Here is a 57671-nt window from a genome sequence, read left to right as displayed (position 1 = left end):
AAGATCTCCCTGTTCGCACATCTCAATCAGCTCAGCTGCAGAAGTGAAGGCGTAAGGGACGCTGATTTGCGTGGGAACAAGATCGTCTTCTACCGGCCGCTCCAATTGTCGCTGCGAGGCAATGAATCCGCCGCCGGTCGAAAACCAGGTCTCGTCGAGCAACACGCCGCCCTGTTCATCATGGGCCGTCAGGCGCATCCCGTTCGGATGAAGGGCCGGGATAACGTCATAGGCCATGATGATGTCAGTCGCCGGGTCGAAGCGGATGGGCATGCGCCCTGCCAATTTCAAACTCAGAGTTTCGCCAATGCGGGCAACGGCCAGTTCTGCCTCATCCGGATCGAGTGTTTCCGGTGCGAAGCCTGCCAGTCCAAGCATGACCGCCTTTGGACTCGCATGCCCTTCACCTGTCAGGGCGAGCGATCCCTGTAACTCGACCTGAACACGACCCACGCGGTCAAAGGCACCGGATTGCTCGAGCGCATAAACAAAGCGCGCGGCAATGCGAATTGGCCCAACAGTGTGCGAACTCGAAGGGCCGATCCCCACGCGAAAAAGGTCGAGAACTGAAAGCATGAAATCCCGCTTTGGTTTCAGATGAAATCAATGAGTGCACGTTCCGGCGCCACCGCACAAGCGATGCGCAGTCAGCCAACCGTTACATCATGGCCGTACAGCCAATCGTTTCGCCCGTGAACAAAGGACTCCATCATCCGACCCGCCACCCACATAGGGCCATAGGTCGAGAGCTTGGTCACCGGATTGCTTTTGTGGAACAGTTTGGCATTCGCGCGGGCCCCCGCTTGTACCTTGCTCGTCCTTGGCTTTCGCAAGGTTTCATAGGTCTTGAAGGCGGATGGCAAATCGGCCTGCGAAGTCACACTCCGCGCAAGCACATAGGCGTCCTCGATTGCCATGACGGCCCCTTGCGCAAGGAACGGCAACATCGGATGGCACGCATCCCCCAGCAACACGGCACGCCCGTCCGACCAGCGTTTCAGCTCGTCCCGATCAAACAGAGCCCAGCGGTGAAGCACTGGCGCATTCTGGATAATGTCGTTCACGACAGGGTTCCAACCGCTGAAATCGGCCAGCGCATCTTCCCGACTACCCTCAGTTGTCCAGGATTCGAGATGCTTTGCCTTGCGCTCCACTACGCCGACAAAGTTTGCGAGGCTACCGCCCCTCAGAAGATAGGTCACCGCATGACGTCTGGATCCCGTCCAGACTGCAGCCGTCGGGGGTGGAACATGCGTCAGGTCAGATACCGGCGTTACGGCTCGCCAAGCTGTCATGCCTGTATAGCGTGGCGCATCCGGACCGAGCATCTTTGCCCGGATCGCGGAGTGGATGCCATCTGCCCCAACCAATAAATCTCCCGAAACGCGTTCGCCTGAGTCGAGGACAGCATGAACACCCGCATCATCCTGCTCGTATGAAGTGACTTTCGCGCCCAGTCGCAGCGCATTCGGTTGCCGCGTTGCCAAGGTATCGGAAAGCGCCTGAATCAGGTCGGCGCGGTGAACATGCAGATAGTCCGCGCCCCAGCGATTGATCGCAGCCTTGCGAAGTGGAATGTCGAACAATCGCGTGCCACTGCGCCCCATCCGCATTTCAAGCGCCTTTGGCCTGAACGCATGGCGAGCAATCTGAGCCGAAACGCCGAGCTTGCTCAGCACATGCATGCCATTCGGGCTCAGCTGAATGCCTGCCCCGATTTCACTCAGGACACCTGATTGTTCAATCACACTGCATTCATGACCGAAATGATCGAACGCCAGCGCAGCCGTAAGGCCCCCGATGCCACCGCCCACTATCAGGACGCGCATTCGGACACCTCACTCATCAGTGTGTTGCAATCATTTCGCGCGCGACGGGTCGAGCTTGCCGCCGATCAGGATGAAGCGACGGTCGCAGTATTTGCACTCAACGAAATCCTCGTCACCCATCTCGTACCAGACGCGTGGATGCCCGAGGGCACCTCCACCACCATTGCACGATACGCGGTGGGTGTTCACCATGACGATTTCTGGCGGGTCAAGCACATCGCGGTTCGTGGACATGATCTCTAATTCCATCTGCAATTTCGCTGGCATGGTTGTTACCGAAGCCACATGGTCCTACCTAGATCGCACCGCCAATCGGCGCAAGATCGAATGGACAGAGTGAAAAGGTCCCCTGCATGTCGTCCAGCAAACCTGCCCCAGACTTCGCGATTGAAGTCAAAGACCTCCAGAAAATCTACCGCGCTTCGGGCAAGATGCCCGAAAAGCACGCATTGAAGGGGCTGAACCTGCAAGTACCGCGGGGATCGATCTTCGGTCTGCTGGGTCCGAATGGCGCTGGAAAATCGACCTTTATCAATATTCTGGCCGGACTGGTGAACAAGACATCAGGATCGGCAAGCATCTGGGGCCTCGATATTGATGAGCACCCCCGCCAAAGCCGTGCGGCGATTGGCGTTGTGAATCAGGAAATCGTGGCCGATCCTTTCTTCACGCCCTTGGAAATGCTGGAATTGATGGCCGGGTTTTATGGCGTGCCCAAATCCGAGCGCCGCAGCGAGGAGATTCTTGCCGCTGTCGGACTGGACGACAAGAAAGACGCCTATGTGCGCCAATTGTCCGGCGGCATGAAACGCCGACTGATGGTGGCCAAGGCACTTGTCCACAATCCGCCCGTCCTGATTCTGGATGAACCCACCGCGGGCGTTGATGTTGAGCTACGCCGCTCCCTGTGGACTTATGTGCGCGAGCTTCACGACAACGGCACCACCATCATCCTGACGACGCACTATCTGGAGGAAGCCGAAGAATTGTGTGATTCCATCGCCATCGTGAATCATGGCGAAATCGTCGCCTGCGAGCCGACGCCAACACTATTGTCGCGTCTCGACTACAAGACACTAGTGATCACGCCGAAGGAGCCGCTGACCGCTGTACCAGAAGCATTGGCCGGCATGGACGCCACACTGCGTCCGGATGGTGATTTGGCCATCACGTTCCGCACCAGCGAAACCGGCATTGGCCGCCTGCTGGAAACGGTGCGCGCAAACGGTATTGGCGTAGGCGACCTCGTCACAGAAGCGCCGGATCTGGAAGACGTGTTTATCGCCCTGACATCACAAGCCGCATAAAAAAAACGCCGGCATCGCAGCCGGCGTTTTTTTATTCTTTACCGCAAGAACGCTTTTAGACGCTTTGCTTGATCCAGTCCGTAATGGCCTGCTTGCTCATCGCGCCAAGATGCGTCGCAGCCAGCTTGCCACCCTTGAAGATCATCAGGGTCGGCATGCCGCGCACACCGTACTTCGACGGGGCAATCGGATTCGCGTCGACATCGATCTTCGCAACTTTCACTTCACCGGCCAACTCTTCTGACACGGCATCGATGTGAGGGGCCATCTGCTTACACGGGCCACACCATTCAGCCCAGAAATCCACAACGACTGGCACATCGGAATCTCCGATCAGGCCGTCAAACTCATCATCCGTAACATTTACCGCAGCCATGCCTTGGCTCCTTCATGCTTTTGTTTCCGTTGGATCATACATAGGGACTCTTTCAGCAAGTCAAACCACGCTCTGCGCACCCTTTAGCGCTTCTAACAGCATCTCTTCAGGCAGGAACATCAGGCGCGGACCGTCGGTCCAGCAGAGAGCGGTGCGTATTTGCCGGCCCGGATAGGCCCGGCGCAAAACGGCCCAATAGGCCGCCATCTGAGCCCGATAGGTCTCCGCCACCCCCTCGGGGGACTCCGGAGCGGGCTGATCAGTCTTGAAATCCACAATCAGAACTTCGTCTTGTGTCACGACCAGTCGGTCCACCCGACCATTCACGATCAGACCATCTGGCAATTCTGGAGCAGACCCCACAATCGCCGCCTCCGCCCGGCCGCCTGGCTGAAAGAGCGTCTGCATCTCTGGCGCATCGAGAATACCGAATACAGCCTCGGCCATCTCCTCCCGCTCACCGTCTTCCAGGTCCGGCAAACGGGCAAGATATTTGTCGGCAGAATCAATCCGCGCCTCTTTGGGAAGCGCAGGCAGGTATTCCAGCAAAGCGTGGATGATCCGGCCTCGACGGAGACGTTCCTGCCGGGTCTGGCTGAATGGCGCGAGCACAGGCGTCTTGCGGCCCAGAAGGCTGGACGGCGCTCCGAAACGGCGTGCGCTGCCTGGCTGGTCTGGTGAGGTCGAGACCCAGTTCGGCAGATCGGCCAAAGCATGTCTACCATCCTTGCTTGGCGCAAGCTTGGGCGGCAAGTCGCCAAACCGGTGGACGCCATACTCGTCGGCATCGCCGCCGAGCTTGTTCATCGCAGTTTGGCACAAGGCATACCAGCTTCGGTCATGATAGCCTGGCGGTCGCGCGCCGTGCCAATGCCCGGCGATGATCAATCTGTCTTGTGCCCGCGTTAGGGCTACATAGAGCAATCGACGAAATTCTTCTTCGGCTTTGGCATTGGCGATGGCACGTTCCAGCTCTGCTGCTGGCACGTCGCTATCTTTCCTGGGAGACCAGACTGGCATGCCATCCACGTCGAACATGGTGGAAGAAACGCTCTTTGGGCCAGCTGTCGTATCCGGCATCACAACCACCGGCGCCTGCAAGCCTTTTGCTCCGTGCACCGTCATTACGCGCACCTGCCCCTCCGGCGCAGCAAGGTCTCGTTTGATCTCTACGAGCTTCGCTTCCATTTCAGCGACAAAAGCCTGAAGGGATGAAGGCTCGGATGCATCAAAACCCTGAGCGCGCGAGAGCAATGCCTCAACCGGATCGTGCGCGGGTGTGCCGAGCCGGGCATTGATCTTTTCCCACCCTGTCTTCCCGTCCGCACCCGGCACATCCAGAACTTCAGAGAGAAATTCGTAAGGCGGCTTTCTCTTGTTGGCGATCAGGCCGGAAAGAAACCTGGACGCCTGCTGCACGTCTGGATCGGAACTCGCCTGAACACGCGACCACAATGTCTCCCCTCGCCTGCGCTCCGAAGCGAGCGGATAGAGATATCTATCATCGTCCACGAGGCCAACAAACGGCCCCCTCAGAATTTCGGCGAGCGCCAGGTCCCTTTCGGGTAACAGCGCGAACCTCATGAGGTTCAGGCAGTCCTGCACGGCAATGTGGTCGGTAAGCTTCAGCCTGTCTGCGCCTGCAACAGGTAGTCCGGCAGCCTTCAAGGCAGAAATCATCGCGTCAAACAAGCCGCCTGTCCGACTGCGAACGAGAATCAGAATGTCTTCCGGTCGCATTGCACGCCGTTGCCAACTCCGGTCAGGCAGTTCTTCCCAGACAGTCTCGCCGCGCTTTACCATGGCCTTCAGCTCTTGCGCCAGTCGTGTCGCAAGGCGCGCTTTAGGCGAACTTGACCTCATAGCGTTCACCGGACGGGACCAGGCGTCAGCATCTTCGTCCTCATCCCGCTCATCGACGGACCACAATTCCACGAGCCCCTCTTGACCCGCGCGGCGCGCCGTATGCTTCACGCCCTCGGCGGAGAGCGATGGATGCGTGCCCGCTGCCACATCGATAGGTGGTGCTGAATTCCATACCGCATCCACAAAACTCAGAATTTCCGGCGACGAACGGAACGACATTTCCATCGTCTGCGACTCGGCGGTGGAATCCCGACGCACATAGTCCTGTTCCTGCGCGCGCAGCTTTGCGGGATCGGCGCCCTGAAAGGAGTAAATGGACTGTTTCTCGTCTCCCACGACAAATAGCGTTCGTGGGTCCTGCTGGCGCTCTGCACCCTGCCCCGCGGCGAACTCGTTCGTCAGGGCGTTGATCAATTCCCATTGTTCAGGGCTGGTGTCCTGCGCTTCATCAAGCAGGATGTGACTGATACCGCCATCAAGCTTGTAGAGCACCCAGTCTGACATTCCGGTCCGTGTCAGGAGGTCTCGTGTCTTGCGGATGAGATCATCGAAGTCCAGAGCCCCACGTCGCCGTTTTTCTTCCTGATAAGCGACCAGCGCGTCCAGACCAACCGCCAACAATGCTGATGTACGCTCAACCGTCTCGGCTAGCTTCAGCTTCGCAGCAACTTCATCCACTCGCGCGACCTCTGAGCCCGTTTCGGCTTTCGTTGCAAACAGGGAAACAACATTATCGTCCTTGCCTGCTTCCGCGTTATACAGAGACTTGTACGGATTTCCGGTCGCACCGAAAAAGGCACGCCGGTAGCACTCCCAGCGCCGCACTGGATCTTCTTCACTCAACGCGGCCTCGACAGCATCGGCGGTCCGCGTGTCATCCCGCTTTCCGGAAGCTCGCAAGCTGATCAGCGCTTCTCGCAATGCGTCAATCGGCATTTCCTCACCCATCGCAAGCGACAGGATTTCAGACGGGCTCGCCTCTGGCGCATTCAGTCCGTCAACCAACGCAGCACGCATTCGGTCTTGATCAAAGTCATACTGCTCGGCAAACTCCAGATACATGTTCATCTGGTAGCGCATCGCATCAAGCGCGACGTCTGCGCCATCATGGCCGCCCTCTAATGCGAGCACGTTTAGCGCTTCGGGTGCGACCTCCGCCGCTTTCAGAACAGCGTCTGCACGAACAGTCTGCCAGATGGCTTGCGCCTCTTCTTCCTCAATTTCCGCGAAACCTGGCAACACACCAGCCTCCAGTGGGAAGCGCCGCAGGATACGTGCACAGAAGGCATGAATGGTCTCGATACGTAGACCACCTGGCGTTTCAAGCGCGCGAGCAAACAGAGCCCGCGCCGCCCGCAAATCGTCGGTTTCATATGCGCTGACAGGTCGGCCTTCCAGTCGAGACAACTCTTCGCGCAGCTCTTCGTCGCGCATGATCGACCATTTTCCGAGCGTACGGAACAAGCGAGACAACATCTCGTTGGCCGCCGCCTTTGTGTAGGTGATACACAGGATGGAGTCCGGCTTCGCACCGGGGCGGCCATCTTCGCGCCTGAGCAGAAGACGAGCAACCCGGTCGATCAGCACCTTGGTCTTGCCGCTGCCTGCATTGGCCATCACAAAGACCGGGTGCGAGGGATCTGCGGACGCGAGCTGCGCCTTGTTGGCACGCAAATAGTCTTCGGTGTCTTGCGGTTTGTCCGTCAGCTTCACATCAGACATCACCGGCCTCCCCGTCTTCTGTGTCACCTGCCCATTCGGCGCGACGCGCGAGCAGATTGTAGCCATTGTCGTACTTGACGAACTTGACCCGTGGTGCAGACAGGAATTGTGCAGACGGCTCACGATAGGCCTCAATCAGGCGCAACAATCCCTCTTCTGCGATAACCGCCATCTCCACTGGTTCAGTCGGCAGACTATGCTTCCCGCCGAGGCTAAAGGCATCTGGCTTGGCCTTGAAGGCAACGTAATGAAGTTGATCGACGCGCGCGGCTGGAACGCCCTCATAGCCCCCCTTCTGCGCGATCAGGGCCTGGAGCGGCATTTGCTGGCTAAGGCCCGTCGCGACTTCCTTGTCACGCGGTGGATTGCCAGTCTTGAAGTCCACAATAACGAGGTCCCCAACCGCCGTGCGCTCAATGCGGTCAGCGGTGGCTGAAAGTGTGAAAGCATGCCCGCCAACTTCGTAGTCGATCCGCCCTCTGACTTCCTGCTTCAGTCGCCCACCTGACGTATCGCGCTGACTGCGCCAGACGAGAAACCAATCGACGGTGCGCTGCCAGACGGCCTCTCGGGCGGCCCAAGCATCCGCAGGCTCGCCTACGCGAAGCAATTCCTGCCGGAGCAACGCCATGAGTTGTTCGGATGTTTTGGGTCTCCCGTCTTCCTCGAAAAGTTCGAGAGCGCGGTGAATGGCCGTGCCACGCGGCGCAGGTCCAAGATCATCGTTCAGGGCATCCACGGTCGACAGCCCCAGCACTTGCTCACACCACAATGCATAGGGGTCTCTCTGCAGGAGATCGACGCGCGTCGCCGAAAGACGCTTTGGCCACCCTTCCGGCCGTGCGCTGGGCGTAGGCTCGGCATTGAAATCGGGGAGTGAATCGACACCGTCATTCTTCAGCGCCTCGACAAGGTCGACAGGGTCAAACACCGTTGGCGCCAGATGCGCTGCCGCGTCCTTGCCCAATGCGCCTTCCGCCAGCGTTTTCAGACGCCAGACCCAGCGAGACGCGACCGCTGGAGCATCATTGCGACGCGCCGAATAGACCAGCGTCACGTCTGGAGCACAAGCAAGTTGGGCAAAGTCATGCGCCGCAAGACCCATCCGCTCTTCCGGGTCCCCAAGACCCAATCGCGCCCGAAAATGTCGCGGAAGAAACGCGTCAGCTGCCGGTCGTTTCGGCCAAACGTCTTCATTCAGTCCAGCGAGAATGACGCGGTCTGCTGTCTGCAGGCGCGCCTCCAATGGCCCCCAGATAGACAATTGCGGATGCTCCGCCTCACCGAAGCTGACCGTCATCTGGGCCGCTTGAGCATTTACCAGATCTGCCAGCGCCGATGGCTTCATCGGGCCAAGTGATCCCGATACGTCTCGGACAAATTCCAGCAAGCGACTTGTGGCCGCCCCGTCTTCGCCGGCCCAGGGCATTGGCGTCTCGCTGACCGCTTCCGACAAAGCTGCAATGCGCTCTATCGCTTCAGCCCCAGTGACATCTTGTAACTGGCTCAGATCAGCCCGCGCATGATCGAAATGCGAAATGAGGTTTTGGACCAGATCAATTGCTGCAATCTGGTGATCCGATTTGAACTGAGGATAGGGCTCGATCGTGTCCCGCAAGCGTATACTCTCAACTAACTCGGCGAGGGATCGCCAACGGCGTGGACCACGCAGGAAATACAATTCCAGATCCGCAAGCCCCTCAACGGGCGCCGCGAGTTCGTGCGACAGGACAGACATCATCAGAACCGGATCGCCCGGATCAACCGCCCATTTGGCGCAGAGTCCCACAAAACTGCCCGCTGCAGTGCGCCCCACCGGAATACCGGCAGAAGGCGGTACGTTTATGTTCCACCGCTTCAACAAGGCCGATACCCGCCGGGCAAGGCCAGCGTCCGGGGTGACAAGCGCCGCCGTACGGCCCTCAACTTCAAGAGTTTCCCGCATGATCAGAGAAATGGCGGAGGCTTCGGCAGGTTCATCCGGCGCCTCAATCAGGGACAAGCCATCCAACGCCTGCCTCGCGAAGGTCGCAACATCCGTCTCCGCACTTGCAGCGAGTTGATCAAGCGTGTCACGCCAGTCGGCAGTAGCATCTGCAGGTGCCAGCGCCTCCATGATCATGCGGCGGCGTGCATAGCGGTGAGGGTTCGCCTGGCTTCGTGGCCACTCCGCGACATCGCCGGGATCAAGCTTCAAGTCCTGCAGCGTACTCATCAGAGCATTCTGGGGATGTCCGATCTCGGACAGAATCGCGAGACGCTGCTCTTCGGACACATCCCTATCAAGCCCGGGAAACACGACCAACCCCTTCGGCAGTTGAAGCGCAGCCTTCATCAGCGCACGCCCTGAAGGCGTTGCGCCAGTAGAACCCGCTATGATAACGGGCGCCTGAGGCATAGCGCTCTGCCACGCATTTGCGGTCGCTTCAGCCGCCAGCAGGCGCCGTTCGAGTGGGTCGGCAGCTCCCTGTTCTTTCAGAAACGCTGGCCATGCCGTTGTGATGATTTCAAGGAACTTCGCTGAGTTTTCCCAATGCTGGGCGAGGTCTGCTTCCTTCACCAGATCAGGAAGGCCGCTCCAGTCGGCCTCTGCGCTAAGATGCGCCTGATCCAGCAGACGCGCGAGTTCGTTTGCTGCGGCAAGCGCGGACGAAGGCGGCACGTCCATACCGGAACTATTGCGATAATAGGCTTGCACCAGCGCCGCCAAATTCCCCAATCGCGTGGCAGACGTTACGGCTGGCGGCAGGTCCGTTTCGGATATCTCTGCAACAGGAGGCGCCTCATCGCTTTCAAGATCCCCCATCGCGCGGATATCCGGTGACAGGATCGGCGTTTCATTTGCGGCGAGATACAGCGCCGCCGACAACTCACGTGCGGATCGCCTGTTCGGCACATAGATCGTCGCATCAGCGAGCGCATCTGGATTCCCGGAAAGGTTCACGGCGTGGGCCAGTTCCGTCGCGAGGGCCTTCAGGAAGTTTTCGCCGGGCGGGATGGACCAGGCCTTCGACGCCCCGGCACCGAAAATATTCGGATCACTGACCATGACAGCGCAACCACGTCTCAGCATCCTTCAACGCGTCCGGATCGCCGACATGGAGCCAGAAATCATCCAGCGGCAGACCGTGCAATCGCCCCGCCTCAACCAGTGGCCCCCAGATACGCCAGGCAACTGAAAACCGCTCAACCTCCAGCCCGGCAAATGCCTGAGGCTTCAGAATGCGAACGCCTGCATACGCCCAAGGGGCTGAGGGATTGTCACCACGTCGGGACAGGCTGCCGGTTTCGGACCGAATAAAGTCCCCCGCGCCACCATATCCGAGGCTGCGCTGGGTGTCGGCCAATAGCAGGAGTTCATCCATGCGATCAGGATCAAACACCTCAGCCAGCTGAACAAACGGCGCTGGATCACCGCGCCCCCAGAACGCATCAGTATTGACGACAAAGATAGGATCCTCGCCGAGCAAAGGCGCTGCCTTCGCCAGCGCCCCGCCTGTTTCAAGCACTTCGCCGCGCTCGTCAGATACAATCACGTCTGCACCTTCGATGCCGGAAACATGGTTTTCCACCTGATCGGCCAGCCAATGCACATTAACGACAATCCGCTTCACACCGGCCGCAATCAGCGGCTCGATCATACGGTCCATAAGACGCTTTCCGGACACTTCAATCAGCGGCTTCGGGCACGTATCCGTCAGCGGCCTCATCCGTGTGCCCAACCCGGCGGCGAGCACCATGGCCGTATGCGGAACTTCAATCGGCATCAGGATTCCTCAAATACAAAAGGTGTCGTTTCCCGTACGAAAGCCTCCATGGAAGCCAATGCAGGATGAGACAGGTTGCGCGCGAGTAGTTTCAACTGTCGTGGCTGGAATGTTCCGTAGCGCGGCTTCCCATCGCGGTGTTGAAGCCTTGAAAACACACCTGCAATGCGCAGCGCGTTCAGCGCTCCAATTACAGCGAGCCGTTCGTCGAATGCCTCACGCGCCTTTCCGGTCTGGTCGAGATAATGCCGGATGGCGGCCTCTGATGCCGCTTCGGACACTTCCCTTCGCGCATCCTGTGTCAGCATTGCCATATCCCAGGCGTCCCAGCCTTTCACCGCATCCTGAAAGTCCAGCAATGCAATGCGATCGCCCCCGAGCCACAGCAGGTTCTCAGCATGGTAATCGCGCAGCGTGAACACGCGCGGAAACGACATCGCTTGTTCGATCAACGCATCGCGCTCCTGTTCCCATTTGGCTCGCGCGGTTCCGCTGAGCGCTTTGCCACCAGCTTCCACCGGCAGCCAATCTGCATAGAGATCCGCGTTCGAGGCCAGAGCGAGGCGGTCAAACTCCAGGATCGGCCAATGCTCATTGCCGTCCGAGACGACATCAGGAATTGGATGAGCGTGCAGCCGGGCCAGCATGTCAGCGGCAAGCGTGTAGGCTGGAACCTCAAGCTCCGGCGTGCGCTCCAAATGACGCGCGAGTTCCATCCCGTCTCCGAAATCCTGCAACAGCGCGAGGCCAGCTTGCGTGTCATGGGCCAAGACCTTTGGCGCCTCAAAGCCGAGCGAACGCAGATGATTGGCGATCAGCACAAATGCATCCACGCGCGATGCGGCCAGCCGCGTCTGGGCGTTCCACCCCATCGCAGTGCGCGTCGCGTCGTCGGCATCCGGTGGGCACGGATCCGCCTCAATGCGTGGAGCATCCATGAGCATGGCCGTTGTCCCATCTGGCATCGCCAGCCGAATGTAGCGGCGCGTAGAGGCATCTTGCCCAAGTGGCAGCAACACCGCGTCCCCCCAACCATGCTGGGAGAGGAATGCGGCGATCAGTTTATCACGCATGCTAGAATCGAAACTCATCGCACCGTTTCTGCCAGTCTTCGCCATGCGGTTCCAGCGTAACGCGCCGATGCTCACCCTCGAAGTCAAAGACAATGTCGAGACGCCAGGCTGGCAGCCGCGAACCGGCCTTGTCTGGCCATTCGATCAGCGCCACGCCGTCTTGGGTTTCATCCCAGCCGATTTCGTCCATCTCATCGGGCGACTCAAGGCGATACAGGTCAAAATGCCAGACCGGAAACTCTGGCCCATCATAAGCTTGTACCAGCGTGTAAGTGGGGCTGGGCACGTCCTCAACAACAGGCACCAAAGCGCAGATCAATCCGCGACTGAACGTCGTCTTGCCGGCACCAAGCCCGCCATGCAGGGCAATCACATCCCCCGGCTTCACCAGGCTTGCCAGCTCCGCACCTAATTGAAGTGTACGGGCTTCGTCTTCTAGTTCGTAAGTCTGAGTCATCACATTCTGCATATAAAAGAGAACCAGGAGACACCATCGTTTCCTGTCGAAATTGCGGCAATTGGCGTGGTGACATGCCTTGCGGTAACAGGCAGACTGGCCTAGAAACAGGAAAAATGACGCATGCGTCATGAATTGACGCTACGTAGCCGGGGAACGGGATTTTGGATCTTACGGACGCAAAACGAATTGTGGTGCTTGGCGGTGGTCAGGCCGCAGCACAGGCGATCCAGTCTCTGCGAATGGGTGGCTATGACGGCGAGCTGACACTTGTCGGCGCCGAAGCCGCCCTGCCTTACCAGCGTCCACCCCTGTCAAAAGCCTACATGAAGGGCGAGTTTGCCGAGGAACGCCTCTATTTCAAACCAGCGGCCTGGTACGAAGACAACAATGTGGATCTGGTCCTTTCGACCCGCGCCACCGCGATCAATCGAGCAGACCGGACCGTCGAAATCGAACATGGAGGCAAGCTCGACTATGACGCACTGATCATCGCCACCGGATCGCGCCCGCGGAACCTGCCGATTGAAGGCGCCAATCTCGAACATGTCTACGCGCTGAGGGATTTGGCTGATGTGGAGCGCATCCGCCCGCAAATGGTCGCAGGCCGCTCCATCGTTATCGTTGGCGCTGGCTATATCGGGCTCGAAGCAGCTGCCGTCGCCCAACAAATGGGCCTGAAGGCAACCGTGCTTGAGATGGCACCGCGCGTTCTTGCTCGCGTGACCAGCCCCGTCATGAGTGAGTTCTACGAGAACGAACACCGCCGGCAAGGCGTGGACATCCGAACAGAAACCAGCCTCTCGAAGCTCGAAGGTACGGAAGATGGAGCCGTCTCGAAAGCTGTGTTGAGTGACGGAACAATTTTGGACGCAGATATCGTGCTCGTCGGGATTGGCATTCTGCCCAACGAAGAACTCGCCAAGGACGCGGGGATCAGTTGCAATAATGGCATCCTGGTTGATCGCGACGCACGTACATCTGATCCGAGAGTGTTCGCGGCGGGCGATTGCGCGAGCCGTCCGCTTGTTCACTTCGGACGCTCCGGCCGTCTGGAAAGCGTTCACAATGCGATTGAGCAAGGCAAATTGGCCGCCGCGGCAATTCTCGGCAAGTCACGGCCTGTCGAAGACTGCCCCTGGTTCTGGTCCGACCAATATGACCTGAAACTTCAAATCGCAGGCCTGAGCGAAGGGTATGACCAAATCGTCGTGCGCGGAAATCCGGAAGACCGCAAATTCGCTGCCTTTTACCTGAAAAACGGCACACTCATCGCGGTGGACGCGATCAATAGCCCGCCGGAGTTTCTGGCGTCGAAAAAGCTCATCATGTCAGGTGCAAAAATATCGGCTGACATTCTGGCAGATACATCAATATCAATGAAAGAGATTGCCGCTAAAGCATCGGCAGCTTGAAGGAGAGAAACCGGCCCATGGCGAAAATTACCTATATCGATCACGACGGCACTGAGCGTGTCGTAGAGGCACAGAACGGCGAGACCGTAATGGAAGCCGCGATCAAGAATTCCATCCCCGGCATCGATGCCGATTGCGGCGGCGCCTGCGCCTGCGCCACGTGCCATGTCTATGTGGACGCAGCCTTCATGGATAAGGTTGGCGAACAGGAAGAGATGGAAAAGTCCATGCTGGATTTTGCCGAGAACGTTCAGGAAAACTCCCGCCTGTCCTGTCAGATCACCGTATCGGACGCGCTGGACGGCCTGAAGGTGACCACACCGGAAAGCCAGCACTAGTCTGAACCTTAAAACGCAATCCACAACGCCCCGGTCAAAGCTGGGGCGTTTTTGCATCTGGATGCCCCAGCGTTACCAGTTGGTTCTTTTCCGGAACTGACTAAGTCTGAGCGGCAAGATACGGAGACTTTCAATGGACTTCACATCCCTCATGGAGAGCGGCAAGCAGACCGGAGACCGGTCAATATCGTTTCACATTCCCGAGACCTGGATGCAGGGGCGCACGACCTATGGCGGCCTGACATCCGCGCTCTGCCTGAAGGCCGCGCTGCCAACATCGGGCGGACGACAGATCCGCTCCGCCCAAGTGGCCTTTGTCGGCCCCGTTTCCGGTGACGTCGAATGTACCGCCACACTGCTGCGTGAAGGCAAGAACACCGTGTTCACAAGCGTGCGGATGACCGGCGAGACCGGAGTAGCTGCCGAAGCCATCTTTGCATTCGGCGCACACAGGGAGTCCCGGCTGAACTTTGCTAACCTCCCCGCGCCGGACGTCAGCACCCCGGAAGAAACGATGTCCTTCTTCGGAGATTCAAATCGCCGCCCGGCCTTCACGCGGAACTTCAATATGAGATTGGCCGCAGGTCAGCCGCCCATGTCGGGTGCAGACAAGGCCGACATGTCCCTGTGGATGCGTCACAAGGATGGGGCCGTCGCGCCAAGTGACATTTCTGTTCTGGCGCTGGCGGATGCCCCGCCCCCAGCGTCCATGGCCATGCTGACCGAACCAGCCTTGATCAGTTCCATGACCTGGATGGCAGAGTTCCTGACGGACGATATCCAGACGGATGACGGCTGGTTCCTTGCCCGCCACATCGCGGAAGCGTCAAAGGATGGATACAACAGTCAGGCAATGACACTCTGGAATACGCGCGGTGAGCCAATCATGATCGGCCGACAGACGATCGCGATGTTTGCGTAATCTAGTCTTCGGAGTCTGGCGTTTCGGTGTCATTGATAATCGGGCCAGGCTCCAACACTTTCAGGAGCGAAGCGGGAACCTCTCCAACAGGACAGGCCTGTTGCAGAACATAAGCGTTTCCAACACCTGGCGCACCTGCGTGAACCGGAGCTGCAATCGTCTGCGACCGAAAGATCCAGCTGAGAAAGAACATCGCAAACACAGCAGCACCTACAGCCGCGAGCGTGCCCCACCCCATTCCAAGCGGATCGGATGCCTTGGTCGCATTTGTGGCAACAGGCTTGCGAACGGCGCTCTGGCTCGGGACAGGCTTGACGGAAGCTTTCGCCAGCGCTGCAGCGCTCGCAGTTTCTGCGGCTGGCGCAGGCTTGATGCCCATCGCCTTCTCGCGCTTCTTCTTGTCGTCAATAGCGATTGGATCGTCTGGATGCGCCGCGATCCAATCGGCCCGCGCATCTTCGTCCTTTTTGCCATACCCCATCCATTCGCGCAGATCGGACCGGCCAGCACGCTGCCCGAGCTCTTCGATCATCTTGTAGAAGCCTTCCGGCGTCTTGCGGGAGGTCATGCCTTCAATAGAAAAGCGCTTGTCGCTCTTGAACGGTTCATAGGGAATGGTTTTGTCGAGGCTTGTCTGAACGAGCATGCCAGGACGTGAGTGGCCCACCGAGGCCGCTGCCCGCACCCAATCACTTTTCACCGCATCCTTGGACCACATGACCAGCATGTATTCGGAATTGCCCGCATTGCGCGCATCCTTGGCGTCAAACGTGTTGTCGGTCTGTTTCTGATCAAACCAAACCTTGAACTTCAGGGAGCGTAAACGCCGCGCGACAAGCTTCGCCATGTCGCGATCCTCGATCGCCGAGACCAGAAAAACATCATACGCCATGTGCGCGCCACCTCTTGAAGTAACAGGCCAAGCATACCCATAGACCCTTAACATTCCACCCAATTCCGCTGTGAGGCGATATTTCAGTCTGTTTTTCGGCTGAGAATACCGCTAGTTGCGCGGCGTAACCAATTATTCGGGAGCTCTCTCATGGGTTTCAAATGCGGCATCGTCGGCCTCCCAAATGTGGGTAAGTCCACGCTCTTCAACGCGCTTACGCAAACAGCCGCCGCACAGGCTGCCAATTATCCATTCTGCACCATTGAACCCAACGTCGGTGAAGTGGCCGTTCCGGAGCCCCGCCTTCAGAAGCTGGCCGAAGTGGCAGGGTCGAAGGAAATCATTCCCGCCCGCATGAACTTCGTGGACATTGCCGGCCTGGTTGAAGGAGCTTCCCAGGGAGAAGGACTGGGCAACAAATTCTTGGCCAACATTCGCGAGACGGACGCCGTAATCTACGTCCTGCGCTGCTTCGAGAATGACGACATCACGCATGTCAGCGGCAAGGTCGATCCGATCGCCGACTTCGAAGTCGTTGAAACAGAGCTGATGCTGGCCGATCTCGAAAGCCTCGAAAAGCGCAAGGCCGGCGTCGTGAAGAAAGCGAATTCCGGCGACAAGGAAGCGAAGGCGCAGGTGGCGCTGATCGACCTAGCACTCGCCGAATTGACCGAAGGTCGCCCTGCTCGCCGGGCAGAAGTCGCTAAGGACGACATCAAAGCCTGGAACATGCTGCAATTGCTGACATCGAAGCCAGTGCTTTTCGTCGCGAACGTCGACGAAGAGAGCGCGGCGACCGGGAACGAATATTCCGAACGCGTCGAGGAACGCGCCGAACAAGAGGGCGCCGGGTGCGTCGTGATTTCAGCACAGATCGAAGCGGAGCTTGCGCTGCTGGATGATCCTGACCGCGGCGAATATCTGGAGACACTCGGCCTGGAAGAGCCCGGCCTGACCCGGTTGATCCACGCCGGCTACGACCTGCTGGACTTGCAGACCTACTTCACCGCAGGCCCGAAAGAGTCTCGCGCCTGGACCATTCGCAAAGGGTGGACAGCGCCGAAAGCCGCCGGTGTCATCCATGGCGACTTCGAGAAGGGCTTCATTCGCGCCGAGACGATCGCCTTTGAAGACTATGTCGCGCACAATGGCGAAGCAGGCGCAAAGGAAGCTGGCAAAATGCGCGCCGAAGGCAAGGAATACGTCGTTCAGGATGGCGACGTGATGCTGTTTCGCTTCAACGTCTGATCCCTACGACAATTACTCCGCCGACAGCGAAGCGCGGCCCTTTCCTGAGCGTTTCGCTGTCAGGCTTGCCCATTTCGGCCGAACATACAGAAAGTTCAAAGCCGTGCCTCGGATCAGGGCATGGAACATGAGCGGCAGGCCGACAGCCAGGATAAGCGTCAGCGCACTGGCCAGCCCGATGTCGCCAAACGGCGCCCCGAATTTCGGCAGCACGAAACGCTCCATCAGGACGAGCGGAAATACGTAGGTCAGGTAAATGACGATTGAGTGCTGCCCGCAATAGCGCAGGAAGTCAGCAGCCTTGAACCGCGTCAAAAGAGACGACACCACGCAGACGGCGGTAGCCCCTGCCATACCGAACACGAAACTGGTGATGACCTGCTCGTGCAGGTCCAAGGTAACAGCCCACCAATTTACCACGGCCCAGGCCATTAGTCCGGCAAGCCAAATCAACGGCGCTTTCGCGGCGCGTTCCGCAAACTGGAATATCTGTGGCGCGAACGCGTAGCCGAGAAAGAAATAGACATACCGGTTGCAGAAGCGGTCGATGATGCCCCAGCCTGTGTCGATTATGACGAGCTGATAAAGCGATTGAAGAATGAACGCCCCAGCAAACACAATCCATATCGGTACGTTGCGGAGCAAACGGGTCACAACATAGAAAATCGCCAGCATGTGCACGAACCAAAGCGAGTTGCTCGGTTCTACCAGGCTGAACAACCACATCTTCACAAAATAGCCAGGATGCTCGACCATCCCGTCAAAGTGCAGAACAGGAAACTGCAGCGTCAGCCAGAGCAGGTAGAAATAGACGAAATGTACGATCTTCCGATCGACATAGCCGCTGAGCGGGCCGTGAATACTCCGCCCAAGAAAAAGTCCCGCGACCAGGAAAAAGTCCGGAATTCGGAATGGCCGGGCGAAGTCCACCACAGGATGCATCCACCCCATGCCGTCCAACACTTGCTCAACACCATTCACGGTGTGCATCATCACAACGAGTATGATGCAAATCCCCTTTGCGTAATCGACCCAATCAATCCTTGCAGCAGGTATGGAGGACGCGGCGTATTTCGCGGTGTTGCTCATGCCGAAACAACCTCCTCAAATTCGGCTGTGCCGGTCTGAGGTGTTGCCGCCTGAAGACAGTCAGCCATCCAGTCGAAGGACTTCTGTACACGTTGAACAGCATGTCGCTCTTCAGAGAGCACGCTGGACTCTCCTTCCGGCAGCCAGAAATAAGGGTTCGCTTCCCATATCATGACCTGGCCATCGGGACGAATACTGTAGTCGACCGCTGCGATATCAAGATCGAGGCTCCGGACAGCCTGCACAAGATGGGCACGACCAAGCACTGGGCTGTTGAAGTATTGCTGATCCGCCTCAATCAACTCGTCAAGCAAATGTCGGTGATATCCGAATTTACGCGCTACGGCGCGATTGTGGCTGGATTCTCGGGAGAAAAGTGAATTTGAAAGACCTACGATAGGGCTTTTGGAGAAGAACAGATGGCTGGCCATGACCTGGTCGCCAATCACAAAGGCGCGTGCCTTGTGATGGTACTCGCGGAACAAGTGCGAAAACCCACCCCGTACGTCGCGGTACTCCTGGCGAATGTCATAGAGCCGCAGAACAGCTGATGCAGTGCCGGACGTCAGTGGGCAACGCGCAAGATCTTCCTGATTTCGGACGATAGTCACATCGCGCTGTGCATGTTCGCAATCGCTCCGCACAATGCAGGGCTTCCCCAACTCGAATACTGCGGACCTCAATTGAGAGTCATTCCGCACCAGACGAACTGCAGCGCTCGGCACCTTTTTTTCGCTCCAGATGCGCGCTTGCATCGTCTTGGACGTATTGCAAAGCGCCTCTGGGTGGTTCAGCACTTTCAAACCGAGCGCCTCTGCCTCATCCGCGATAGCTGTGGCCTCTCTATAGCAATCTGGATATTTCTGTTGCAGCGGGTCGCCCAGCCAGAACACAATTGCACGCACGTCCGCCAAACTTGGAACGCCTGCTCCAGTCTCGTGAATTCGAATATCCTGGAGCAAGGAGTGGTTTGTTTGCGCCAAACGCTTCTGGAAAGCCTTTCCTGTCGGAACCTCCCGTCCACGTCCCCTGCCATGAACCACTACCAGTATCTTGCTGTTCTGAGTCGTTTGCATGTGCCGCAATCCCAATATCTGACATCGGCTCTGACGGCCGAGTTCTGTAGCGATATCAACGCAAGGCGCATGCCAAATATTGCTCGTGAACCTTGGGATCCGTTCCGGACAGAGAGTCCAAGAGCACCTATCAGAAATTGTCGGGTCAACACTCCAAAGGTCGAAACCGCCTCAGCACGCAAATTCTGTTGTGCGGTCAGCTGCTTCCACACCGTTAACACGACCGGACGACACCTTCTGTCGCGAAAAAATCCACAGAAGTGTATCGACAAGCTCGAAAACTTTAATGATATATCTTTTGAGGGCTCATGAAGGGAATTTGGCTCAATGGATTTTTTCGTAACACATGAACTCGCCATCCTGAGATGGTTGCACATCGTCGCCATGGTCTACTGGCTGGGTGGTGAATGGGGCGTCTTCCAGACCAGCTACAAGGTGGTGAACACTTCACTGTCGTTCGAAGAACGTGCCCGCCACATGGAAACGGCATACCGGATCGACATCATGGCAAGGACCGGCATTATCTCCTTGCTGCCACTCGGCCTGCACATGGGCTACCTATGGGGTCTTCAGCCTCTCGGCGGCGGATGGCTCGTGGCAATGTGGATCGTCTGGGTGGTCTGGATGGCAATCACGTGGGGCGCCTTTGCCAATCGTGGCAGCAAGCTCGGCCTGTTCCTGTCCAACATTGAAGACTGGACGCGTTACCTGCTGATCCCGACCCTGTTGTTCCTGTCCATCTCCTCGCTTCTCGGCAATGGCCCATTCGAGGCAGGCGACGGCCAGAAATGGTACTCGGCAAAGATGCTGACCTATGGATGCCTGCTGATCCTCGGCGTGATCCTGCGGTTGATCATGCATGAATGGCGCGCATTGTTCCCAATTCTTGAAAAGGGACCGAACGCCGAAGTCGAACGCAAGCTGCAACGGTCCATGTTTATCGGTCGCTGCACGGCCTATACCTACTGGGTTGGCATTCTTGCCACTGCATTCTTCGGCGCAGTGAAGCCTTTCTAGCAATTCTGGAGGGAGCCTCCCCTTGTGGCTCCCTCCGACCCAAAAAGCGATGGCAACATAGAATGTTGCGCGCACGAAACACCTGTACATTTGTCTCTTGGGCCGCATAAGACCCGCTCTTCCAGAGCGTAGCTGAGCGGAACAATTGAAATGCGATCTTCCGAAACAGACCTCCAAACCGGCTCAAGCGCCCTATCGCTGTCCGAGATTCAGTCTGCTATCGACAACAAGACCAAGCCGCTCGGCGCACTGGGAGAGATCGAGACTCTCGCAGCCCAGATCGCGAATATCCAGCAGACCCTCACCCCGCAGGCCGATACGTGTCGCCTGACCATCTTTGCAGCGGATCACGGAATGGCGCTGGCTGGCGTATCGGCGTTTCCCCAAGCGGTGACACGCCAAATGGTGTTCAACTTCCTGACCGAAGGAGCCGCAGCAAATGTGTTTGCCCGCTCGGTTGGCGCGGAAATTCAGGTGGTGGATGCCGGCGTATGTGGGGACCCGATCATTGACGAGCGATTGCTCCAGAAGCGCATCGGGAACGGCACAGCGAACGCCATCGAACGTCCCGCCATGACACCGGACCAGGTTCGCTCGGCGCTCGCATCAGGCTCCGCCCTTGGCCATGATGGCAACGAAGCAGTGGCGTGCTTTGGAGAGATGGGTATCGGCAACACGTCATCGGCCAGCCTTGTGGCTGCGAAGGTTCTGGGTCTCCCGGTCACCGAAATCACCGGTCGCGGGACAGGACTTGATGACGACGGACTTCAGCGCAAATCCGCCCTGCTGGAAATTGCAGCCACCCGGACTGATGCGCAGTTGGACGCCAAGGCAGCGCTCCAGGAATATGGCGGCTTTGAAATCGCGATGATGACGGGCGCCATGCTTGGCGCAGCTGCGGCTGGAAAGATCGTGATCGTCGACGGGTTTATTGCCTCGGCAGCAGCACTGGCAGCTTCCAGAATTGCCCCGGAGAGCCGCGCGAACATGGTGTTCGCCCACCAGTCGGCCGAAGCCGGCCATGCCCGCATTCTGGACGCGTTGGAGGCGAGGCCCCTGCTTCAACTCAATATGCGACTGGGCGAAGGGACTGGCGCGCTGCTCGCCTTCCCGCTCGTGAGAGCCGCCGCAGACATGCTGCGCGACATGGCGAGCTTTGAAAGCGCAGGCGTAAGCGGGCCAGCATGATTGGCGAGTTTGCGAAGTTTGTGCTCGCGGCGCAATTCCTGACGCGCTTGCCGCTTCGCACCGACCGGCTATTCACGCCTGAACGCATGGCCGAGGCGCCTCGCTACTTTGCGCTTGTAGGCCTTCTGATCGGATTGGTGTGCACGGGCATCTACTGGCTTGCCGCGCTTGTCCTGCCACATCTGATGGCAATCCTGATCGCGATGGGCACCAGCCTGCTGTTAACCGGCGCGTTCCATGAGGACGGGCTGGCTGACACGTTCGATGGCATTGGTGGCGGGCTCAACAAGGCACGCGCGCTGGAGATCATGAAAGACAGCCGATTGGGCACCTATGGCGCCACAGCCTTGTTCATGGCCTTGGCGCTGAAGGCGGGCGCATTGTTTGCCCTGCCGCCTGTCTGGGTTTGCACAGCGCTTCCTTTGGCGCATTGCCTGTCGCGGGGCTCTGCCGTGCTGGTGATTGCGACAAGCCGCTATGTCCGGGACGAAGGCACCGGAAAGCCCGTGGCCAAAGGGATTTCAGCTGTCACGCTTGTGGTCACCTGTCTCACCCTGTCGGGGGCTGTCGCCATATGTCTCCTGGTGTTGCCATTTGTCGCCGTCGTGTCGTCCTTTGTCGCCATGTGTCTGATGCATGTCGCCATGCGCGCCTTCTTTGAGCCAAAGCTCGGAGGCTATACCGGCGACACGCTAGGCGCGGTCCAACAAGCGAGCGAGATCGGCATCTATCTGGGACTGCTGGCATGGCTCTGACGCTGCTGCGCCATACGACGCCAGATGTCGCGCCGGGCATCTGCTATGGGCGGACGGACCTGGATGTGGTGGACACATTCGCCGAGGAAGCGGCGCGCGTCGTAGTCTCTCTGCCACGGATCGACCGCATCTTCTCCAGCCCGCTAATGCGCTGTGCCAGCCTGGCAGACTTCGTGGGAGAACAGACAGGTCTTTCCCCCATCCGGGACCACCGATTGATCGAGATGGATTTCGGCCGATGGGAGATGCAGGCCTGGGGCGACCTGCCCCGACACGAGCTTGACGCCTGGGCCAATGACTTGCTTGACGCGCGTCCGCATGGCGGCGAAAGCGTTGCCGAACTCACCGCGCGCACCCGCGCCGCAATTTCAGACCTGAACACACCGGATACTCACACGCTCATCGTGACCCATGCCGGGGTGATCAAGGCGGCTTTCGCCGCACTGGGCGGAGACCATCATTATCGCAGCACAGTGTCCTATGGGGGGCATGTCACGCTGCTGGAGCACAGACCGAGGAGCGCCCCGTCATGACGGACGACACATCCCACACCGAAAAGATGAAGGCGCTTCAGGAAGAACAGCGCAAGAAAACGGACGCGGCATCCGTGCCGGATCGCGGATTGGTGCTGGTCCACACAGGCAATGGCAAGGGGAAGTCCAGCTCCGCCTTCGGCGTGATCGCCCGCGCACTTGGTTGGGGCCAGAAAGTTGGCGTCGTCCAATTTATCAAAGGAAAATGGATCACCGGCGAACGGCAATTTTTCAGCAAGTTCCCAGACCAACTGGACTGGCACACAATGGGCGAAGGCTTCACCTGGGACACGCAGGACAAGGCCCGGGACATTGCCGCCGCGGAGGCCGCCTTTGCACGCGCGAAAGACATGATGGCAAGCGGCAAGTATGATCTGGTCGTGCTCGACGAGATCAACATCGCGATGCGCTATGACTATCTGACGGTTGATGCCGTGCTGGACGGGCTGAAGGCGAGGTCCGGCCAGACAAGCGTGATCCTGACAGGGCGCGACGCCAAGCCGGCGCTTTGCGACTATGCCGACCTCGTCAGCGAAATGGTCGAAATCAAGCACCCCTTCAAAGCGGGCCTGAAGGCCAAGCGCGGCGTCGATTTCTGACCAATTTGCCGCGCATCCTGTCGTGCGTGCAGTATTGACAGCGTGACAGGCTTGCAACAATACGAGCGCCAGATGGTGCTTTCTGCAAGGAAAGCTAAGAGGGAAGCCGATGAGAATTCGGCGCTGTACCCGCAACTGTGAACCGGGAGTTCATGGCCACGAAAGCCACTGGAGCAACAGCTCTGGGAAGGCGGCCAGGAACGCAGATCGGTGAGCCAGGAGACCTGCCATCGCGTCGTTCGTCCGGAGGCCGGGAATAGTTCTCAGCGGGCGGGAAGGCTGCGTGCCTCTCCTTTGTAACGACATCCGAACCTTGGGCCTGGCCGTCCGCACCGATCACAAGGTGAGGCCAGATTGTCGTTATGAACTGCATCCACCATTCGGGCGGCTGGGATGCGAGGAAAACACATGTTTTACAAAACCGCTCTCCTCGGAGCTGTTGCTTTCGGTGCGTCATTATCTGCACTCGCACAGACGGACACCGCAGAAGAAACCAAGCTGGACACCATCACAGTCAACGGCTCGCGCCTTGACCAGACGCTGACGGAAATCGGCTCCAGCGTCTCGCTCATCACGAATGAAGACCTCGACGAGCTGGGCGTTGACTTCGCTCTGGACGCAGTGGCGACCGCACCGGGCGTCACCGTCAATCAGAATGGCGCCTTTGGCGGTAATGCCAGCGTTCGCATTCGCGGCGCTTCCAGTGACCAGACTCTTGTCCTGATTGACGGAGTTCCGGTAAACGACCCGACCGGAACCGGTGGCGGATACAATTTCGCCTATCTCGACACGGACAATATTGAGCGCATCGAAGTGCTGAAAGGCCCGCAATCGACACTATGGGGCAGCGATGCCATCGGCGGCGTGGTATCCATCACCACGAAGCAGCCAAGCGAAGGCCTCACCGGATCCGTATTCGGCGAGTACGGCTCTTTCAATACGCTTCGCGGCGGCGCAGCCATCAGCAATGCCAGTGAAACCGGCGATTTCCGAATCGCGGCCACGGGCCTGACCACGGATGGCATTTCCAAGGCGGATGAGGACAATGGCAACACGGAAGATGACGCCTATGAGTCCCAGACCGTGTCCGCCAAAGGCGGCCTGAACCTGCCAAACAGCGTCCGTCTCGAAACCAGCATCCTATGGAGCGACACAGAGTCCGAGTATGACAGCTATTCCGGCAGTGCGCAGGGCAATGTTGCCGATGGCGACGAAGTCTCGAACTCCGAAACGCTGACGGGATATGTCACCCTGAAAGCTCCCCTGTTTGACGGCTTGCTCGATAATCTCGTGCAGATCGGCTATTCCGACATTGAACGCGAGAATGTCTCAAACGGTGCACAGAGCTACCTGACCGAAGGCGACCGCGTCCTTTACCGGTACCAGGGCACACTGAACATCAATGATGCGAACAAGCTGGCCTTTGGTGCTGAGCGAGAAGAAACATCAGCAAACGATCAGGACTCAGCTATCGACAGCCTGTTCGCACTCTACGAATACAAGCCGGTCGAAACACTGACCCTGACGGGCGGCGTTCGCATCGACGACCATGATGGCTTCGGCTCCGAGACAACAGGACGTGCCGCTGCGGCATGGAACGCCACTGACCAATTGATCGTGCGCGCCAGCTGGGCGCAAGGGTTCAAGGCACCGAGCATTTTCCAGTCGACCTATATCTGCACGTTCTGCGGGCTGACGGCTCCAAACCCGAATCTCAAGCCGGAAACGTCCGAAGCCTTCGACATCGGTGTTGAGTGGCGCTCTGCGGATCAACGCCTGATGCTGGGCGCGACCGTGTTCGACCAGGAAACCGACAATCTCATCGATTTTTCCTTCACGGCTGGCTATGACAACATCGCATTTGTTGAGTCTCAGGGCATCGAACTGGTCGGCGCCTACAGCCTCACGGAATGGCTGAATGTTTCTGCGAACTACACCTATATCGACGCCGAAGACGGTGACGGCAACGAGCTCTCACGACTGCCGGAAAATTCCGCCAATGTGACGCTCTCTCTCGACCCTGAAGGCCCGTTCGCCGGATCCGTGATCGTGCGCCACAATGGCGAGGAAGCCAACACCAACGGCACCGACCTGGACAGCTGGACACGGCTCGACCTGACTGGACGCTACGACATCAATGAAAAGGTCGAGCTTTACGGGCGGATCGAGAACCTCTTTGATGAGGATTATCAGCAAATCCTAGGCTACGGCACGCCGGGAACGTCTGGTTCCCTCGGCATCCGCCTGCGATTCTAGGCACATAATGACGAGACTGATTGCCCCCCTGATCGCCCTGCTCCTGTCCGCATGCGGACAGGGCCTGGCACCGGAGGCAGAGCGGCCCGACCGCCCTGTACGGGTGGTCAGTCTCGATTATTGCGCGGATCAGTACGTCCTGAAACTTCTCGACCGGGAGCACATTCTGGCGCTCTCGCCCGATGCGGCGCGGGAGTTTTCCTATATGCGCGACGCTGCGGAGGGTTTGCCAACCGTCCGCCCCACCGCCGAAGACGTTCTCATCCTGAAGCCAGACCTCGTGGTGCGCACCTATGGAGGTGGGCCGAACGCGTCCGCCTTTTTCCGCAAGGCCGGTGTCCCAGTGGTGGATGTTGGCTGGACGCCTGACATCCCGTCCGTCATGGCGAACACGCAACGCATCGCGGACGAACTCGGCGAAAGCGAACGGGGTGCGGCCGTAAATGCGCAGATGCAACAAAGGCTGGCCGATCTCCGCCAGCGCACGGATGGGCAAGTCGCCCTCTACATGACCCCCGCCGGCGTAACGACGGGTCCGGGGTCGCTGATCCATGAAATGATCGAAGCTGCTGGCCTGACCAACATGCAGACCGAGCCTGGCTGGCGGTCCATTCCGCTGGAACGGCTCGCCTATGAAAAGCCAGATCTTGTCGCGGCCGCATTCTTTGGCTCCAGAACCAATCATCCCGACGCGTGGAGCCCCATGAAACATCCCGTTGCGCGGACACAGCTGACCAAGAGCGAGGTGGTCTCTCTCGAAGGCGCATGGACATCCTGCAGCGGCTGGTTTCTGATGGATGCCGTTGAAGCAATGGCGGAAGGGACAGAGCGATGATGCGTGACTCCCTTCTCATGCCTGCGCTGATCATCGCGAGTGTCATCGCCCTCGTCGCCGCCTGCTTCCTGGGCTCGACAGCGCTCCCGGCAGACCGCCTCCTGTCAGCCCTGTTCGGCGGCGCGAACGCCGGAGACCGGTTGGTCGTGTGGCAGATCCGCCTGCCCCGCGCGATCGCGGCCTATATTGTGGGCGCCGCCCTCGGCATCAGCGGCGCAGCGCTGCAGGGATTGCTAAGAAACCCTCTGGCCGAGCCCGGCGTGCTGGGCGTGTCAGCGTCGGCGTCCCTGATGGCTACGTTCTCGCTCTACTACGGCATCGCGACGATCACGCCCTGGGCCCTGCCAATCGCGGCAATTATTGGTGCACTGACGGCAACTGCGGTGATAACAATTGCGGCCCTGAGAACACAATCAGTGGTGACGCTCATCCTGATTGGAGTCGGCCTGTCCAGCTTTGCAGGAGCAGCGATGAGCTTGTTGATGAACCTGGCGCCGAACCCTTTCTCCCTCTCCGACATGATCAACTGGATGCTTGGCTCAGTCGCCAATCGCAGCTTTGACGAGATCAGGCTGGCTGCGCCGTTCATCCTTGCAGGCGGGCTGATCCTGTTCGCAACGCGGCGGGGCCTGTCCGCTCTGACTTTGGGCGAAGAGGCTGCAAGCGGCATCGGACTTGACCTTCGGCGGCAACGCATCGCGACCGTTGTGGGCGCGGGTCTGGCAACTGGCGGCGCAGTCGCCCTGGCTGGCGCGATCGGATTTGTCGGCATTGTCGCGCCGCACATCATCCGGCCATTCGTGGGACACGATCCGGCGCGCTCATTGATCCCGTCCGCGCTTCTTTCCGGTCTTATCCTTGTCGTTGCAGATATTTTCGTACGCCTGATCCCCACGTCATCGGAGCTTAAGCTCGGCGTCGTCGCCGCCCTGATCGGTGCACCAGCCTTTGTCTGGATCGCGATGCAAAGGCGGGCTGGAAATGACTGAGTTGACCGTAAAGAACGTCTCTGTCCATGCGGATAAGTCCATGCTGGTCGATGATGCGAGCTTTGCTTTGGCACGCGGGGAGTTTGTCGCGCTGCTCGGTCCGAACGGCGCAGGCAAGACCAGTCTCATTCGCGCCGCGATGGGGCTGCAGGATGTCAGCGCGGGACAACGCCTGCTAGGGGGAGCCGATGTAACGACGCTGTCACCAGCAGAACGCGCCCGTCAGATTGCCTACCTGCCCCAGACCCGTCCGCTCGCTTGGCCCAATTCGGTCCGAGACGTCGTGTCTCTCGGGCGGTTCAGTCATGGCGCGCCGCTTGGCCGCCTGAAAGGGCTGGACGCCGAGGCAGTTGACCGCGCGCTTCAGGCCTGCGGGCTCTCAGACCTCGCCACGCGCAAGACAAACACGCTGTCAGGCGGCGAACTGGCGCGCGTACACTGTGCCCGGGCCTTTGCCGCCGAAGCCCCCTTGCTGATCGCGGACGAGCCGATTGCCGCGCTCGACCCACGCCAGCAATTCCGAATTCTCGACCTGATCAAATCCTATGTCGACCACGGCGGCGGCGCGCTTGTCGTACTGCACGATATTCAGCTTGCGGCCCGGTATGCGTCGCGAATGATCTGGATGAAGGATGGCAGGATCGTCGCCGATGGACCACCAGCCGACACACTTACGCCTGATCGGCTCAAGGACATTTATGGCGTCACCGCCCGTATTGAGGGCACCCAGATCTTCATCGAAGGTGCTGTGTGACCGCTCGAGCCTTGATGTTGCAAGGCACCGGCTCTGACGTCGGAAAATCCGTGCTGACGGCTGCGCTTTGCCGTATTGCGCGTCGGCAAGGCTTGAGTGTGGCCCCATTCAAACCGCAGAACATGTCCAATAATGCAGCCGCCTGTCCCGGCGGCGGAGAAATTGGCCGGGCTCAGGCTCTGCAAGCACGTGCCGCGGGGCTGGAACTTCACACGGACATGAACCCTGTCCTGCTGAAGCCCCAGACCGACCGCGCGTCTCAGCTAGTGGTACATGGCAAAGCCCTGCGCGCGATGGAGGCGGCAGATTACATGGCAAGCCGTGATCAATTGATGGGCGCAGTCATGGAGAGCTTTGACCGGCTCGCTGAAAAGCATGATCTGATCATCGTCGAAGGCGCCGGCAGCCCAGCCGAAACCAATCTGCGCGCGCGCGATATTGCCAATATGGGGTTCGCGCGCCGTGCCGGCGTACCGGTCTGCCTGATTGGTGACATTGAAAAAGGCGGGGTCATCGCCAGCCTTGTTGGCACTCGGACAGTAATCGACAGGAAAGACGCGGCCATGATCCGCGCCTTTCTGGTCAACAAATTTCGCGGAGACCCGTCCTTGTTCGAAGATGGGGTCAGGGAGATTGAGCGACGCACGAAATGGCCGAGTCTGGGCGTTATCCCCTGGCTACCGGCTACGGCAAAACTGCCCGCCGAGGATGCTGTGGTGTTGGGCACGCCATCCACCCAATCCGGCAAGACGCTGAAGATTGCTGCCCCCATGTTTTCCCGGATGGCAAACTTCGATGATGCGGACCCGCTAAAGCTTGAGCCCGGCGTGGAGTTTGAATGGACCAGACCCGGACAGCCGATTCCGCGCGACGCCGATGTGGTCATTCTGTTTGGCACCAAATCCACTTTGGGTGAACTCGCCTTCATGCGCGCGCAGGGATGGGATCACGACATCCTGGCCCATGCTCGCGCGGGTGGTCGCGTTCTGGGCATTTGCGGTGGCTACCAGATGCTTGGACAATCCATCACAGACCCTCATGGCGTGGATGGTGAACCCGGCGAAGCGCTGGGGCTCGGCCTGCTGGATGTCGAAACGACAATGACCCGCCACAAGGACGTTCGCCCCGTTTCGAACGCGCAGACCTTTATCGGGTCAACGACATCCGGCTACGTCATTCATGTTGGTCGCACGAATGGCCCCGATACAGACCGTCCCTTTGCAACGCTGGAAGGTGAGAGAGACGGTGCACGCAATGGGAATGGCCGGGTCATGGGCACCTATTTTCACGGCGCTTTCGCAAACAATGAATTCCGGCGGGACTGGCTGGAGCATGTTGGCCACTCCGGACGATCCACGCTCGACTATGACGCGGCCGTTGACGGCGCCCTGGATGATTTGGCTGATGGCGTCGAGGCAAGCGTCGATGTTGAAGCGCTGCTGAATCTCGCCGAGCCAGTCGGCTGGCGCCGGGACAAAACATGATGCTTTACGCGCCACTCCTACTGGGCGCGTGGTTGATCGAAGCGCTGTTCGGCTGGCCCAAGCCATTGTTCAGTATTATCCGGCATCCTGTCGTCTGGTTGGGCTGGATAATTTCTGCGGCGGACAAACAACTAAACCGGCCGCGATGGCCCCACTGGATCAAATATGCATTAGGCGGATTATTCTCGTCACTGCTTATATTAGGCACAGCGGCATTTGCGTGGGCAGTATCGGATACCTTACCCAATACATGGTGGGGATGGCTGGTGGAATGCCTGATCGCCTCCTCACTTGTCGCGTCCCGCAGCCTGCACACGCACGTGGCCGCTGTGGCAATTCCCCTTGCATCCGGAAACATGGAGGCCGCGCGCAAAGCAGTTTCCATGATTGTTGGGCGTGACCCCAAACAGCTCGACGAAGCGGGCATTTCGCGCGCCGCCCTCGAAAGCCTCTCAGAGAACATGTCCGATGGCGTGATCGCACCGGTATTCTGGGGGGTACTGTTTGGATTGCCGGGCATTGCGGCCTACAAGGCTATCAATACACTCGACTCCATGATCGGACATCGCAGCGAACAGCACGAAGCCTTTGGAGGGTTTGCAGCAAGGCTGGACGATATCGCGAATTTGATACCGGCGCGCCTTACCGGATTGTTGATCACGCTGGCCAGCGGACGCCCGTCTTCGGTCGAAGTGATGATACGGGATGCGCGCAAGCATCGCTCGCCAAATGCAGGCTGGCCTGAAGCCGCAATGGCCGGGGCTCTGGATGTGCGCCTGTCGGGGCCGCGGCGTTATCAGGGCCAAACCAGCGACGACGCCTGGCTTAACCCGGGGCAACCTGACCCCACTGCCGAAGATGTGGCGAAGGGGTTGAATATCTATCGCAAGGCGTGTCTGCTTGGCATGGTTTTCGTCGCGCTGATTGCTGGTGTGGAGCTGATCTGATGTCAGATGATCTGTTGCATGGCGGTTCGCTTGACCGAATGCGGGCCGCTTTCCCGGATGCGTCAGAGCCCTGGCTGGACCTGTCCACAGGTATCAATCCCTGGCCCTATCCAGTAGAGCCTGCGAGCGCGGATGCGCTGCATCACCTGCCGACGCGAGAGGCCTATACCCGTTGCCTCGCCGCGATGACGAAAGCGTTGGGTGCACCCGCCGAGTCCATCCGCCTATCGCCGGGCAGCGAGCTACTGATCCGCTTGCTGCCGAAAATCATCTCACCTGAAAAGACCGTCGTGCTGTCTCCCTCCTACGGAGACCATCAGCAGGTCTGGAACGCGTCGTCAACTATTGTAATTGAAAGCGCTGATGCGCTCACTCATGCGGATACGGCAGACGCGATTGTGTTGTGCAACCCGAACAATCCTGACGGGCGCGTATTCTCTCTGGATGAACTCGAAATGGCTCGCGCCAGACTGGCGAGGCGTGGTGGCTGGCTGATTGTCGACGAAGCCTATGCAGATTTGAACCCGGGTTTCAGTCTTGCGCCGTGCGGAGGCGCGCCGGGACTAATTATTCTGCGCTCTTTCGGAAAGTTCTTCGGTCTGGCCGGTGTCCGCCTCGGCGCGGTCATGGCGCCGATGGACATATTAGACGCATTCGATCAGCTACTCGGTGTGTGGCCAGTCTCGGGGAATGCGCTGGAGATTGGTGCCGTTGCGTACTCCGATATGGACTGGCAAGCGGACATGCGCCGGCGTCTGTCAAAGCGGTGCAACAGGCTGGACGAGATACTCAGCGCACACCGATTAGGCCCTGTTCAGGGTACAGACCTCTTTCGATATGTCACCTGCGAGGACGCTCACACACTCTGGCGGGGGCTCGCCCAGCAGGGCATCTATGTCAGGCGTTTTGCGTGGTCGAACAGACATCTGCGCATCGGTCTGCCCGGCTCGGACTCGGATGAAGCCAGACTGAACGCTGCACTCAGCCTTTCAGTTTGAGTGGAAGCCCCGCCGCGACGAACTCGACCTGATCGCAGACTTTGGCGACGCGCTGGTTCAAACGTCCCTGTGCATCCCGGAATTTACGGCCAAGGCTTGTCTCCGGGACAAGCCCGAGACCGATCTCATTTGAGACGAGCGCAATGCTGCAATTTGATTGCGACAGTGCCTCGCACAAGGCGTCTGCTTCAGCTGCAAGATCGCGCTCATGATGGAACAGGTTTGATAACCAGAGCGTCAGGCAATCAATGAGGAGGAATTCATCCGAGCCTTCGTTTGCCTTGATGGAGCTGACGAGGTCCAGCGGCACTTCAAGCGTTCGCCAGCCTTGCCCCCTATCCGCCTGATGGCGTGCGATACGGTCTGCCATCTCCGTGTCCAGAGCCTCTGCCGTCGCGATGAAGACACGCTGCGGAGATGCCGCTTCGGCAAGCGATTGCGCGCGGGAACTCTTGCCGGAACGCGCTCCGCCGAGGATCAAATACTTGGTCATCGAGACCTAATGGCAGGACAGCGCGCAAAGCGCAAAGGCAATCCGGAACACATCAGGCAGGGGTATCGTCATCATCGTCCAGGATGCGGTAGGCCGGGCCTTGCATGTCATCGAACTGGCCGGACCGGATCGACCAGATGAACGCCCCGAGCCCGAGCAGGCCCAGCACGAGGGCAACGGGTATCAGATACACGATGATGGTCATATCGCCCTATTCCCCGATCTGGAGCCGCATGGCGTTCAATGTCACGATAATCGACGATAGCGACATCGCTATGGCGGCCACAAGCGGCGTGACGTTCCCCGTCACCGCGATCGGAACCGCGATGACGTTATAAGCTGCGGCGAGAGCGAAATTCTGGCGCATGATGGCGCGCGTCTTTCTGGCAACTTTGAGAATGAGCGGAATGGCCTGCATGCCGCCACCATAGACCGCGTCGCTGGCAGACTGGCTGATGTCGATCGCCGCGCCGGGCGCGAGCGAGGCATGGGCCAGAGATAACGCACCAGCATCATTCAACCCATCTCCAACCATGAGCACATGCGCATCCTGCGTGCGCAGCGCCTCCAGCCCGGCGACCTTGTCCTTGGGTTTGGCTTCGCCGGTCCAGTCACTGATGCCCAGAGAATTGGCCAGTGCGGATACCGAAGCGTTCTGGTCACCGGACACGATCTCAAGGCTGATGGACTGGTCACGCAACGTATCGAGCGCTTCACGCGCGCCGGGCTGAATGTCGTCTGTGAACTGGAATTTCACTTCTGGCTCATCCCCTCGCGAGAACCAGAGAGACGGTCCAGATGCTTCGCCATCGGCCTCCGCGCCGACCCATGCGGCAGAGCCCAAGCGCCAGATCATTCCGTCGAGTTCAGCTTCAAGACCGTGTCCGGCAATCTCTTTCACGTTTTCGGCTGCTGCCCCGACGCCTGCGGCTGACACCAGTGCGCGGGAGAGCGGATGGTGGCTGGCTCTGGCCAGACGGGCCGCGTCAGAGAGCAGGCGACTGGCCTCTTGTGAACGTGCCTCGAGCTGACGATCGCCGATCAAAATGGAGTTCAGCTTGGGTGTACCCAGAGTGAGCGTTCCCGTCTTGTCGAAAACGATATGATCAATCTCGGCTAGACGCTCAAACGCATCGCCTGAACGCAAATAGACGCCCTTTCGGAACAGGCGGCCCGCAGCAACAACTTGCGCCACCGGCGCAGCCAGTGCGAGCGCGCAGGGGCACGTGATGATCAATGTCGCCGCCGCAATCATTAGTGCGTCCGGCAGTGATGCCCCCAGCAGCAGCCAGCCAACACAGGCCAGCGCAGCCGTCGTGTGAACGAACGGCACATAGATAGAAACCGCACGATCCGCGATGCGGCGATAGGCAGACCGGCGCTGCTCGCCTGCTTCCAGCATTTCTCCAATCTGGGAAAGCAGCGAGTCCTCGACCGCCTTCAGCGCTTCTCCGCGCAGTTGCGCCGAAACATTGATTGCACCTGCGTGCAGCACCATCCCTGGCGAGAATGTGCGGGGAATGGACTCTCCGGTAACCAGGGACTCGTCGACATCACTTGTTCCGGCGAGGATGCGCATATCGACCATCGCGCGCTCACCCGGCGCAAGCAGGATATGGTCACCCGCGGCAACGTCGCTTGCAGCAACGGATACTGCCTCTCCATTATCGGCCACTCGCGTAACTGCGCTGGTCTGCATGGCTGCAAGCGCATTCGCTGCGGCGTGTGCCTGTCGGCGCAGACGCGCATCCAGAAAGCGTCCGATCAGCAAGAAGAAACAGAGCATCACAACGGCGTCGAAATAGGCGTGCTCGCCGCCGCGGAAGGTTTCGAACACGCTGACGCCAAACGCCAGACTAAGCGCGAGAGAAATCGGCACATCCATATTGGCGTGCCCATTGCTGAGCGCGGCCCAGGCAGAGCGGAAGAAATGCCGTCCAGAGAACAGGAGCACCGGCAGGGCGATTGCGCCCGACAGCGCGTGCAAGGTCTGGCGCGTCGCCTCGCCCATTTCTCCGTGCCCAGCCCAGACCGATACCGAGAGCAGCATGATGTTCGCCGCTGCGAAACCGGCAACACCCATTGAGATCAGGAGCGAACGTTCTTCACGGGCCTTGTTGACCGCCCCTTGGTCAGCAGCCTGCGCCGCCACGCCATAACCAAGATCGGCGACTGTCTGCGCAATACGGTCAGCCGCCAGCGAACCTTTCCACCGAACGCGCATCTGGCCATTGGACAAATTCAGGCGAGCTTGCGTGACCCCCGGCAAGGCAGACACGGATTTTTCGATCTTGCTGAGACAGCCACCACATTTCGCTCCGCGCACGACCAGATCGAGCGCATTCTCATCGCCGACATGTCGAACGAACCCCGCATAGCCCGTCTTGGTGGCCTTTTCTGCCGCGGGGGCCATACCGGACGGACAGCCCGGCGCAGTGCTCGTCAATGACGTCATGGTGTGATGACAATCCTCTTGTCGGCGCGAAACAGGATGTCATCCCCGGCGGGATCAATGACCTGAAACTGAACATCCCAGCGCCCTGCTGGCAAGTCGGACAAATTCACCGCATAGCTTCCAGATTGGAGAGGCTCCATCTCCACAATCTGGTCATGTGCCGTGCTCGCCGCCCGGCGCAGCTCGCTCGTCACCTGATACCCTTCCAACGGATTTCCGTCGGCGTCGGTCAGGTCGAACACGAGATCACTGCCCACCATGCCGGCGGCGGCGCTCCATCCGAGTTGATCCTGCGCGGCCTTCGCCTCCAGCGTGTGATTATAATCCAGCCCTTGCAGGTAGGACTTCTTCACATCCTCGCCCGGAAAGCTGGTGATGGCATGATAAAGGAACACGCCGTTCACAGCGAACATCACGCCGAAGAAACCAAGCATGATGAGGAGAACGTGCCATCCCGTCAGCTTTCCCTTTGAGGGCACCTGTTCAGCACTCATGATCTGTCCAGTCATTGTTCAGCTCCTCTGAAAGACGACATATTCACATCAGCCTCACCTGTTTCCGCATCCGTGACGGTGAAGGTAATCTGCGGACGTGGTGCGCCGGCCTCTGCAGCGACAAGAATTCTATAGCGATCAACACCGAAGCCTTCGACGGGGAGTTCGAGCGTTTCGCTGCCCTCATGATCCATGCCGATAACCTTGAAGGAGAGGCCCCCCGGGCCTGCAATGTCCAGCAACATGGTCCGCGGCTCGCTGGCCTTGTTCACGAGCTTTAACGTGTAGCCATTCTGGATGCGCCCGTCGGACAGCATGACATATGGCGGAGAGCGGTCCTTCAGCACATTGGTCTCAAGAGTCGATTTGGTGGCAAGCCCCCAAACCATCAAAACTCCGATCACAGACATGACAACAGCGTATAGCAGAGTGCGCGCGCGAATGATCTTGTGTTTCGGCGGTGTGCAACCCTCGTTCCGCGCCGCGACAGCAATCTGTGTGTCGTAAGCTATCAGACCTTTGGGGCGACCGATCTTCACCATCATCTCGTCGCATGCATCAATGCACAAGGCGCAATGAATGCACTCCAACTGCTCCCCATCGCGAATGTCGATCCCCATCGGGCAAACCTGAACGCATTGATCGCAGTCAATGCAGTCGCCACGCTCATCCCAGCTTTCGGACTTTCGCTTCGGCCCACGCGGTTCCCCTCGGTCGTACCGATAGGTGACATTCAGAGCCTGTTCGTCGGTCAGAGCCCCCTGAATGCGCGGCCAGGGGCACATGTAGGTGCACACCTGCTCGCGCATGGTCCCTGCCAGGAAGTAGGTCGTAAGCGTCAAAATGCCGGCGAACCAATACGCAGTCAGCGGCGCTTCGCCCTTGAACCAGCCTGCTGCAACCGTAGGCGCATCATGCCAGTAGAGAATAAACGCGCCGCCTGTCCAGAACGCTATGATCAGCCAGACTGCATGTTTGCCGAGCTTTCTTGAAAGCTTGTTGACGGACCAGGGCGCCTTGTCCAGACGCATGCGCGCGGCGCGGTCGCCTTCGAATGCGCGCTCGACCCAGATGTAAAGATCCGTCCATACCGTTTGCGGACAAGTGTATCCACACCAGACCCGCCCCAACAAAGACGTGACCAGAAACAAGAGCAGCGCAGCGAGGATGAGCCCGCCGGCCATGAAGTGAATATCCTGCGGCCAGAGCTCAATGAAAAAGAAGTAGAATTTCTCACTGGCGAAATCCGCCAGCACCGCTTGGTCCGGTACACCCTCACCGCGATTCCAGCGAACCCACGGCAATCCATAATAGACCCCCAGAGTGGCCGCCATCACGAGCCATTTGACCATCCTGAACTTGCCATGCGCAAGTTTGGGATAGATCTGCTTGCGCTTGGCATAAAGGTCTTCATGCCGCGGCGGCTCCCCACCCTGCTGGGCGGGGAGCGTGGCCGTTTTATCGATGAGGGTCGAACTGGCCATGTCGGGGTCTATTCGCCTCCGCTGAGCGAGTGAACGTAGACAGCGATCGCCTTGATCGTTGCGTCGTCGAGGCGGTCATCCCAGGCAGGCATGTGAGAATTACGGGCATTGTAAATCGTCGCCCGGATGTTCTCTTCACGACCGCCGTAGAGCCATTCCGCGTCGGTGAGGTTCGGTGCCCCCTGGGCGCGATCACCCGTTCCGTCCACGCCATGACACGTCGCACATTGCTGTTGGAAAATCGGCGCGGCACGGGAGACGGCTTCTGCATCATCGCTCCGGTCTGTCAGGCTGAGCACATATTGCGCGAGATCATCAACTTGAGACCCTGTCAGAAGACCGTCACGACCAAATGCCGGCATCGCAGAGAAGCGTGTTGCGTCATCCGCATCGTGACGGATGCCGTGGCGGATCGTGTACTCAATGCCGTCGAGAGAACCATCCCACAACCAAACATCATCTGCGAGAGCCGGATAGCCAATGGCACCCCGTCCACCCGCACCGTGACATGTGGCGCAGTTGTCTCCGAAGGCACTCTCCCCCATTGCGAGCGCGAATTGCTGCAAGGTACGGTCTGTCTCGATCGTCTCCAGATTGGCATCCAGCAGCACAACCGACTGCGCATCACGAGCCGACTGAAGGTCCGCAACGGCTTTGGCGACTTCCACACGGTCAGAATGACCCCTGACACCTTTCGTATTTGTTCCCATACCTGGCAGAGCCGGAATGGCAGGCATCAGGATCATGTAAACGACGGCCCAGGCAATCGTCATGTACCAGACATACAGCCACCAGCGCGGCAACGGATTGTTCAGTTCCTTGATACCATCCCAGGAATGGCCGGTCGTCTCAACACCTGAGTGTTTATCAATGTCTTTGGTTTCATCAGTCATTTGATGGCCCCTTGTCTTCAAGCGGAGAATTTGCAGCGCGGTCGAAAGTTTCCTGATTGTTGGGCCAAAGCGCGTAGGCCAGAGCCGCCAGGAACATCAGGACGAAATAGACCAGGCCGCCGGTCTGAGCGAAACTTGAAAGTGCTTCATACATTCCGTGATCCTCCTAGCGACGGTTGCTGAGGTCGTTGGCCTCATAGGTTGAGAAGTCGACCAGCGTGCCGGTCATCTGGAGGTAGGCAACGATGGCATCCATCTCGGTGACGCGCGTGCGGTCTCCATCATAATCGCGATACTCAACCGAGCCGTCGCGACCTGCGATGCCGTCATACTCTTCGATCAGGCTGTCGAGATAGTCGTAGCCTTTCTCGTCCGGATCGGCCTGAGCATAGATATGGCCCGCGGCGTTCTCAATCATCTCATCCGTGTAGGGTACGCCAAGCATCCGCTCGGTCCGCAAACGCTCCTCGATCCGATCATAGTTGAGCTTCTTATCGGCCAGGAACGCATAAGGCGGCATGACACTCTCCGGCACCAGAGCGCGCGGATCCTTCAGGTGGTCGACCTGCCATTCAGCAGAATACTTGCCACCCACTCGGGCGAGATCCGGCCCCGTCCGCTTCGATCCCCACTGGAAGGGGTGGTCGTACATGCTTTCCGCGGCGAGAGAGTAGTGCCCGTAGCGCTCAACCTCATCCCGCAGGGGACGGACCATCTGGCTGTGGCAGACATAGCAGCCTTCGCGGATGTAGATGTCCCGGCCCATCAGTTCGAGGGGTGTATAGGGGCGCATCCCGTCAACCTTCTCGATCGTGTTGTCCATATAGGCGAGAGGGGCCATCTGGATCAGGCCGCCGATGGATACGACGACGAGGATGCCGATGGTGAGGAGCAGCGAATGCCGCTCCAGCAATCCATGTTTGTTCATAATGCTCATGGACAAGCTCCTATTCAGCAGGAACCAGCGTCGCGCGCGGCTCGGGGGTTGCGTAAGGGTCAGGCTTGGCATCAATCGGCTCTGCAGCGCCGTGGCCCATTGCGGAGCGCACGAGGTTGTAGGCCATGATCAGGGCACCGCTGAAGTACAGCAGACCACCCAAAGCACGGATCATGTAGCTGATATGCTTTGCCTCGACGGTTTCAACGAAGCTGTATTCGAGGAAGCCGTATTCATTGTAGGCGCGCCACATCAGACCTTCCATGATCCCGGCGAACCACATGGAAATCATGTAGAACAGGATGCCGATCGTGGAGATCCAGAAGTGCCACTCAACAAGAGACTTCGAGTACAGAGCTTTCTTCTTGTAAAGCCAGGGCACAAGGCAATAGAGCGCGCCGAAGCTGATATAGCCGACCCAGCCCAGCGCACCTGAATGCACGTGGCCAATGCCCCACTCCGTATAGTGGCTGAGCGAGTTCACCGCACGAACGGACATCAATGGTCCTTCAAAGGTCGCCATGCCATAGAAGGCCAGCGAGACCACCATCATGCGTACAACTGGATCCGTGCGCAGCTTGTCCCAAGCACCTGACAGCGTCATGACACCATTGATCATACCGCCCCAGCTAGGCATCCAGAGCATGATCGAGAACGTCATGCCAAGCGTCTGCGCCCATTGCGGCAGAGCCGTATAGTGCAAATGGTGCGGACCCGCCCAGATGTAGATGAAGATCAGGCTCCAGAAGTGCACGATCGACAGGCGGTAGGAATAAACCGGCCGATTCACCCGCTTCGGAATGAAGTAGTACATGATCGCCAGGAAGCCGGTCGTCAGGAAGAAGCCAACCGCGTTGTGGCCGTACCACCACTGCGTCATCGCATCTTGCACACCGGCAAAAACCTGAACGGACTTGGTGCCCGTCCAGCTGACCGGCACGGACAGATTGTTAACGATGTGCAGCATCGCGATGGTCACGATGAAGGACAGGTAGAACCAGTTTGCCACATAGATGTGCGGCTCTTTCCGCTTCCACAGTGTGCCAAGGAAGACGAGCAGGTAGGCCACCCAGACAATCGTCAGCCAGAGGTCCACATACCATTCCGGCTCAGCGTATTCTTTCGACTGCGTAACGCCGAGCAGATAGCCCGTTGCTGCCAGAACGATGAAGAACTGATAGCCCCAGAAAACAAACCAAGGCCACATTCCGCCAGCAATCCGCGTGCGGCAGGTGCGCTGAACCACGTAAAAGCTTGTCGCCAGCAACACGTTGCCGCCAAATGCAAAGATCACTGCACTTGTGTGCAGCGGTCTCAAGCGACCAAAGTTCGTCCAGCCCCATTCAGGAAAATAAAAGATGTTCGGAAAGGTCAGCTGCAATGCGATGACCACACCGACCAGAAGCCCCGCGATGCCCCAGAACATGGAGGCAAACACGCCATACTTGACCAGCGTGTCTTCGTATTTGGTCTCATCAAACGGATTGCGGTCCAGCAGATTGCCAGCCCACATCCCCGTCCCGACGAGAAATGCCGTGACAAGCGCGATGAATGTCATCGCCTGAATGCTCATGGCGTGATCAATCGTGCGACCTGCGATGATCAGGGAAAGCACCCCGAATATCGCAACGGCAACCGAGACAGTCGCAATGCTGCCCCGGCTACTGTTTGAAGCAATGGAATTTGGTGTCATCATACTAACTAAGCCCCTTCCGCAGAGCGTTGCGGTTCACTCGTATGACGCCTGATTACGGTGATCGCCTCGGCCCGCGTATAGGGGCTTTCCCGTATGGGACAGTTGGTCCGCATTTTCTATGAAACGGCATCAATTGAAGGGACTTCGATGTGAAAACGACATTCGCCTATCTCGCCTCAGCCGCGCTGCTGACTGTCGGCCTCGTAAAGATGGCCGTTCAGGCCTCGACGCAATCCACCCTTTTGATTCCAACCTGCTTAGGCCAATCGGTCGCCCTTCCTGTCGCGAGCGCAGGAACGCCGCTACTTCACTGCTGGGGATGCTATACGGCGGCGCTCGGAGCAGTTGGCCTGACTGTTCTGGCTGCCAATGGCCTGAAGCAAACACGCCAGCGCCGAGTGTCTGCGCTTTCCTAATTGACCGACTACTCTTACAGTCGACGGGATATGACCGATCCCTTGTCTGACCTCTGGCGTATTGAGAATTCCGAGTTCCAGGACTCGAGTTCGCTTCAGTCAATCCTGTCGTCGATTTTGCAGTCTGTACCGGACGCGATGATCGTGATCGATGATCGCGGAATCATCATGGCGTTCAGCCGTGCGGCAGAAACCCTGTTCGGTTACAAATCCGAAGATGTCGTGGGCGAGAACATCAAATGCCTCATGACCGATACCGATCAATCCCATCATGACCAGTACATCCGCAACTATCTGACGACCGGCGAGCGCCAGATCATCGGCATCGGCCGTATCGTGGAAGCGCGCCTTGCCAATGGCGACTCTATCCCGGTGGAACTCAAGATCGGAGAGGCAAACATTGGCGAGCGCAAACTGTTCACCGGCTTCATCCGCGACATCACAGAGAAACAGGCCAATGTGCACCGTATTGGCGAGTTGCAGGCGGAGCTAAGCAATTTTTCTCGGTTGAGTGCGGTCGGCACAATGGCGTCCGCGATGGCGCATGAGCTGAACCAGCCGCTGACCGCCGTGGCGAATTATCTGGAAGCCGCCCGCGACATGCTGGACGATCCAAGCCCCGATAACCTTGCAATGGTACAGGAAGCGATGGCCGCCGCTGCCGAACAATCCATCCGGGCCGGACAGATTGTACGCCGCCTGAGGGATTACGTTTCTCGCGGTGAACTGGACTTGCGCCCCTTCCCGCTCAAGGAAATTATCGACGACGCTGTCACAATCGCCAAAGTGGGGATCGACGGCCCCCTTGCCCGGGTCGTGTTGCGACTTGACGATCCCGATGTGAAGGTGATGGCGGATCGACTGCAATTGCGTCAGGTATTCGCGAATCTGGTTCGCAACGCAATCGAAGCGCTGGCCGAAACGGAAAACCCGCAAGTCTGGATCCATGGACGGCAGGCCGGCGAGGAGATTATCGTGGAAGTACGCGACAATGGGCCCGGCCTTTCCGAAGACTTGCTCCACTCGCCCTTCGAAGCGTTCCAGACCACAAAAGCCACAGGCATGGGACTGGGACTATCGATCTGCCAAACCATAGTCGAGGCACATGGCAGCAGCATTCAAGTTGCATCAGAACCGGGTACTGGAGCCTGCTTCACCTTTACGCTAAGAATCGCCTCGGACGTGGCAATGTGAGCTCGAAATGACCAAAACCATTTTCCTCGTGGATGACGACGAAGCCATTCGGCACTCGGCAAGCTTCATGCTGCGCCACGCCGGCTACACGGTGAAGACGTTCCCGGATGGAATGACCTTCCTCGACGCATACGCCCCAAACGATTCGGCTTGCATCCTTCTGGACGTTCGGATGCCTGGAATGGATGGCCTGGCAGTGCAGCAGGCTCTGTCAGAACGTGGGAACAAGATGCCGATCATCGTGCTCACAGGACATGGAGACGTGTCCGTCGCGGTGCAGGCAATGAAGAATGGCGCGATCGAATTCCTCGAAAAACCGTACGAAAAGAAGGCATTGCTGGAAGCCATCGAAAATGGCTTCAATCGTATTGCCGACCATGCTGCCGAAGCAGACCAACGCAGCGAAGCCGTCGCGAAGCTCACCCGGTTGACTGGACGGGAATCTGAAGTGCTTGATTGCCTGGTGGACGGAATGACCAACAAGGCCATAGCGGAAACCCTGTCGATTTCTCCCCGCACCGTCGAGATCCACCGTGCCAATCTGATGGAGAAACTGGAAGCCGACAGCCTGTCCGCTGCGCTTCGCATAGCTTTCACGGCAGACCGCGGTCGCGAGCTGCCTCGTTAGGTAGGTGTACTTAGAGACGCGCGATCTCTCCGTTCGTAGATATGGGATTCTATGAACGTTGAGATCAGCCATCCATGAACCAATCCGCGCACCAGCCCGAATTGCTCAGAATTGCTCTCGTCGAAGACGATGAGGAAGTCCGCTACTCCTTGATGATGCTGCTTAGGTCACGTGGCTTCGCGGTCGACTCCTACAGGAATGGTATGGAGATCCTGATGAACCAACCGAGCCTGCAAGTGGATTGCCTGTTGATCGACTATAAGCTGCCGCGATTTGACGGAATTGACTTGCTGGAAAAAATGCGCGTGGCTGGCACCACAACGCCCGCTGTTCTTATCACAGGCTATTACTCTCCCCACCTGAAAGCGCGTGCGCTCAAAGCGGGCTTTACAGACGTCGTCGAGAAATCCTCAAAACCGCAAGACGTACTCAATTGCCTCGCGACTGCGACCGGGCAAATCCACTAACATTTTGCCGCAGGCGAATTGATCCGTTCAGGACCAGTCTACAGTCCTGACCAATCTCAAGAAGGCGCTTGGGTCCCAGTACCCTCAGATTCCGGTGCGGCGTCCGCCACCCAATCTGGCCCCTTCAGTGCGACATAAATTGCGGGGATCACCAGCACGGTCAACGCGGTGGATGACGCCAGCCCGAACAGGAGCGAGATTGCCAAGCCCTGGAAAATCGGGTCCGTCAGAATCACAGCTGCGCCAATCATTGCGGCCAAAGCTGTCAGCAGGATCGGCTTGAACCGAATGGCCCCCGCATCCAGCAAGACTTCCCGCAAGGGCCGGTCCGCGAACTGACCGTGGCGAACAAAATCCACCAAGAGAATCGAATTTCTCACGATGATGCCCGCGAGTGCAATGAAGCCAATCATCGATGTCGCCGTGAATGCCGCCCCGAATATCCAGTGCCCCAGCATGATCCCGATCAGCGTGAGTGGCACTGGCGTCAGGATCACCAAGGGAGTTCTGAATGTACCAAACTGCGCGACCACGAGTATGTAGATGGCCACGAGAGCTACGCCGAACGCCAAGCCCATATCCCGGAATGTGACATAGGTGATCTCCCACTCCCCATCCCACAACAATGATGGCTTTGATTCATCCGCCGGCTGACCATAAAGGCGTATTTCAGGTGCCTCCAGCCCCGCCGCAGCCCAATCATAAGCGTCGACACGGTCCTGGATTTCCATCATTCCGTAAATAGGCGCCTCAAATCGGCCGGCCAATTCTCCCATGACCATGTCGGCGAAATAGCCATCCCGACGGAAGATCGTGGCTGAGCCGGATTCCATGCGCGCATCGACCAACGTACCCAGCTCAACAGCCTGGGCACCCGGCTGGACCGGCACTGGCAGACTGGCCGTGCGTTCTGACCAGACCTGTGAGGACTTCGGCAGCCGAACCGCAACAGACAAGGGGTCCCGCCCACCACCGCGCGGGGCCACACCAACAATCTTTCCGGAATAAATCAGCGCCAGCGCATCCAGCACATCCTGCTCGGCAACACCTCGGTCAGACGCGGTTGTCTCATCGACGGAAAGAAGCAGTCGAGGTTGCGGACCACCGAAAGAGTTGTCGACGTCCACAATATACTCGGTTTCCCGAAACAATTGTTCTACGATTTCTGCAGTCCTGCGCCGCGTCTCCGCATCCGGCCCATAGATTTCAGCCAGCAATGTCGACAGGACAGGAGGCCCAGGAGGCACTTCCACGACTTTGACACTGGCGCCATCAGGCAGCGGAATCTCTCTCAGCTGATTTCTCAGATCGAGCGCAATCTCATGACTGGACCTGTTGCGATGGCTTTTTTCAAGCAGATTGACCTGAAGATCACCAAGCTCCGGAGAAGACCGAAGGAAATAGTGTCGTACCAGTCCATTGAAGTTGAACGGCGCCGCCGTACCAGCATAAGCCTGAATGGACTCGACCTCATCGACATCGTACATCGTTGCCGCCAACGCAAACAACGTGCGTTCAGTGTCTTCCAGAGCCGTCCCCTCTGGCATGTCGAGAACGATCTGTATTTCAGATTTGTTGTCGAACGGCAGCAGCTTCACCGTCACGGCTTTGGTCATAAACAGCATCAAGGATGCAAGTGTCGCCACACCGACTATGCCAAGAAATATCCAGGCATTGCGGCGGCTTTCCACTATCGGACCGGCAACAGTGCGATAGAACCGCCCCAAACGGCTTTCTTTCTCATCAGAATGCTCATGAACAGGTGCCCTGCCCGCGATCTTCATCAAAAGCCATGGGGCGATCCCTACAGCGACAAAAAATGAAAACAGCATTGCTGCTGAAGCATTTGCCGGGATCGGCGCCATGTACGGACCCATAAGTCCTGAAACGAACATCATCGGCAGCAAAGCAGCTATGACGGTCAATGTCGCGACGATTGTCGGATTCCCGACTTCAGCCACGGCATCAATCGCAGCCTGCACGCGTGGTCGCCCATCCCGCATGGACCAGTGTCGCGCTATGTTCTCGATAATGACGATCGCATCATCCACCAGAATACCGATGGAAAAGATGAGCGCAAACAAGCTGACCCGGTTAATCGTATAACCCATCATAAGTGAGGCAAAGAGTGTTAGCAGGATGGTTGTCGGAATAACGATCAGCGTAACAATCGCTTCTCTCCATCCAATTGCGAATGCGATCAGGACCACAATGGACACTGTCGCAAGCGCCAGATGGAAGAGCAATTCATTGGCCTTGTGGTTCGCCGTCTCGCCATAGTTTCGCGTCTCGGCGATATGGACGCCTTCCGGTATCATTTCCCGTTCGAGCAGCTCAAGTCGCTCGAGAATTTGGTCTGCAACCACAACCGCATTCGCCCCCGGCCGCTTGGCAAGTGAGAGCGTCACAGCGGGTAAGGCTTCGAACTCTGCTCGCGACGAATTTCGCTCAAGCGTCCACGCGCGTGCCTCAGTCTCAATACCGGCGACTTCGACGCGCGCGATATCCGACAAGTATATTGTGCGACCATCGGGAGCCCGGATTTCAAGACGTTCCAGATCCCCTATGGCGGATATGCGATCCCCTGCCTGAACGATGATGGATTCCCCTGCCCCACGCGCAGCTCCAATGGGGCGCGCCTGAACGGCCTGCGAAACGGTATCAACCAACGCCTGTAGTGGAACACCATATGACGACAGGGCCTCAATATCGGGCTCGACACGCAGCTCGAGGCTACGACCACCAATCACGTCTGTCAGGCCGACATCTTCGACCTTCACGAGTTCTTTCAGAATCTCGTCCGCCAGCATCCGCAAGCTCGTGTCGTTCCAGACATGGCCCGTCCAAGGCTCAGGCGACAGGGTTAGTGTAACGATCGGAACATCATCAATGCCGCGGCCGACAACTTGTGGCATGGGCACTTCTGGCGGAATACGATCAATATTTGCGCGGATCTTTTCATGGATTCGCAGGATCGCGTCATCGGCATCAGTCCCAACCATGAAGCGAGCGGTTACAATCGCTCCATCGTCCCGGCTCTGACTGTATACATGTTCAACATCAGGGATCGCCTTGACGATTTCCTCCAGCGGCTCCGTAACCTGTTCAACCGTGTCGGCTGCGCGCAGGCCCGGGGACTGTACCAGAATGTCCACCATCGGAACGGAGATTTGCGGCTCCTCCTCACGAGGAATCGTCAGCAGTGCAACCAAACCGACCGCAAGAGCAGCCAGCAGGATCAATGGCGTCAGCGGCGAACGGATGGTTGCCCGTGTGATAGAACCCGAAACATCCGCCTTCATGAGCTTTTCGTTCCCGGCAAGGCAATTACGTCTCCCGGTCGCAGCCCCGACAGAACTTCATAAACTCCTTTGGCAACCAGCGGCTCGGCTAAAACGACAGGGGCATCAACATATCTGTCCCCAATCTTCACCCGCACAAAATCTACGCCATACCGCGTTGTGACATACTCCTGGGGAAGAATGATCGCTCGTCGGTCACCAACTGGCGCGAGCACGTCGGCTCGCTCCCCAACCAAGGCATTGAGCCCGCCCTCGACAACAGCATCAGCCACCACAGCGCCATCCTTGAGTGCTGGGTAAACCTTTTCAATCCTGGCCATCCTAATGGCATCATCTCGTGCGGGAAGCCGAATGGATATTTCGCCGCCCTCAGATAGATAGCTCAAATGTCGCTCAGGCAGAGACAAGCGTACCAGGCCGTCCAGGGTCGCTAGAGTGGCGATGACTTGCCCTGGGGACACGACACTGCCCTCCACCACCGAGACATCAGTCACCCGCGAGTCCGCAGGCGCACGCACATAGCCTTCTCCCTGTCGGGCAACGAGACTGCGGCGCTCCTCTATGGCCGAGGCTCTGTTCGACTTCATCACATTGAGCGCCGCCGCTTCCTGATCATATCGAGCCTTGGGATAAAAACCGTCCGCCAGTAGTTTCTTAGCGCGCGCGAGATCCGCCTCTTGTTGGGTCACTTGCTCTGTCAGGCCCTCAATCCGGGACTGAATGGCGTTGATCTGGGGTGCGATCGTGTCATCAGCAATGAACGCAACAACGTCACCATCCTTCACTGTATCGCCCTCATCTATACCAAGCTGGGTCACGATGCCTTGCAGCCGAGAACGGGCCATCGCCGTATCGCTGGCCTCAATGCGGCCAACGACGGGTCGGTAGTCCGTGACGATGCTCTCCTCCACCGTCATGGTTTGGGTAGCAGCAATCGGACTACTTGCCAGACACACCGCCAAGCTGGCCAAAGCAAATCGGATCATCTCAATAATCCCCCTTGTCCACGACAGTCCCGGTGGCTGGATCAATCCGAATGCACGGCTGTCCAGCTGATCTCCAGGCAGCAATTCCCCCAGCCATATGAGCGGCCTCAACCCCAATCTCCTTCATGAACTTTTCCAAGGCCATGCGAGATCTTTTGCCGGAACCGCACTGAAAAATGATCTGGCGGTGTCCGTCAGTCGGAAGCGCCTTTGGCTCGAAAGTCGACAATGGGTGCAGTAAAGCACCATGGATCCGCTCGTTCGCGAACTCCGCCGGCTCACGTACATCGACAAGCAATATGTTTCCGGCCTTCAGGTCAGCCAGAACTTGTTCGGGTTTCACGTCATACTTGTCTGCCATGTTCATCAAAGCTCCCTGCTTGCTGGTGATTGCGCACCACGCATTTGATCTAGGTCATCAATACTCGCCCCCATATAAGTAGCATTGCGTATTTGCGAAAGTGCTAATATACAATATCTCTCCTGCATGGAGGATTGGTCATGGCAAAAGTCGTAATTCTCGGCGCCGGATTGGGTGGGCTTATTGCAGCCTTCGAAATCAAGAAAACGCTCGGCGATCAACACGATGTCGCGATCATCAGCGAGACCGATTACTACCAGTTTCAGCCTTCAAACCCTTGGGTGATCGTGGGATGGCGCCAACGCTCGGATATAACCATCGACCTTGCCAAACCCCTGAAGAAGCGAGGCGTTGAACTGATTGTCGGCAAAGCGGAAAAGGTCGTCCCCGCAGAAAAATGCGTTCGAATGCCGGATGGCGACCGCATCTCCTATGACTATCTCGTAATTGCCACAGGACCCGAGCTTGCATTCGATGAAATTGAAGGCCTCGGCCCACGCGGCCACACACAGTCCGTATGCCACATTGATCATGCGGAACAAGGATTCGCGGCCTTTGAAGCCTTTTGCAGTGACCCCGGACCAATTGTGATCGGCGCTGCGCAGGGGGCATCCTGCTTTGGACCTGCGTACGAGACTGCTATGATCATTGAGACGGAACTGCGCAAACGGAAGATTCGCGATCAGGTTCCAATGACCTTCATCACGCCTGAACCCTATATCGGTCACCTCGGCCTCGACGGTGTGGGCGATACAAAGGGCTTGCTGGAAAGCGAAATGCGCGAACGGCATATAAAATGGATTACCAACGCACGCGTTTCAACAGCCAAAGCGACCTCAATCGAAGTAGAAGAACTTGATTTGAATGGGAACGTTGTGAAGAAACACGACCTTCCGTCCAAGTTTTCAATGCTGATGCCACCATTTCAGGGCGTGGAGGCCGTTCGCGGCGTCGATAATTTGGTCAATCCAAAAGGCTTCATCCTCACGGATGAGTTTCAGCGAAATCCGACATGGCCAGATATCTTCGGTATTGGCGTCTGCATCGCAATACCGCCCATGGGACAAACACCCGTACCCGTCGGCGTCCCAAAGACAGGCTTCATGATTGAGTCAATGGTTGAGGCAACCGCGCGGAATATCAAGCAGCTGATTGATGGCGAGGTTCCAACTCACAAGGCAACATGGAATGCAATTTGCCTGGCGGACTTCGGGGATGGCGGCGTTGCCTTTGTCGCACAGCCACAGATCCCACCGAGAAATGTCAACTGGTCTGCCTCAGGTCGTTGGGTTCACATGGCGAAAGCTGGTTTCGAAAAATACTTCCTGCACAAACTGAGAACGGGAAAATCAGAGACCTTCTACGAAAATGCCGCCCTCGGACTTTTGAAGACTCACAAACTGAAAGGTCACTCTTGATAATGGCGACCAAACACATTGTTTGCACAAAATGCGGCAGGATAAACCGAGTGCCCACTAACAAGCAATTAGCAAGCGGCCAGTGTGGGGCATGTAAGTCAAAGCTCTCAGCCGACACGCCAATTGATATCAGCGAAACCGTATTGAATCGCTTGTTGGCGAAAGATGAGGGCTCATTCCTACTGGATGTTTGGGCGCCTTGGTGCGGCCCCTGTCGAATGATGGCACCAGCCTACATGGAAACAGCAAAGCACTATGGCGGAGCTTTGCGTTTTCTGAAACTGAACACTGAAGCGTTTCCGAATGCTGGCGCGGCATTGAACGTTCGCGGAATTCCCGCCCTGCTCATGTTTCAATCGGGCTCCATCGTGGATCAGCGCGCAGGAGTTATGACATCGCAAATGATGACCGAATGGATCAACAACTCAAACATCGCAGCGTCTCTAACGGAAATCTGACTTAACACGGAGTATTGCAATGAACCTTGACCGCGCCGTTCTGGCATTCGCAGGCTTGATCGTTCTCGTGAGCCTTGCTCTCGGATACTGGGTTTCGCCCTACTGGCTGCTTCTTACCGCGTTTGCTGGCCTGAACATGGTTCAGGCTGCTTTCACGGGATTCTGCCCCGCGGCACTGATCTTCAAACTGTTCGGCGTTCGCAGCGGCTCTGCGTTTCGCTGAAGGACCATGAAGGCCGAAGAACGCTTTTGCCCCACCTGAATCAAAGCGCCCCTCGCCTGAATACCAGGCAAGGGGCGCTGTCTTTTAAACCGATCTGACTGGATCTAGAACTTAGCTGTCAGACTGACCGAGAAGGTCTGACCACGATCATACGTATTGAACTCAGTACGTCCAAGTTCACCTTCGCTGATCTGATACTCTTCATGAGCTTCATCAAGCAGATTGCGCCCGCTGAGCCCCAGCGTGAATTCGCGTCCAACCACTTCGAAATCACGGTTGTAGACGAGGTCCAACTGAATACCTGGATCTTCGATGATATCCGGCAGAGCCGCGCCCGGCAGATCAATGCCGCGCTGGAGAATACGATCATCAACCCAACCCACGAGTAGAGTGAGCTGTTCGACGTCAGATTCCCAACCAAACTGAGCATTCAGAATGTTTTCCGGCGTGCCTTGCAAGTCAGATCCATCCAGACCGAAGAAGCTGGCGTCACGCAGAGACCGGGAAATCGGATCGAAAACCTGATCATTCTCATCAGCCTGCACTTCTGAAGACGTGTAGGTGTAGTTGATGGAGAACCGGCCGTCGCGATCGTTGAAGAACGAATTATCGAACGGGAATTCGAACAGAGTACGATACTCGAATTCACCGCCGAACAGTTCGGCTTTCGGTGAGTTGATGAACGTTGTTTCGAACACGAAGGTTGAAGTGGAGTACTGGATTTCCTCGATAGGATTTTCTAGTTCCTTGTAGAAACCTGCAATCGTGATGAACTCGTTCGGGCCAAGATAGTACTCAAGGCGCGCATCGTAGTTTGTCAGCTCTGTATCGACCAGCCCGTTATTACCCCGATAGGAGCGCTCACTTTCTGGATCGAAATAATTCGAAAGAGCGAGTTCCCGGAATTGTGGGCGAGCAATTGTCTGGGAATATCCAAGACGCAGTTGCAGATCTTCAGCGAAGTTCCACGTGAACGTCAAGGATGGCAGCAGATAGTCATTTTCGAGATCGACTGCACCGGCGCCTTCATTGCCGAAACGGTCGAACGTGTTGACTGTCTGTTGGGCTTCTTCATAGCGAAGGCCCAGCGTGGTCTGGATGAAGTCCGTCCACTCAATGTCGCCCTCGACATAGGCGGCATAAACATCCAACTGACCCTCATAGGAGTCGTTTGGCGTGGTGATTTCCTGCAGCACGAAACGCTGTGGGTCGATATTGTCAGGGCTGAACAGGAAGTCGGGGCGTTGGATCTGAATATCTTCAGAGATCGAGTTGCCGCCGGCAAAACGGAAAGCGTAGAAATTGTATTCACGCTCGGTCGAGGAAACGTCAAAACCGCCCGACAGGACCGCCTCACGGGAATCGCTCAGCTCAATTGTGTATTCCGCATCGCCGCCGATTCCTTTGATATCATCGGTAAGGTCGGAGAAGCGAATGTCGTAGCTGTTCGCGACCTGATAGGCCGGAACACCGTCATCGTTGATGTAGCGACGAAGCGAACGCTCATACGGCGCGTCACGCGTCGATTGAGCGACCGAACCGCGCCAGGACAGGACGAGATCATCAAACGTGTGCTCGCCGCGAAGCTGACCAAACAGAAGGCCCCGCTCAAACCAGCCTGAGGATTCGTCGAAGATTTCGCCAGAGCTACCCTGCGCGTTGAAGTCCGTACCGGTATCAATCTGGGCTTCTTTCGACGTGTCATGCACGTAGAATACAGTCGCCTGGACTTCATGACCGGAATACCAGTTGATGGTCGCAGAACTTAGTGCGTTAACGGTCGCGTTGTAGTTCGTTTCCAGCGTCTGATAGTCGTTTCCGAGCACACCGCCCTGAACAAATTGGCGAGTCGCTTGCTTGGTGGCCCAACCGGAGTCAAATCCGGCAACACCAATGATGCCGAGGTCAAACTCCTTGCCTTCAACGATCCGGCCGAACTCAACAGAACCGTTATAGTTTGGTTCCAGGTCCTTTTCCTGAATGACATTCAGAGGCGTGTTTACGAGGCTCTCACCCACAGCTTCGATGGCGTCGTCATCAAGGCTGTTCAAGCTTTGGTCCAGGCTCAGTACGAGTCCCAATGGTTGCGGGAAATTGCGCAGACCATCATCATAACCGCTCCAGTCCGTGTCAGAACCGCGAACGAAGATGCCCTTGTCGAAGGTGGTCGCCGTGTTTGCACTGGCACCAAGCTTTACGTGAAAGAAGTTCTCGTTTGGTTGGCGAAGCGTTTGCAGGTCGATGATGCCGCCACCGAATTCGCCCGGATAGTTTACCGAGAAGGTTTTTTGGACGGTTGCACCGTCAAGAGCGTTAGACGGAAACAGGTCCAGTGGAACTGTCCGGCGAAGTGGTTCTGGACTGGGAAGCGGCGAACCGTTCAAAAGTGCCGCCGAGTAGCGGTCACCCAGACCGCGAACATAGGCAAATTTGTCCGAAACAATACTAAGACCCGACAAGCGGGTCAGTGCGAGCGCAGCGTTGGAGTCGCCTTGGCGAGCCAAGTCTTCCGGCGCGAGAAACGATGCGACCTGCGACGTTTCACGTTGGGGTGCGGGGATGTACTCGCCTCGAACAACAACCGTTTCCAGTTCACGTGCTTCTTCGGCGGTTTCTTCCTGCTCAGATGGAGCTTCTTGCGCAACGGCGGGAATGTGGTTTGCCAGGGCTAGCGCTGTCCCGAACAGCAAAGTCCCTTTTAGCAATTGGTGTCTCATGAGACTGTCCTTGTGAATTTTTACCCAGTCGTTCGTGATAGAAATGCCCCTCGAACTCTCGGGAAATACAAACCTGTGTAGGTGCAAGGTGCGGGCAACGCTCGTTGCCCGCACCCCGCAAATGCCTCTGGCTAGCAAGCGTCGCTAGCTTCCAGTCCGCAGGACCATCCCTGCCACCATGTGTCAGAGCTGTCCTTGACGGCGCCGATGTAATCAACCGGGTCGAGATCGGACGAAATCGTCGTGACATCAAATGCAGTGACACCAGACTCGGCGGCTCCATTTACAAACGTGGAAGACAGCGTCGACGCGGTCGTCGTTGAGTTGTTTGTGCCAGCTGCAACAGACGCTTCAGCGATTGCCGTTTCGGAATTCGACGTGGTTAGGCCGAGGTCACAGTCAAACAGTACCGAGTCGAAAGCGGGGTCCGATCCGGCATCATACGTCGTGTTGCCATCACCGGCGCTATCCTGCCAACGCATGCACTCTTTTCCGTAGTTCACAACGCCGTTGACGTAACGACCAACCGTACCTGTGTTCAGGCGGAAGGCGTTCGTGCGGTTACCGACGAAAGTGAAGTTGGAAATTTTGGCGTTCGACAGTGGCGTGACACCAGAACCAGCGCTGGAGGCTTCAACGATATTGTCACCGCCGCTTTCGCGCTGAACCACGATGGCATACTGAATGGAGCCATTGTAGCCATTGTCCGTATCGATCGAGTCATCGTCGTTGCCGGTCAGCACCAGGTACTTCACGTTGACGCCGCCACCGAAGAATTCGACCCCGTCGTCCGCGTTGTTGTGGACCTGAATGTATTCAACTTCAGTTCCGGTTCCAACACCAGCGAAGGTGATGCCGTTCAGTTCGTTACCAGCTGTGTTGATTGCGAAGCCAGCGTGGCGAACTTGTGTGAAGCGGATCGAGCCGCTGTCATCATCAGCGGTTGCACCACCGTAAACGGCTTCTGGATTGGTCACACCTTCAACGAGGTTTTCACATGCGACCGTGCCTGGCGTTGCAGCGTCACGGCAGCGATTGATTGGTGCGCGGCCGAGAATAACCACGCCGCCCCATTCACCGATGGCATTTTCTGCATCAACCTGGCTGTTCGTAAGATCAGCCTCAGACGTCATGATGACGGGGTTCTCGCGAGTACCGTTGGAGAAGATCTGCGAACCGCGGTTCACAACGATGTAGTCTTCCCCCTCATCACCGAACATGGTCACGCCAGATTCGATAGTCAGGGCAGCTGGGTCGCCATCCGTAGCGGAACCGTCAGCACCGACGTCGATACCGACATCAACCCGTCCAACGATTTCGTAGATGTTGCCACGGGTCAGGCGGACATCGTCCGTCAGGATACCGCTGACTTGGCAGACATTCTGACCTTGGAGGTCAAAGCCGCTATCGGTTGTTCCGGATGGGCATTCAGGCTCAGGGAACACTGCGAATGACCAACCAGACGCCCAGTTTTCCGTGACCGATTCGTCGGGACCAAATGCACCGATGTAGGTGACAGGCTCGAAGAAGCTGGACAGCGTCGTTGCATCAAATGGCGTGACAGCCTGCTCGTTCGGTCCAGGGAAGAACTGCGAAGCGAGGGAGTCGCTGACGTCGGTTGAGTTGTTGGTACCTGCCGCAACAGATGCTTCAGCGGTTGCCGTTTCGGAGTTGCTCGTGGTCAGGCCGAGGTCACAGTCGAACAGGACCGAGTCAAAAGCCGGATCAGAACCAGCCGTAAATCCGGCAGTGCCATCACCAGCACTATCCTGCCAGCGCATACATTCCTTGCCGTAGTTCACGACGCCGTTGACATAGCGGCCAACCGTACCTGTGTTCAGGCGGAAAGCGTTCGTACGATTACCGACGAAGGTGAAGTTGGAAATGTTCGCGTTTGAAAGTGGCGTTACACCGTTCCCGGCGCTGGATGCTTCCACAATGTTGTCACCACCGTTTTCACGTTGAGTGACCAGAGCGTACTGAATTGAGCCTTGGTAGCCGTTGTCAGTGTCGATGGAGTCATCATCGTTGCCGGTCAGCACGAGGTGGCGAACGTTGACGTTTCCGCCGAAGAACTCGACGCCGTCGTCAGAGTTGTTGTGAACCTGAACATAATCGACGGTCGTGCCGTTGCCGACACCTGCGAAGGTGATGCCGTTCAGTTCGTTACCAGCTGTGTTGATAGCAAAACCAGCGAAACGGACCTGCAAGTAACGGAGGATGCCGCTATTGTCGTTGGAGTCGTCGCCACCATAAACGGCTTCCGGATTGGTCACGCCTTCAACAAGGTTTTCACAATCCACAGTGCCTGGGGTCGCTGCATCGCGGCAGCGGTTGATTGGCGCTTGGCCCAGAATGACCAGACCACCCCACTCAGAGATGTTGTCACCACCGTCATCATTTGACGCGTCGCTATCGGCCTGGCGCTCAAGGTCGTCGGCGCTTGTCATGACGATCGGTGCCGCGCGTTCGCCATCCGCTACCAGCTGGGATCCGCGATTAACGACGATGTAGTCAGAGCCGGATTCACCGAACAGCGTGACGCCAGGATCAATCGTCATCGTCACGCCCTGGCCGCCGGCGAGATTGCCGTCTGCACCCGTGTCAGCGCCGATGTCGATCCGACCGTCGATGCGGTAGGCCAGCCCCTCAATATTCTCAAGCGTAACATTCGCGAGATAGGTGCCGGACAGATTACATGTGGTCAGGCCAGCAACAGCTTCGCCTTCAGTAAAGGCTGCGGGGCATTCAGCGGAACCTGAACCGCCGTCACCGCCGCCATCGCTACCGCCTCCTGGAGGCGTCGTTGGGGTTGTCGTTCCTGGTGAAGAAATGTCGCTGCCCTGCGAACAGGCTGCGAGAGCAAGCGCCAAGGCACTCGCGGCTAGTTTGAGTCTCATTGTCCAACCCCTAATAATTGGTTTGCAAATTGCATTCGATCGTAGATTCGACGATCTGAAGGGGCTCTAGACGTCTTATGTAACACCCGAATGACACCCCGGATGGTTAGCGCGCACCGATATGTCCAGATCACTCAACGCACCGCAGACAGTATGCAAAGCCTCTGCCACGGACTCGTCACACGAGTTACAAGAAAGTATCCATGTACAGGATAGCTGAAGTGAGGCACTCTACCTAATGCACGCACCTTCAAGACACAGAAGCACCGAACATCTACCCAAACCATTGTTTTGTTTGCACTTTAATTCCACAGTCTTTGTAGAATACTCTGCTGGTGCCAAGCTGAGCAATTTGATCTTCGCAAGAAGAGCAGAACACGATCAATTTGATGCATGGAAAAACCCCAAAACTCCGCCCTCTGATTGCACGCGATAGCGGCCGCCTTGAAGACGCCCCCTCACAAAAGCTGTTTTGTGAATTTTTTGTGTATTTCGCAGCTCGACACATCGTTCTTTTGTGCCCCTGAAGCCCCCATATCGAATGAGTCCCCCCCCCCTGCCTAGGTGGAACAAGCTGATGACGGTATACGGTCTGCACGGCTTTCGTGCCGCCAGCCCCTACCTGCGCAAATGTGCCCGATCTGGTTCGAGTATGAAGTCTCAAAAATTGGCATGATTTCAGCTGTACACTTACAGTAAGGCGATACGAGCGCCCCAGCTTCGCACAGGTGCACTCTCACGGTTATCATTGAGCACCTCAAAAGCGTGACGTTAGCCGAACATAGTATTGACCTCCATCAGTATCGTAGGGGGCGTTGCGGGAATAAATCAGCCCCTTGCTGACCTCCAGAACGGCCTCATCCGGATACTGATTGAATAAGTTCTCCACGCCGAAGCGCACAGTGAAATTGTCACTGAGCTCAGCCGACACACTGACATCGACGAAAACTTCCGAACCGAACTCCTGAATCAAATCTGCATTTTGATCGGTAAAATCCACCCAGGGACCGATCCATTTGAGTCTGGCATCGAATGACCAAGTTCCGCGTCTGAACTCTGCTGAGGCATGGGTGGAGAAACGTGGATAGAGCCGCTCGAACCGGTCTACTCGCGAGGGATTTTGGACAAAGCTGGAGTTTAGCACATAGGTGTTGTTGTAATTGAATGATAGGCCGAGGGTTAAGTCACCTGCTGCCAGTTGCGCGTCGTAATCCATCACCAGATCCACGCCGGACGTTCGCGTATCGAAGCTGTTCTGAAAGAATCCCACCTCCGTAATGCTTTCCCCACCCGGCACACCCAATGCCGCGAGGCGCGCACGCTCATTGGGTTCCAACGTATAAAACTCAGATGTAAAAATCCGATCTCGGACGTCTGTCTGATAGATATCCAGGCTGGCCATCATCCTGTCCATAGGACGGAAGACCAAACCGGCAGAGAGATTCACCGAAGTTTCGGGCTTCAGTGCGGAGATATCCACACCTCCCCGCCCGCTTAGAATTTCCCCCACCGGTCCGATAGGGCTAAAACGACCATTCGTGAAAACGTCCAACGTGTCTGGAGCGACCCCCTGCGATGTCCGCTCCGAGAAGAGTTGCGCCGGTGTCGGAGCCTTGAACCCAGTCGAGACTGTGGTGCGTAGCGCGAAACCTTCCAGCAAGTCTTTACGATACGATAGCTTACCGTTCAGTGTGCTTCCGAAAGTATCGAACTCTTCGAGACGCAGAGCGACACCCAGTTGTACATTTTCATCAGGACGCGTCTCGGCGTCGACATAAGCTGCCCAATTGGACTGATCATATGTTTTGGCCTGGTCCAGGGTATAGCCTGGAAACCCGTTTGATCCCGAAGTCAAACCGTCTGCGGCGCCCGGGCCAATTTCATATGAGGCAGGCTCGCCTTCAGCAATGGTGTAGCGTTCCAGTCTGCTTTCAAGGCCAAAGGCCAAATTGATTGGTCGGGAGAAGAATAGAGACGTATCGAGCTGGGTTTGGAAATCTGCATTCAGATTGAACTCCTGTTGGCGCAAGCCGCCTGCATCAAACTGCGTCGGACTATCCGGCCCCATGGACGCATTGATCGTGTTATAGAGAAAATAGTCGATCTGATTTTCTCCGTATGCAGCACTGATATCGTAGGACAAGCCGCTCGCCAAAGCGCCTTTCAGACCAAAGATTGCAGCACGGTCATTCTCCTCCTGCCCGAATTGGGGCGTGAACCCGTTCGGATAGAGATCAATCAGCGACCAGTTTCCGAAGGTGGAACTGGAAACATAGACGCTTGGTGTTGCCGGGCTGCGCCAGTTGAAGTCGCTCACACCCTGCCCCCAACTCGCACTGAGGAGGGTATAGATCTGTCCGAAGTCAGTATTCTGGTCTGCCACCAGTTGTTCCCCGTCAGCGACCATGAGACAGATC

At 57.6% G+C, this 57671-nt stretch carries 51 protein-coding genes and 1 riboswitch (1 of these 52 running past the window's edge); of the genes, 24 read left to right on the top strand and 27 right to left on the bottom strand.

All coding sequences use genetic code 11. From position 1 onward, the window contains the following. The 3 genes from HY36_RS06825 to HY36_RS06815 all read right to left on the bottom strand — a co-directional run. On the bottom strand, nucleotides 1–576 hold the 5' portion of the coding sequence (locus HY36_RS06825; protein WP_035550328.1) for an L-serine ammonia-lyase. It extends 801 nt beyond the left edge of the window; the window shows 576 of its 1377 coding nt (coding positions 1–576); it begins with the start codon at nucleotides 574–576; its stop codon lies beyond the left edge, outside the window. Between the two features lie 71 nt (nucleotides 577–647). After that, on the bottom strand, nucleotides 648–1829 hold the full coding sequence (locus tag HY36_RS06820) for an FAD-dependent monooxygenase (RefSeq protein ID WP_035550325.1): 1182 nt from the start codon (nucleotides 1827–1829) through the stop codon (nucleotides 648–650). 30 nt (nucleotides 1830–1859) lie between these two features. After that, the gene (locus HY36_RS06815; protein WP_035550323.1) at nucleotides 1860–2063 is read right to left on the bottom strand and encodes a zinc-finger domain-containing protein; all 204 of its coding nucleotides are present in this window, start codon (nucleotides 2061–2063) and stop codon (nucleotides 1860–1862) included. Between the two features lie 119 nt (nucleotides 2064–2182). On the opposite strand from HY36_RS06815, the gene HY36_RS06810 reads away from it, so the two are divergent. After that, on the top strand, nucleotides 2183–3136 hold the full coding sequence (locus HY36_RS06810) for an ABC transporter ATP-binding protein (protein WP_035550320.1): 954 nt from the start codon (nucleotides 2183–2185) through the stop codon (nucleotides 3134–3136). A 55-nt stretch (nucleotides 3137–3191) separates the two neighbouring features. On the opposite strand, the gene trxA is transcribed toward HY36_RS06810, so the two are convergent. From trxA to tsaE, 6 genes are read right to left on the bottom strand one after another with little or no spacing between them, the layout of a single operon-like run. After that, on the bottom strand, nucleotides 3192–3512 hold the full coding sequence (trxA, locus tag HY36_RS06805; protein WP_035550317.1) for a thioredoxin: 321 nt from the start codon (nucleotides 3510–3512) through the stop codon (nucleotides 3192–3194). 60 nt (nucleotides 3513–3572) lie between these two features. Further along, on the bottom strand, nucleotides 3573–7100 hold the full coding sequence (gene addA, locus HY36_RS06800) for a double-strand break repair helicase AddA (RefSeq protein WP_051602580.1): 3528 nt from the start codon (nucleotides 7098–7100) through the stop codon (nucleotides 3573–3575). Continuing rightward, the gene (addB, locus tag HY36_RS06795) at nucleotides 7093–10173 is read right to left on the bottom strand and encodes a double-strand break repair protein AddB (RefSeq protein WP_081806073.1); all 3081 of its coding nucleotides are present in this window, start codon (nucleotides 10171–10173) and stop codon (nucleotides 7093–7095) included. The genes addA and addB overlap by 8 nt, the downstream gene beginning before the upstream one ends. Beyond that, a complete protein-coding gene (locus HY36_RS06790; protein ID WP_035550312.1) occupies nucleotides 10139–10867 on the bottom strand; it encodes a nucleotidyltransferase family protein in 729 nt (242 codons plus the stop codon). The genes addB and HY36_RS06790 overlap by 35 nt, the downstream gene beginning before the upstream one ends. After that, nucleotides 10867–11940 (bottom strand): aminoglycoside phosphotransferase family protein, encoded by a 1074-nt coding sequence (locus HY36_RS06785; RefSeq protein WP_241764161.1) that lies wholly within the window; start codon nucleotides 11938–11940, stop codon nucleotides 10867–10869. The genes HY36_RS06790 and HY36_RS06785 overlap by 1 nt, the downstream gene beginning before the upstream one ends. 1 nt (nucleotide 11941) lies before the next feature. After that, complete coding sequence (gene tsaE / locus HY36_RS06780; protein ID WP_035550351.1) at nucleotides 11942–12397, bottom strand: tRNA (adenosine(37)-N6)-threonylcarbamoyltransferase complex ATPase subunit type 1 TsaE; 456 nt, start codon at nucleotides 12395–12397, stop codon at nucleotides 11942–11944. Nucleotides 12398–12561: 164 nt separating this feature from the next. On the opposite strand from tsaE, the gene HY36_RS06775 reads away from it, so the two are divergent. From HY36_RS06775 to HY36_RS06765, 3 genes are all read left to right on the top strand, one after another. Beyond that, nucleotides 12562–13812, top strand: coding sequence for an NAD(P)/FAD-dependent oxidoreductase (locus HY36_RS06775; RefSeq protein ID WP_035550308.1), 1251 nt, complete (start codon nucleotides 12562–12564; stop codon nucleotides 13810–13812). Nucleotides 13813–13829: 17 nt separating this feature from the next. After that, nucleotides 13830–14150 carry a 2Fe-2S iron-sulfur cluster-binding protein gene (locus tag HY36_RS06770; RefSeq protein ID WP_035550306.1) on the top strand — a complete coding sequence of 107 codons (321 nt, stop codon included), beginning with the start codon at nucleotides 13830–13832 and terminating at the stop codon, nucleotides 14148–14150. A gap of 133 nt (nucleotides 14151–14283) precedes the next feature. Beyond that, nucleotides 14284–15072, top strand: a complete 789-nt coding sequence (locus HY36_RS06765) for a thioesterase family protein (protein ID WP_035550304.1) — start codon at nucleotides 14284–14286, stop codon at nucleotides 15070–15072. A 1-nt stretch (nucleotide 15073) separates the two neighbouring features. On the opposite strand, the gene HY36_RS06760 is transcribed toward HY36_RS06765, so the two are convergent. Next, nucleotides 15074–15964 (bottom strand): toll/interleukin-1 receptor domain-containing protein, encoded by an 891-nt coding sequence (locus HY36_RS06760; protein WP_035550301.1) that lies wholly within the window; start codon nucleotides 15962–15964, stop codon nucleotides 15074–15076. Between the two features lie 150 nt (nucleotides 15965–16114). On the opposite strand from HY36_RS06760, the gene ychF reads away from it, so the two are divergent. Further along, entirely contained in the window at nucleotides 16115–17212 is a 1098-nt protein-coding gene (gene ychF / locus HY36_RS06755) for a redox-regulated ATPase YchF (protein ID WP_035550299.1), read from the top strand. 12 nt (nucleotides 17213–17224) lie between these two features. Here ychF and HY36_RS06750 read toward each other — a convergent pair whose 3' ends face one another. Both HY36_RS06750 and HY36_RS06745 read right to left on the bottom strand, forming a co-directional pair. Continuing rightward, nucleotides 17225–18301, bottom strand: a complete 1077-nt coding sequence (locus HY36_RS06750) for an acyltransferase family protein (protein WP_035550298.1) — start codon at nucleotides 18299–18301, stop codon at nucleotides 17225–17227. Further along, a complete protein-coding gene (locus HY36_RS06745; protein WP_155841759.1) occupies nucleotides 18298–19263 on the bottom strand; it encodes a hypothetical protein in 966 nt (321 codons plus the stop codon). The genes HY36_RS06750 and HY36_RS06745 overlap by 4 nt, the downstream gene beginning before the upstream one ends. A 441-nt stretch (nucleotides 19264–19704) precedes the next feature. Here HY36_RS06745 and HY36_RS06740 point away from each other — a divergent pair, with 441 nt between their 5' ends. From HY36_RS06740 to cobD, 12 genes are all read left to right on the top strand, one after another. Beyond that, the gene (locus HY36_RS06740) at nucleotides 19705–20394 is read left to right on the top strand and encodes a hypothetical protein (RefSeq protein WP_035550292.1); all 690 of its coding nucleotides are present in this window, start codon (nucleotides 19705–19707) and stop codon (nucleotides 20392–20394) included. A 150-nt stretch (nucleotides 20395–20544) separates the two neighbouring features. Then, nucleotides 20545–21582: a nicotinate-nucleotide--dimethylbenzimidazole phosphoribosyltransferase gene (gene cobT, locus HY36_RS06735; RefSeq protein ID WP_035550290.1), complete on the top strand. Its 1038-nt coding sequence runs from the start codon at nucleotides 20545–20547 to the stop codon at nucleotides 21580–21582. After that, nucleotides 21579–22337, top strand: a complete 759-nt coding sequence (cobS, locus tag HY36_RS06730) for an adenosylcobinamide-GDP ribazoletransferase (protein ID WP_035550288.1) — start codon at nucleotides 21579–21581, stop codon at nucleotides 22335–22337. Before cobT ends, cobS begins: the two co-directional genes overlap by 4 nt. Then, nucleotides 22328–22870 (top strand): alpha-ribazole phosphatase family protein, encoded by a 543-nt coding sequence (gene cobC, locus HY36_RS06725; protein ID WP_051602579.1) that lies wholly within the window; start codon nucleotides 22328–22330, stop codon nucleotides 22868–22870. Before cobS ends, cobC begins: the two co-directional genes overlap by 10 nt. Beyond that, nucleotides 22867–23469: a cob(I)yrinic acid a,c-diamide adenosyltransferase gene (cobO, locus tag HY36_RS06720; protein WP_035550285.1), complete on the top strand. Its 603-nt coding sequence runs from the start codon at nucleotides 22867–22869 to the stop codon at nucleotides 23467–23469. The genes cobC and cobO overlap by 4 nt, the downstream gene beginning before the upstream one ends. A 56-nt stretch (nucleotides 23470–23525) precedes the next feature. After that, a riboswitch (cobalamin riboswitch) is annotated at nucleotides 23526–23716 on the top strand. 161 nt (nucleotides 23717–23877) lie between these two features. Then, complete coding sequence (locus HY36_RS06715) at nucleotides 23878–25725, top strand: TonB-dependent receptor plug domain-containing protein (protein ID WP_035550282.1); 1848 nt, start codon at nucleotides 23878–23880, stop codon at nucleotides 25723–25725. 7 nt (nucleotides 25726–25732) lie between these two features. Continuing rightward, entirely contained in the window at nucleotides 25733–26560 is an 828-nt protein-coding gene (locus HY36_RS06710) for an ABC transporter substrate-binding protein (RefSeq protein ID WP_035550280.1), read from the top strand. Next, entirely contained in the window at nucleotides 26560–27549 is a 990-nt protein-coding gene (locus tag HY36_RS06705; protein ID WP_081806075.1) for a FecCD family ABC transporter permease, read from the top strand. Before HY36_RS06710 ends, HY36_RS06705 begins: the two co-directional genes overlap by 1 nt. After that, complete coding sequence (locus HY36_RS06700; RefSeq protein WP_035550274.1) at nucleotides 27542–28303, top strand: ABC transporter ATP-binding protein; 762 nt, start codon at nucleotides 27542–27544, stop codon at nucleotides 28301–28303. The genes HY36_RS06705 and HY36_RS06700 overlap by 8 nt, the downstream gene beginning before the upstream one ends. A gap of 14 nt (nucleotides 28304–28317) precedes the next feature. After that, nucleotides 28318–29787 (top strand): cobyric acid synthase, encoded by a 1470-nt coding sequence (locus tag HY36_RS06695; protein ID WP_035550271.1) that lies wholly within the window; start codon nucleotides 28318–28320, stop codon nucleotides 29785–29787. Continuing rightward, nucleotides 29784–30734 (top strand): adenosylcobinamide-phosphate synthase CbiB, encoded by a 951-nt coding sequence (gene cbiB, locus HY36_RS06690; protein WP_338042484.1) that lies wholly within the window; start codon nucleotides 29784–29786, stop codon nucleotides 30732–30734. The genes HY36_RS06695 and cbiB overlap by 4 nt, the downstream gene beginning before the upstream one ends. Continuing rightward, nucleotides 30734–31732: a threonine-phosphate decarboxylase CobD gene (gene cobD, locus HY36_RS06685; protein WP_035550267.1), complete on the top strand. Its 999-nt coding sequence runs from the start codon at nucleotides 30734–30736 to the stop codon at nucleotides 31730–31732. The genes cbiB and cobD overlap by 1 nt, the downstream gene beginning before the upstream one ends. On the opposite strand, the gene cobU is transcribed toward cobD, so the two are convergent. From cobU to ccoN, 9 genes are read right to left on the bottom strand one after another with little or no spacing between them, the layout of a single operon-like run. After that, nucleotides 31716–32225, bottom strand: a complete 510-nt coding sequence (gene cobU, locus HY36_RS06680; protein ID WP_035550264.1) for a bifunctional adenosylcobinamide kinase/adenosylcobinamide-phosphate guanylyltransferase — start codon at nucleotides 32223–32225, stop codon at nucleotides 31716–31718. The genes cobD and cobU overlap by 17 nt on opposite strands. A gap of 52 nt (nucleotides 32226–32277) precedes the next feature. Beyond that, nucleotides 32278–32430, bottom strand: coding sequence for a cbb3-type cytochrome oxidase assembly protein CcoS (ccoS, locus tag HY36_RS18100; RefSeq protein WP_081806071.1), 153 nt, complete (start codon nucleotides 32428–32430; stop codon nucleotides 32278–32280). Nucleotides 32431–32436: 6 nt separating this feature from the next. After that, a complete protein-coding gene (locus HY36_RS06675) occupies nucleotides 32437–34680 on the bottom strand; it encodes a heavy metal translocating P-type ATPase (protein ID WP_035550261.1) in 2244 nt (747 codons plus the stop codon). Then, nucleotides 34677–35189 (bottom strand): FixH family protein, encoded by a 513-nt coding sequence (locus tag HY36_RS06670; protein ID WP_035550258.1) that lies wholly within the window; start codon nucleotides 35187–35189, stop codon nucleotides 34677–34679. Before HY36_RS06670 ends, HY36_RS06675 begins: the two co-directional genes overlap by 4 nt. After that, nucleotides 35186–36658, bottom strand: a complete 1473-nt coding sequence (gene ccoG / locus HY36_RS06665; protein ID WP_081806070.1) for a cytochrome c oxidase accessory protein CcoG — start codon at nucleotides 36656–36658, stop codon at nucleotides 35186–35188. Before ccoG ends, HY36_RS06670 begins: the two co-directional genes overlap by 4 nt. Before the next feature lie 8 nt (nucleotides 36659–36666). Continuing rightward, nucleotides 36667–37551 carry a cytochrome-c oxidase, cbb3-type subunit III gene (gene ccoP, locus HY36_RS06660; protein WP_035550255.1) on the bottom strand — a complete coding sequence of 295 codons (885 nt, stop codon included), beginning with the start codon at nucleotides 37549–37551 and terminating at the stop codon, nucleotides 36667–36669. After that, nucleotides 37544–37705: a cbb3-type cytochrome c oxidase subunit 3 gene (locus HY36_RS06655; RefSeq protein WP_035550252.1), complete on the bottom strand. Its 162-nt coding sequence runs from the start codon at nucleotides 37703–37705 to the stop codon at nucleotides 37544–37546. Before HY36_RS06655 ends, ccoP begins: the two co-directional genes overlap by 8 nt. A 12-nt stretch (nucleotides 37706–37717) precedes the next feature. Then, entirely contained in the window at nucleotides 37718–38488 is a 771-nt protein-coding gene (gene ccoO / locus HY36_RS06650; protein WP_035550250.1) for a cytochrome-c oxidase, cbb3-type subunit II, read from the bottom strand. A 10-nt stretch (nucleotides 38489–38498) separates the two neighbouring features. Continuing rightward, nucleotides 38499–40184 (bottom strand): cytochrome-c oxidase, cbb3-type subunit I, encoded by a 1686-nt coding sequence (ccoN, locus tag HY36_RS06645; RefSeq protein WP_051602578.1) that lies wholly within the window; start codon nucleotides 40182–40184, stop codon nucleotides 38499–38501. Between the two features lie 149 nt (nucleotides 40185–40333). On the opposite strand from ccoN, the gene HY36_RS06640 reads away from it, so the two are divergent. The 4 genes from HY36_RS06640 (at nucleotide 40334) to HY36_RS06625 (ending at nucleotide 42889) form a co-directional block, all read left to right on the top strand. After that, a complete protein-coding gene (locus HY36_RS06640) occupies nucleotides 40334–40600 on the top strand; it encodes a hypothetical protein (RefSeq protein ID WP_035550248.1) in 267 nt (88 codons plus the stop codon). Between the two features lie 30 nt (nucleotides 40601–40630). After that, complete coding sequence (locus HY36_RS06635) at nucleotides 40631–41794, top strand: PAS domain-containing sensor histidine kinase (protein WP_051602577.1); 1164 nt, start codon at nucleotides 40631–40633, stop codon at nucleotides 41792–41794. Nucleotides 41795–41801: 7 nt separating this feature from the next. Continuing rightward, nucleotides 41802–42422 (top strand): response regulator transcription factor, encoded by a 621-nt coding sequence (locus tag HY36_RS06630; RefSeq protein WP_035550245.1) that lies wholly within the window; start codon nucleotides 41802–41804, stop codon nucleotides 42420–42422. A 74-nt stretch (nucleotides 42423–42496) separates the two neighbouring features. After that, nucleotides 42497–42889 (top strand): response regulator, encoded by a 393-nt coding sequence (locus HY36_RS06625; RefSeq protein ID WP_051602576.1) that lies wholly within the window; start codon nucleotides 42497–42499, stop codon nucleotides 42887–42889. 56 nt (nucleotides 42890–42945) lie between these two features. On the opposite strand, the gene HY36_RS06620 is transcribed toward HY36_RS06625, so the two are convergent. From HY36_RS06620 to HY36_RS06610, 3 genes are read right to left on the bottom strand one after another with little or no spacing between them, the layout of a single operon-like run. Beyond that, entirely contained in the window at nucleotides 42946–46191 is a 3246-nt protein-coding gene (locus HY36_RS06620) for an efflux RND transporter permease subunit (RefSeq protein WP_035550242.1), read from the bottom strand. After that, nucleotides 46188–47177: an efflux RND transporter periplasmic adaptor subunit gene (locus HY36_RS06615; RefSeq protein ID WP_035550240.1), complete on the bottom strand. Its 990-nt coding sequence runs from the start codon at nucleotides 47175–47177 to the stop codon at nucleotides 46188–46190. Before HY36_RS06615 ends, HY36_RS06620 begins: the two co-directional genes overlap by 4 nt. A 1-nt stretch (nucleotide 47178) precedes the next feature. Then, a complete protein-coding gene (locus tag HY36_RS06610) occupies nucleotides 47179–47538 on the bottom strand; it encodes a rhodanese-like domain-containing protein (RefSeq protein ID WP_199285767.1) in 360 nt (119 codons plus the stop codon). Between the two features lie 140 nt (nucleotides 47539–47678). Here HY36_RS06610 and HY36_RS06605 point away from each other — a divergent pair, with 140 nt between their 5' ends. From HY36_RS06605 to HY36_RS06595, 3 genes are read left to right on the top strand one after another with little or no spacing between them, the layout of a single operon-like run. Next, nucleotides 47679–48956, top strand: coding sequence for an NAD(P)/FAD-dependent oxidoreductase (locus HY36_RS06605; protein ID WP_035550232.1), 1278 nt, complete (start codon nucleotides 47679–47681; stop codon nucleotides 48954–48956). 2 nt (nucleotides 48957–48958) lie between these two features. Then, nucleotides 48959–49414 (top strand): thioredoxin domain-containing protein, encoded by a 456-nt coding sequence (locus HY36_RS18095; protein ID WP_035550229.1) that lies wholly within the window; start codon nucleotides 48959–48961, stop codon nucleotides 49412–49414. 19 nt (nucleotides 49415–49433) lie between these two features. After that, nucleotides 49434–49637, top strand: a complete 204-nt coding sequence (locus HY36_RS06595; protein WP_035550227.1) for a YgaP family membrane protein — start codon at nucleotides 49434–49436, stop codon at nucleotides 49635–49637. 104 nt (nucleotides 49638–49741) lie between these two features. On the opposite strand, the gene HY36_RS06590 is transcribed toward HY36_RS06595, so the two are convergent. The 3 genes from HY36_RS06590 to HY36_RS18515 all read right to left on the bottom strand — a co-directional run. Next, nucleotides 49742–52354 carry a TonB-dependent receptor domain-containing protein gene (locus HY36_RS06590; protein ID WP_035550225.1) on the bottom strand — a complete coding sequence of 871 codons (2613 nt, stop codon included), beginning with the start codon at nucleotides 52352–52354 and terminating at the stop codon, nucleotides 49742–49744. A gap of 131 nt (nucleotides 52355–52485) precedes the next feature. Beyond that, the gene (locus tag HY36_RS06585) at nucleotides 52486–55254 is read right to left on the bottom strand and encodes a hypothetical protein (protein ID WP_035550222.1); all 2769 of its coding nucleotides are present in this window, start codon (nucleotides 55252–55254) and stop codon (nucleotides 52486–52488) included. Nucleotides 55255–56011: 757 nt separating this feature from the next. After that, nucleotides 56012–57671: TonB-dependent receptor plug domain-containing protein (locus HY36_RS18515; protein WP_051602573.1), on the bottom strand; the 1660-nt coding region annotated here is incomplete at its 5' end.

This window comes from Hyphomonas atlantica corrig. (assembly GCF_000682715.1).
Classification (GTDB): Bacteria; Pseudomonadota; Alphaproteobacteria; order Caulobacterales; family Hyphomonadaceae; genus Hyphomonas; species Hyphomonas atlantica.
The sequence above is the reverse complement of the archived record's forward strand: the minus strand, read 5'-3'. Positions and strand labels throughout refer to the sequence as shown.

What these genes read in the sequence shown, in the direction of transcription:
- HY36_RS06695 (WP_035550271.1), top strand. Translation starts at nt 28,318, where the DNA reads ATGTTGCAAGGCACCGGCTCTGACGTCGGAAAATCCGTGCTGACGGCT.
- HY36_RS06670 (WP_035550258.1), bottom strand. Translation starts at nt 35,189, where the DNA reads ATGACTGGACAGATCATGAGTGCTGAACAGGTGCCCTCAAAGGGAAAG.
- cobC (WP_051602579.1), top strand. Translation starts at nt 22,328, where the DNA reads ATGGCTCTGACGCTGCTGCGCCATACGACGCCAGATGTCGCGCCGGGC.
- cobS (WP_035550288.1), top strand. Translation starts at nt 21,579, where the DNA reads ATGATTGGCGAGTTTGCGAAGTTTGTGCTCGCGGCGCAATTCCTGACG.
- cobU (WP_035550264.1), bottom strand. Translation starts at nt 32,225, where the DNA reads ATGACCAAGTATTTGATCCTCGGCGGAGCGCGTTCCGGCAAGAGTTCC.
- HY36_RS06615 (WP_035550240.1), bottom strand. Translation starts at nt 47,177, where the DNA reads ATGATCCGATTTGCTTTGGCCAGCTTGGCGGTGTGTCTGGCAAGTAGT.
- HY36_RS06810 (WP_035550320.1), top strand. Translation starts at nt 2,183, where the DNA reads ATGTCGTCCAGCAAACCTGCCCCAGACTTCGCGATTGAAGTCAAAGAC.
- HY36_RS06590 (WP_035550225.1), bottom strand. Translation starts at nt 52,354, where the DNA reads ATGAGACACCAATTGCTAAAAGGGACTTTGCTGTTCGGGACAGCGCTA.
- trxA (WP_035550317.1), bottom strand. Translation starts at nt 3,512, where the DNA reads ATGGCTGCGGTAAATGTTACGGATGATGAGTTTGACGGCCTGATCGGA.
- ccoG (WP_081806070.1), bottom strand. Translation starts at nt 36,658, where the DNA reads ATGGCCAGTTCGACCCTCATCGATAAAACGGCCACGCTCCCCGCCCAG.
- HY36_RS06760 (WP_035550301.1), bottom strand. Translation starts at nt 15,964, where the DNA reads ATGGCGTATGATGTTTTTCTGGTCTCGGCGATCGAGGATCGCGACATG.
- HY36_RS06790 (WP_035550312.1), bottom strand. Translation starts at nt 10,867, where the DNA reads ATGCCGATTGAAGTTCCGCATACGGCCATGGTGCTCGCCGCCGGGTTG.
- HY36_RS18095 (WP_035550229.1), top strand. Translation starts at nt 48,959, where the DNA reads ATGGCGACCAAACACATTGTTTGCACAAAATGCGGCAGGATAAACCGA.
- addB (WP_081806073.1), bottom strand. Translation starts at nt 10,173, where the DNA reads ATGCTGAGACGTGGTTGCGCTGTCATGGTCAGTGATCCGAATATTTTC.
- HY36_RS06585 (WP_035550222.1), bottom strand. Translation starts at nt 55,254, where the DNA reads ATGAGACTCAAACTAGCCGCGAGTGCCTTGGCGCTTGCTCTCGCAGCC.
- ccoO (WP_035550250.1), bottom strand. Translation starts at nt 38,488, where the DNA reads ATGAGCATTATGAACAAACATGGATTGCTGGAGCGGCATTCGCTGCTC.
- HY36_RS06635 (WP_051602577.1), top strand. Translation starts at nt 40,631, where the DNA reads ATGACCGATCCCTTGTCTGACCTCTGGCGTATTGAGAATTCCGAGTTC.
- HY36_RS06820 (WP_035550325.1), bottom strand. Translation starts at nt 1,829, where the DNA reads ATGCGCGTCCTGATAGTGGGCGGTGGCATCGGGGGCCTTACGGCTGCG.
- HY36_RS06625 (WP_051602576.1), top strand. Translation starts at nt 42,497, where the DNA reads ATGAACCAATCCGCGCACCAGCCCGAATTGCTCAGAATTGCTCTCGTC.
- ccoS (WP_081806071.1), bottom strand. Translation starts at nt 32,430, where the DNA reads ATGACCATCATCGTGTATCTGATACCCGTTGCCCTCGTGCTGGGCCTG.
- HY36_RS06710 (WP_035550280.1), top strand. Translation starts at nt 25,733, where the DNA reads ATGACGAGACTGATTGCCCCCCTGATCGCCCTGCTCCTGTCCGCATGC.
- ychF (WP_035550299.1), top strand. Translation starts at nt 16,115, where the DNA reads ATGGGTTTCAAATGCGGCATCGTCGGCCTCCCAAATGTGGGTAAGTCC.
- tsaE (WP_035550351.1), bottom strand. Translation starts at nt 12,397, where the DNA reads ATGACTCAGACTTACGAACTAGAAGACGAAGCCCGTACACTTCAATTA.
- HY36_RS06705 (WP_081806075.1), top strand. Translation starts at nt 26,560, where the DNA reads ATGCGTGACTCCCTTCTCATGCCTGCGCTGATCATCGCGAGTGTCATC.
- cobO (WP_035550285.1), top strand. Translation starts at nt 22,867, where the DNA reads ATGACGGACGACACATCCCACACCGAAAAGATGAAGGCGCTTCAGGAA.
- HY36_RS06770 (WP_035550306.1), top strand. Translation starts at nt 13,830, where the DNA reads ATGGCGAAAATTACCTATATCGATCACGACGGCACTGAGCGTGTCGTA.
- HY36_RS06605 (WP_035550232.1), top strand. Translation starts at nt 47,679, where the DNA reads ATGGCAAAAGTCGTAATTCTCGGCGCCGGATTGGGTGGGCTTATTGCA.
- HY36_RS06785 (WP_241764161.1), bottom strand. Translation starts at nt 11,940, where the DNA reads ATGCGTGATAAACTGATCGCCGCATTCCTCTCCCAGCATGGTTGGGGG.
- HY36_RS06765 (WP_035550304.1), top strand. Translation starts at nt 14,284, where the DNA reads ATGGACTTCACATCCCTCATGGAGAGCGGCAAGCAGACCGGAGACCGG.
- HY36_RS06655 (WP_035550252.1), bottom strand. Translation starts at nt 37,705, where the DNA reads ATGTATGAAGCACTTTCAAGTTTCGCTCAGACCGGCGGCCTGGTCTAT.
- HY36_RS06750 (WP_035550298.1), bottom strand. Translation starts at nt 18,301, where the DNA reads ATGAGCAACACCGCGAAATACGCCGCGTCCTCCATACCTGCTGCAAGG.
- addA (WP_051602580.1), bottom strand. Translation starts at nt 7,100, where the DNA reads ATGTCTGATGTGAAGCTGACGGACAAACCGCAAGACACCGAAGACTAT.
- HY36_RS06715 (WP_035550282.1), top strand. Translation starts at nt 23,878, where the DNA reads ATGTTTTACAAAACCGCTCTCCTCGGAGCTGTTGCTTTCGGTGCGTCA.
- HY36_RS06620 (WP_035550242.1), bottom strand. Translation starts at nt 46,191, where the DNA reads ATGAAGGCGGATGTTTCGGGTTCTATCACACGGGCAACCATCCGTTCG.
- HY36_RS06630 (WP_035550245.1), top strand. Translation starts at nt 41,802, where the DNA reads ATGACCAAAACCATTTTCCTCGTGGATGACGACGAAGCCATTCGGCAC.
- HY36_RS06740 (WP_035550292.1), top strand. Translation starts at nt 19,705, where the DNA reads ATGGATTTTTTCGTAACACATGAACTCGCCATCCTGAGATGGTTGCAC.
- ccoN (WP_051602578.1), bottom strand. Translation starts at nt 40,184, where the DNA reads ATGATGACACCAAATTCCATTGCTTCAAACAGTAGCCGGGGCAGCATT.
- HY36_RS06595 (WP_035550227.1), top strand. Translation starts at nt 49,434, where the DNA reads ATGAACCTTGACCGCGCCGTTCTGGCATTCGCAGGCTTGATCGTTCTC.
- cobD (WP_035550267.1), top strand. Translation starts at nt 30,734, where the DNA reads ATGTCAGATGATCTGTTGCATGGCGGTTCGCTTGACCGAATGCGGGCC.
- HY36_RS06700 (WP_035550274.1), top strand. Translation starts at nt 27,542, where the DNA reads ATGACTGAGTTGACCGTAAAGAACGTCTCTGTCCATGCGGATAAGTCC.
- HY36_RS06815 (WP_035550323.1), bottom strand. Translation starts at nt 2,063, where the DNA reads ATGTCCACGAACCGCGATGTGCTTGACCCGCCAGAAATCGTCATGGTG.
- HY36_RS06610 (WP_199285767.1), bottom strand. Translation starts at nt 47,538, where the DNA reads ATGGCAGACAAGTATGACGTGAAACCCGAACAAGTTCTGGCTGACCTG.
- ccoP (WP_035550255.1), bottom strand. Translation starts at nt 37,551, where the DNA reads ATGACTGATGAAACCAAAGACATTGATAAACACTCAGGTGTTGAGACG.
- cobT (WP_035550290.1), top strand. Translation starts at nt 20,545, where the DNA reads ATGCGATCTTCCGAAACAGACCTCCAAACCGGCTCAAGCGCCCTATCG.
- cbiB (WP_338042484.1), top strand. Translation starts at nt 29,784, where the DNA reads ATGATGCTTTACGCGCCACTCCTACTGGGCGCGTGGTTGATCGAAGCG.
- HY36_RS06675 (WP_035550261.1), bottom strand. Translation starts at nt 34,680, where the DNA reads ATGACGTCATTGACGAGCACTGCGCCGGGCTGTCCGTCCGGTATGGCC.